72 protein-coding genes and 1 riboswitch (1 of these 73 running past the window's edge) are annotated in these 53,822 nt (G+C 58.3%); of the genes, 14 read left to right on the top strand and 58 right to left on the bottom strand.

Annotated features, from left to right (window positions below):
* The 4 genes from FZF01_RS17765 to FZF01_RS17750 all read right to left on the bottom strand — a co-directional run.
* A protein-coding gene (locus FZF01_RS17765) for a TolC family protein (RefSeq protein ID WP_150279341.1) crosses the window boundary here: on the bottom strand, window positions 1-593 show its start. It extends 661 nt beyond the left edge of the window; only the first 593 of its 1,254 coding nucleotides appear in the window; the start codon lies at window positions 591-593; its stop codon lies beyond the left edge, outside the window.
* 93 nt (window positions 594-686) lie between these two features.
* Window positions 687-1,070: a hypothetical protein gene (locus FZF01_RS17760; protein ID WP_150279340.1), complete on the bottom strand. Its 384-nt coding sequence runs from the start codon at window positions 1,068-1,070 to the stop codon at window positions 687-689.
* A 10-nt stretch (window positions 1,071-1,080) separates the two neighbouring features.
* Entirely contained in the window at window positions 1,081-1,392 is a 312-nt protein-coding gene (locus FZF01_RS17755; RefSeq protein ID WP_150279339.1) for a copper-binding protein, read from the bottom strand.
* Between the two features lie 56 nt (window positions 1,393-1,448).
* The gene (locus tag FZF01_RS17750; RefSeq protein ID WP_150279338.1) at window positions 1,449-2,207 is read right to left on the bottom strand and encodes an alpha/beta hydrolase family protein; all 759 of its coding nucleotides are present in this window, start codon (window positions 2,205-2,207) and stop codon (window positions 1,449-1,451) included.
* Window positions 2,208-2,336: 129 nt separating this feature from the next.
* On the opposite strand from FZF01_RS17750, the gene FZF01_RS17745 reads away from it, so the two are divergent.
* From FZF01_RS17745 to FZF01_RS17725, 5 genes are all read left to right on the top strand, one after another.
* Entirely contained in the window at window positions 2,337-3,110 is a 774-nt protein-coding gene (locus tag FZF01_RS17745) for a sulfite exporter TauE/SafE family protein (RefSeq protein ID WP_150279337.1), read from the top strand.
* Window positions 3,111-3,176: 66 nt separating this feature from the next.
* Window positions 3,177-3,416 carry an exodeoxyribonuclease VII small subunit gene (locus tag FZF01_RS17740; RefSeq protein ID WP_150279336.1) on the top strand — a complete coding sequence of 80 codons (240 nt, stop codon included), beginning with the start codon at window positions 3,177-3,179 and terminating at the stop codon, window positions 3,414-3,416.
* Entirely contained in the window at window positions 3,413-4,300 is an 888-nt protein-coding gene (locus FZF01_RS17735; protein WP_150279335.1) for a polyprenyl synthetase family protein, read from the top strand. Before FZF01_RS17740 ends, FZF01_RS17735 begins: the two co-directional genes overlap by 4 nt.
* 88 nt (window positions 4,301-4,388) lie before the next feature.
* The gene (dxs, locus tag FZF01_RS17730) at window positions 4,389-6,272 is read left to right on the top strand and encodes a 1-deoxy-D-xylulose-5-phosphate synthase (RefSeq protein WP_150279334.1); all 1,884 of its coding nucleotides are present in this window, start codon (window positions 4,389-4,391) and stop codon (window positions 6,270-6,272) included.
* A 49-nt stretch (window positions 6,273-6,321) separates the two neighbouring features.
* Window positions 6,322-6,537: riboswitch (cobalamin riboswitch) on the top strand.
* Window positions 6,538-6,677: 140 nt separating this feature from the next.
* Complete coding sequence (locus tag FZF01_RS17725) at window positions 6,678-8,492, top strand: TonB-dependent receptor domain-containing protein (RefSeq protein WP_150279333.1); 1,815 nt, start codon at window positions 6,678-6,680, stop codon at window positions 8,490-8,492.
* Between the two features lie 36 nt (window positions 8,493-8,528).
* Here FZF01_RS17725 and FZF01_RS17720 read toward each other — a convergent pair whose 3' ends face one another.
* From FZF01_RS17720 to FZF01_RS17650, 15 genes are all read right to left on the bottom strand, one after another.
* Window positions 8,529-9,383, bottom strand: coding sequence for a helical backbone metal receptor (locus FZF01_RS17720; protein WP_150279332.1), 855 nt, complete (start codon window positions 9,381-9,383; stop codon window positions 8,529-8,531).
* Window positions 9,383-9,808, bottom strand: a complete 426-nt coding sequence (locus FZF01_RS17715; RefSeq protein WP_150279331.1) for an MFS transporter — start codon at window positions 9,806-9,808, stop codon at window positions 9,383-9,385. Before FZF01_RS17715 ends, FZF01_RS17720 begins: the two co-directional genes overlap by 1 nt.
* On the bottom strand, window positions 9,808-10,419 hold the full coding sequence (gene ribA / locus FZF01_RS17710; protein ID WP_150279330.1) for a GTP cyclohydrolase II: 612 nt from the start codon (window positions 10,417-10,419) through the stop codon (window positions 9,808-9,810). The genes FZF01_RS17715 and ribA overlap by 1 nt, the downstream gene beginning before the upstream one ends.
* Window positions 10,420-10,536: 117 nt before the next feature.
* Entirely contained in the window at window positions 10,537-11,190 is a 654-nt protein-coding gene (locus tag FZF01_RS17705; protein ID WP_150279329.1) for a retropepsin-like aspartic protease family protein, read from the bottom strand.
* Window positions 11,191-11,213: 23 nt separating this feature from the next.
* Window positions 11,214-11,699, bottom strand: coding sequence for a phosphatidylglycerophosphatase A family protein (locus FZF01_RS17700; protein WP_150279328.1), 486 nt, complete (start codon window positions 11,697-11,699; stop codon window positions 11,214-11,216).
* On the bottom strand, window positions 11,692-12,684 hold the full coding sequence (gene thiL, locus FZF01_RS17695) for a thiamine-phosphate kinase (RefSeq protein ID WP_188434492.1): 993 nt from the start codon (window positions 12,682-12,684) through the stop codon (window positions 11,692-11,694). The genes FZF01_RS17700 and thiL overlap by 8 nt, the downstream gene beginning before the upstream one ends.
* A 31-nt stretch (window positions 12,685-12,715) precedes the next feature.
* Window positions 12,716-13,195, bottom strand: a complete 480-nt coding sequence (nusB, locus tag FZF01_RS17690; RefSeq protein ID WP_150279326.1) for a transcription antitermination factor NusB — start codon at window positions 13,193-13,195, stop codon at window positions 12,716-12,718.
* The gene (ribH, locus tag FZF01_RS17685; RefSeq protein WP_150279325.1) at window positions 13,192-13,671 is read right to left on the bottom strand and encodes a 6,7-dimethyl-8-ribityllumazine synthase; all 480 of its coding nucleotides are present in this window, start codon (window positions 13,669-13,671) and stop codon (window positions 13,192-13,194) included. The genes nusB and ribH overlap by 4 nt, the downstream gene beginning before the upstream one ends.
* Window positions 13,672-13,729: 58 nt before the next feature.
* Window positions 13,730-14,824, bottom strand: a complete 1,095-nt coding sequence (ribBA, locus tag FZF01_RS17680; protein ID WP_150279324.1) for a bifunctional 3,4-dihydroxy-2-butanone-4-phosphate synthase/GTP cyclohydrolase II — start codon at window positions 14,822-14,824, stop codon at window positions 13,730-13,732.
* An 82-nt stretch (window positions 14,825-14,906) separates the two neighbouring features.
* Window positions 14,907-15,572: a riboflavin synthase gene (locus FZF01_RS17675; RefSeq protein ID WP_150279323.1), complete on the bottom strand. Its 666-nt coding sequence runs from the start codon at window positions 15,570-15,572 to the stop codon at window positions 14,907-14,909.
* Between the two features lie 28 nt (window positions 15,573-15,600).
* On the bottom strand, window positions 15,601-16,863 hold the full coding sequence (gene nhaD / locus FZF01_RS17670) for a sodium:proton antiporter NhaD (protein ID WP_150279322.1): 1,263 nt from the start codon (window positions 16,861-16,863) through the stop codon (window positions 15,601-15,603).
* A 12-nt stretch (window positions 16,864-16,875) separates the two neighbouring features.
* Window positions 16,876-18,009, bottom strand: coding sequence for a bifunctional diaminohydroxyphosphoribosylaminopyrimidine deaminase/5-amino-6-(5-phosphoribosylamino)uracil reductase RibD (gene ribD, locus FZF01_RS17665; protein ID WP_223825555.1), 1,134 nt, complete (start codon window positions 18,007-18,009; stop codon window positions 16,876-16,878).
* Window positions 18,002-18,475: a transcriptional regulator NrdR gene (nrdR, locus tag FZF01_RS17660; RefSeq protein ID WP_150279321.1), complete on the bottom strand. Its 474-nt coding sequence runs from the start codon at window positions 18,473-18,475 to the stop codon at window positions 18,002-18,004. Before nrdR ends, ribD begins: the two co-directional genes overlap by 8 nt.
* Window positions 18,476-18,594: 119 nt before the next feature.
* Complete coding sequence (locus FZF01_RS17655; RefSeq protein ID WP_150279320.1) at window positions 18,595-20,079, bottom strand: AMP-binding protein; 1,485 nt, start codon at window positions 20,077-20,079, stop codon at window positions 18,595-18,597.
* Window positions 20,076-21,065 carry an NAD(P)H-dependent flavin oxidoreductase gene (locus tag FZF01_RS17650; protein ID WP_150279319.1) on the bottom strand — a complete coding sequence of 330 codons (990 nt, stop codon included), beginning with the start codon at window positions 21,063-21,065 and terminating at the stop codon, window positions 20,076-20,078. Before FZF01_RS17650 ends, FZF01_RS17655 begins: the two co-directional genes overlap by 4 nt.
* Window positions 21,066-21,194: 129 nt before the next feature.
* On the opposite strand from FZF01_RS17650, the gene FZF01_RS17645 reads away from it, so the two are divergent.
* From FZF01_RS17645 to FZF01_RS17615, 7 genes are all read left to right on the top strand, one after another.
* Window positions 21,195-22,103 carry a LysR family transcriptional regulator gene (locus FZF01_RS17645; protein WP_150279318.1) on the top strand — a complete coding sequence of 303 codons (909 nt, stop codon included), beginning with the start codon at window positions 21,195-21,197 and terminating at the stop codon, window positions 22,101-22,103.
* Window positions 22,104-22,161: 58 nt separating this feature from the next.
* A complete protein-coding gene (locus FZF01_RS17640) occupies window positions 22,162-22,821 on the top strand; it encodes a class I SAM-dependent methyltransferase (RefSeq protein WP_150279317.1) in 660 nt (219 codons plus the stop codon).
* Between the two features lie 24 nt (window positions 22,822-22,845).
* Window positions 22,846-23,781, top strand: a complete 936-nt coding sequence (gene trxA / locus FZF01_RS17635) for a thioredoxin (protein WP_223825557.1) — start codon at window positions 22,846-22,848, stop codon at window positions 23,779-23,781.
* An 88-nt stretch (window positions 23,782-23,869) separates the two neighbouring features.
* Window positions 23,870-24,526 carry a DUF2796 domain-containing protein gene (locus FZF01_RS17630; protein WP_150279315.1) on the top strand — a complete coding sequence of 219 codons (657 nt, stop codon included), beginning with the start codon at window positions 23,870-23,872 and terminating at the stop codon, window positions 24,524-24,526.
* Window positions 24,527-24,607: 81 nt separating this feature from the next.
* The gene (locus FZF01_RS17625; protein WP_150279314.1) at window positions 24,608-25,321 is read left to right on the top strand and encodes an ATP-binding cassette domain-containing protein; all 714 of its coding nucleotides are present in this window, start codon (window positions 24,608-24,610) and stop codon (window positions 25,319-25,321) included.
* Window positions 25,321-26,583: an ABC transporter permease gene (locus FZF01_RS17620; RefSeq protein WP_150279313.1), complete on the top strand. Its 1,263-nt coding sequence runs from the start codon at window positions 25,321-25,323 to the stop codon at window positions 26,581-26,583. The genes FZF01_RS17625 and FZF01_RS17620 overlap by 1 nt, the downstream gene beginning before the upstream one ends.
* A gap of 29 nt (window positions 26,584-26,612) precedes the next feature.
* Window positions 26,613-27,134, top strand: coding sequence for a DUF3299 domain-containing protein (locus tag FZF01_RS17615; protein ID WP_150279312.1), 522 nt, complete (start codon window positions 26,613-26,615; stop codon window positions 27,132-27,134).
* Between the two features lie 42 nt (window positions 27,135-27,176).
* Here the strand turns inward: FZF01_RS17615 and FZF01_RS17610 are convergent, their stop codons facing one another.
* The 6 genes from FZF01_RS17610 to FZF01_RS17585 are packed head-to-tail and all read right to left on the bottom strand — an operon-like array spanning window position 27,177 to window position 31,999.
* Window positions 27,177-28,262, bottom strand: a complete 1,086-nt coding sequence (locus FZF01_RS17610; protein ID WP_150279311.1) for a tetratricopeptide repeat protein — start codon at window positions 28,260-28,262, stop codon at window positions 27,177-27,179.
* A complete protein-coding gene (locus tag FZF01_RS17605) occupies window positions 28,262-28,957 on the bottom strand; it encodes an energy transducer TonB (RefSeq protein WP_150279310.1) in 696 nt (231 codons plus the stop codon). Before FZF01_RS17605 ends, FZF01_RS17610 begins: the two co-directional genes overlap by 1 nt.
* On the bottom strand, window positions 28,957-29,379 hold the full coding sequence (locus FZF01_RS17600; protein WP_150279309.1) for an ExbD/TolR family protein: 423 nt from the start codon (window positions 29,377-29,379) through the stop codon (window positions 28,957-28,959). Before FZF01_RS17600 ends, FZF01_RS17605 begins: the two co-directional genes overlap by 1 nt.
* Before the next feature lie 10 nt (window positions 29,380-29,389).
* Entirely contained in the window at window positions 29,390-29,905 is a 516-nt protein-coding gene (locus FZF01_RS17595) for a MotA/TolQ/ExbB proton channel family protein (protein WP_150279308.1), read from the bottom strand.
* Complete coding sequence (locus FZF01_RS17590; RefSeq protein ID WP_150279307.1) at window positions 29,898-31,241, bottom strand: MotA/TolQ/ExbB proton channel family protein; 1,344 nt, start codon at window positions 31,239-31,241, stop codon at window positions 29,898-29,900. The genes FZF01_RS17595 and FZF01_RS17590 overlap by 8 nt, the downstream gene beginning before the upstream one ends.
* Window positions 31,238-31,999, bottom strand: a complete 762-nt coding sequence (locus FZF01_RS17585) for a DUF3450 domain-containing protein (RefSeq protein WP_150279306.1) — start codon at window positions 31,997-31,999, stop codon at window positions 31,238-31,240. Before FZF01_RS17585 ends, FZF01_RS17590 begins: the two co-directional genes overlap by 4 nt.
* Window positions 32,000-32,198: 199 nt before the next feature.
* Here FZF01_RS17585 and FZF01_RS17580 point away from each other — a divergent pair, with 199 nt between their 5' ends.
* Window positions 32,199-32,864, top strand: coding sequence for an OmpW family outer membrane protein (locus FZF01_RS17580; protein ID WP_150279305.1), 666 nt, complete (start codon window positions 32,199-32,201; stop codon window positions 32,862-32,864).
* A gap of 43 nt (window positions 32,865-32,907) precedes the next feature.
* Here the strand turns inward: FZF01_RS17580 and FZF01_RS17575 are convergent, their stop codons facing one another.
* The 4 genes from FZF01_RS17575 to FZF01_RS17560 form a co-directional block, all read right to left on the bottom strand.
* The gene (locus tag FZF01_RS17575; protein WP_150279304.1) at window positions 32,908-33,795 is read right to left on the bottom strand and encodes a sugar nucleotide-binding protein; all 888 of its coding nucleotides are present in this window, start codon (window positions 33,793-33,795) and stop codon (window positions 32,908-32,910) included.
* 76 nt (window positions 33,796-33,871) lie between these two features.
* Window positions 33,872-34,549, bottom strand: a complete 678-nt coding sequence (locus FZF01_RS17570) for a histidine phosphatase family protein (RefSeq protein ID WP_150279303.1) — start codon at window positions 34,547-34,549, stop codon at window positions 33,872-33,874.
* A gap of 213 nt (window positions 34,550-34,762) precedes the next feature.
* Window positions 34,763-35,260, bottom strand: a complete 498-nt coding sequence (gene ssb / locus FZF01_RS17565; RefSeq protein ID WP_150279302.1) for a single-stranded DNA-binding protein — start codon at window positions 35,258-35,260, stop codon at window positions 34,763-34,765.
* A 3-nt stretch (window positions 35,261-35,263) separates the two neighbouring features.
* Window positions 35,264-36,685 (bottom strand): MFS transporter, encoded by a 1,422-nt coding sequence (locus tag FZF01_RS17560; protein WP_150279301.1) that lies wholly within the window; start codon window positions 36,683-36,685, stop codon window positions 35,264-35,266.
* Window positions 36,686-36,896: 211 nt separating this feature from the next.
* Here FZF01_RS17560 and uvrA point away from each other — a divergent pair, with 211 nt between their 5' ends.
* Window positions 36,897-39,728 (top strand): excinuclease ABC subunit UvrA, encoded by a 2,832-nt coding sequence (uvrA, locus tag FZF01_RS17555; protein WP_150279300.1) that lies wholly within the window; start codon window positions 36,897-36,899, stop codon window positions 39,726-39,728.
* A gap of 289 nt (window positions 39,729-40,017) precedes the next feature.
* Here the strand turns inward: uvrA and rplQ are convergent, their stop codons facing one another.
* From rplQ to FZF01_RS17410, 29 genes are all read right to left on the bottom strand, one after another.
* Window positions 40,018-40,401: a 50S ribosomal protein L17 gene (gene rplQ, locus FZF01_RS17550; RefSeq protein ID WP_150279299.1), complete on the bottom strand. Its 384-nt coding sequence runs from the start codon at window positions 40,399-40,401 to the stop codon at window positions 40,018-40,020.
* Between the two features lie 26 nt (window positions 40,402-40,427).
* The gene (locus FZF01_RS17545) at window positions 40,428-41,429 is read right to left on the bottom strand and encodes a DNA-directed RNA polymerase subunit alpha (protein ID WP_150279298.1); all 1,002 of its coding nucleotides are present in this window, start codon (window positions 41,427-41,429) and stop codon (window positions 40,428-40,430) included.
* Window positions 41,430-41,454: 25 nt separating this feature from the next.
* Window positions 41,455-42,075, bottom strand: coding sequence for a 30S ribosomal protein S4 (gene rpsD, locus FZF01_RS17540; protein ID WP_150279297.1), 621 nt, complete (start codon window positions 42,073-42,075; stop codon window positions 41,455-41,457).
* Between the two features lie 13 nt (window positions 42,076-42,088).
* Window positions 42,089-42,478, bottom strand: coding sequence for a 30S ribosomal protein S11 (gene rpsK, locus FZF01_RS17535; protein ID WP_022962893.1), 390 nt, complete (start codon window positions 42,476-42,478; stop codon window positions 42,089-42,091).
* A gap of 20 nt (window positions 42,479-42,498) precedes the next feature.
* Window positions 42,499-42,855 carry a 30S ribosomal protein S13 gene (gene rpsM / locus FZF01_RS17530; RefSeq protein WP_150279296.1) on the bottom strand — a complete coding sequence of 119 codons (357 nt, stop codon included), beginning with the start codon at window positions 42,853-42,855 and terminating at the stop codon, window positions 42,499-42,501.
* 170 nt (window positions 42,856-43,025) lie between these two features.
* Window positions 43,026-43,142, bottom strand: coding sequence for a 50S ribosomal protein L36 (gene rpmJ, locus FZF01_RS17525; protein ID WP_150279295.1), 117 nt, complete (start codon window positions 43,140-43,142; stop codon window positions 43,026-43,028).
* 24 nt (window positions 43,143-43,166) lie between these two features.
* Complete coding sequence (secY, locus tag FZF01_RS17520; RefSeq protein WP_150279294.1) at window positions 43,167-44,498, bottom strand: preprotein translocase subunit SecY; 1,332 nt, start codon at window positions 44,496-44,498, stop codon at window positions 43,167-43,169.
* Window positions 44,499-44,933: a 50S ribosomal protein L15 gene (gene rplO / locus FZF01_RS17515; RefSeq protein WP_150279293.1), complete on the bottom strand. Its 435-nt coding sequence runs from the start codon at window positions 44,931-44,933 to the stop codon at window positions 44,499-44,501.
* Window positions 44,934-44,936: 3 nt separating this feature from the next.
* Window positions 44,937-45,119 carry a 50S ribosomal protein L30 gene (gene rpmD, locus FZF01_RS17510; protein WP_150279292.1) on the bottom strand — a complete coding sequence of 61 codons (183 nt, stop codon included), beginning with the start codon at window positions 45,117-45,119 and terminating at the stop codon, window positions 44,937-44,939.
* A gap of 6 nt (window positions 45,120-45,125) precedes the next feature.
* The gene (gene rpsE / locus FZF01_RS17505; protein WP_150279291.1) at window positions 45,126-45,629 is read right to left on the bottom strand and encodes a 30S ribosomal protein S5; all 504 of its coding nucleotides are present in this window, start codon (window positions 45,627-45,629) and stop codon (window positions 45,126-45,128) included.
* A gap of 10 nt (window positions 45,630-45,639) precedes the next feature.
* A complete protein-coding gene (gene rplR, locus FZF01_RS17500; RefSeq protein ID WP_150279290.1) occupies window positions 45,640-45,990 on the bottom strand; it encodes a 50S ribosomal protein L18 in 351 nt (116 codons plus the stop codon).
* 10 nt (window positions 45,991-46,000) lie between these two features.
* Window positions 46,001-46,531, bottom strand: a complete 531-nt coding sequence (gene rplF / locus FZF01_RS17495) for a 50S ribosomal protein L6 (RefSeq protein ID WP_150279289.1) — start codon at window positions 46,529-46,531, stop codon at window positions 46,001-46,003.
* A gap of 12 nt (window positions 46,532-46,543) precedes the next feature.
* Entirely contained in the window at window positions 46,544-46,936 is a 393-nt protein-coding gene (gene rpsH, locus FZF01_RS17490; protein ID WP_150279288.1) for a 30S ribosomal protein S8, read from the bottom strand.
* A 39-nt stretch (window positions 46,937-46,975) separates the two neighbouring features.
* Window positions 46,976-47,281 carry a 30S ribosomal protein S14 gene (gene rpsN / locus FZF01_RS17485; RefSeq protein WP_150279287.1) on the bottom strand — a complete coding sequence of 102 codons (306 nt, stop codon included), beginning with the start codon at window positions 47,279-47,281 and terminating at the stop codon, window positions 46,976-46,978.
* Between the two features lie 10 nt (window positions 47,282-47,291).
* Window positions 47,292-47,831, bottom strand: a complete 540-nt coding sequence (gene rplE / locus FZF01_RS17480; RefSeq protein WP_150279286.1) for a 50S ribosomal protein L5 — start codon at window positions 47,829-47,831, stop codon at window positions 47,292-47,294.
* A gap of 17 nt (window positions 47,832-47,848) precedes the next feature.
* A complete protein-coding gene (gene rplX, locus FZF01_RS17475) occupies window positions 47,849-48,163 on the bottom strand; it encodes a 50S ribosomal protein L24 (RefSeq protein ID WP_150279285.1) in 315 nt (104 codons plus the stop codon).
* 11 nt (window positions 48,164-48,174) lie between these two features.
* On the bottom strand, window positions 48,175-48,543 hold the full coding sequence (gene rplN / locus FZF01_RS17470; protein ID WP_096348042.1) for a 50S ribosomal protein L14: 369 nt from the start codon (window positions 48,541-48,543) through the stop codon (window positions 48,175-48,177).
* Between the two features lie 44 nt (window positions 48,544-48,587).
* On the bottom strand, window positions 48,588-48,851 hold the full coding sequence (gene rpsQ, locus FZF01_RS17465) for a 30S ribosomal protein S17 (RefSeq protein WP_150279284.1): 264 nt from the start codon (window positions 48,849-48,851) through the stop codon (window positions 48,588-48,590).
* A gap of 2 nt (window positions 48,852-48,853) precedes the next feature.
* Window positions 48,854-49,045 carry a 50S ribosomal protein L29 gene (rpmC, locus tag FZF01_RS17460; RefSeq protein ID WP_150279283.1) on the bottom strand — a complete coding sequence of 64 codons (192 nt, stop codon included), beginning with the start codon at window positions 49,043-49,045 and terminating at the stop codon, window positions 48,854-48,856.
* Window positions 49,045-49,458, bottom strand: coding sequence for a 50S ribosomal protein L16 (gene rplP / locus FZF01_RS17455; RefSeq protein WP_096348041.1), 414 nt, complete (start codon window positions 49,456-49,458; stop codon window positions 49,045-49,047). Before rplP ends, rpmC begins: the two co-directional genes overlap by 1 nt.
* Before the next feature lie 11 nt (window positions 49,459-49,469).
* Entirely contained in the window at window positions 49,470-50,150 is a 681-nt protein-coding gene (gene rpsC / locus FZF01_RS17450; protein WP_150279282.1) for a 30S ribosomal protein S3, read from the bottom strand.
* Window positions 50,151-50,161: 11 nt separating this feature from the next.
* Window positions 50,162-50,494, bottom strand: coding sequence for a 50S ribosomal protein L22 (gene rplV / locus FZF01_RS17445; protein ID WP_150279281.1), 333 nt, complete (start codon window positions 50,492-50,494; stop codon window positions 50,162-50,164).
* Window positions 50,495-50,506: 12 nt separating this feature from the next.
* Complete coding sequence (rpsS, locus tag FZF01_RS17440) at window positions 50,507-50,782, bottom strand: 30S ribosomal protein S19 (RefSeq protein WP_150279280.1); 276 nt, start codon at window positions 50,780-50,782, stop codon at window positions 50,507-50,509.
* Window positions 50,783-50,794: 12 nt separating this feature from the next.
* On the bottom strand, window positions 50,795-51,619 hold the full coding sequence (rplB, locus tag FZF01_RS17435) for a 50S ribosomal protein L2 (protein WP_150279279.1): 825 nt from the start codon (window positions 51,617-51,619) through the stop codon (window positions 50,795-50,797).
* Window positions 51,620-51,629: 10 nt separating this feature from the next.
* On the bottom strand, window positions 51,630-51,929 hold the full coding sequence (gene rplW, locus FZF01_RS17430; protein WP_150279278.1) for a 50S ribosomal protein L23: 300 nt from the start codon (window positions 51,927-51,929) through the stop codon (window positions 51,630-51,632).
* Complete coding sequence (gene rplD / locus FZF01_RS17425; protein WP_150279277.1) at window positions 51,926-52,528, bottom strand: 50S ribosomal protein L4; 603 nt, start codon at window positions 52,526-52,528, stop codon at window positions 51,926-51,928. The genes rplW and rplD overlap by 4 nt, the downstream gene beginning before the upstream one ends.
* Window positions 52,529-52,540: 12 nt before the next feature.
* Window positions 52,541-53,176: a 50S ribosomal protein L3 gene (gene rplC, locus FZF01_RS17420; protein WP_150279276.1), complete on the bottom strand. Its 636-nt coding sequence runs from the start codon at window positions 53,174-53,176 to the stop codon at window positions 52,541-52,543.
* Between the two features lie 93 nt (window positions 53,177-53,269).
* Entirely contained in the window at window positions 53,270-53,581 is a 312-nt protein-coding gene (gene rpsJ, locus FZF01_RS17415; RefSeq protein WP_028614853.1) for a 30S ribosomal protein S10, read from the bottom strand.
* A 157-nt stretch (window positions 53,582-53,738) separates the two neighbouring features.
* The coding region (locus FZF01_RS17410) for an EF-Tu C-terminal domain-related protein (protein ID WP_220789499.1) at window positions 53,739-53,822 on the bottom strand (84 nt) is incomplete at its 5' end.

The following is a 53,822-nucleotide window of genomic DNA, read 5'->3' as shown; positions in this document are numbered from 1 at the left end:
TCTTCGCGGTCAGCCAGCATCGCCGCTTCCTGGCGGGGCGCCACGCTGTCGGCCGCCAGGCCCGCGCCGCCAGCCAGGCGGGCATCGACGGCCTTGGCAAAAAGTTGGTTTTGCGCATGGAGCTCAGCGAAAGCCGTCAGCTTGCGCTCAATGGCCAGAACCGCAATCCAGGCCTGGGCTGCACCCTGCTGCACTTCCAGACGCTCGACCGCCTGCTGCGCATCGGCAAGCATTATGCCCGCCTGCGCCAGCTCAACTCGGGCCCGGCGTTTGGCGCGGCTTGGCACTTCCTGCATGAGACCGATGCGCTGCATGGTCATGCGCTCTGCATCAAGGTCCCAGGCTGAGGGCCCCTCAACCGGAAGATTCTGCAGGCCCAGCCCCAACCGGGGATCTGGAAGTGCACCTGCGGGAATGGCAGCGCTGCGGGCAGCCTGACTGTTGGCTGCCTGCGCCGCAAGCGAGGGCGCTTCACGCTCGGCGATGCGCAGCGTCTGATCGAAGGTAAGTGCACCGGCAGGCACGGCCAGGCCGAGCGCCAGCGCAATGGCCGCCAGGCAGCGACTCAATCGCCTGAATAAAGTGGAAAACATGATATTGATTCCTGTTGCTGATGCCGCGCTGTCTGAACCAGACAGCCGCAAGCAGACACCGCCGATACGGGCGGGATTCAGATCATTCAGGAATCAGTGGCGCGGGGGGCGCCAGAAAGCAGTCGGATAGGTAGGACTGAAAGCCGGCTTGGCAAAAACCGGGGGCGCGTACTCTGGCAAAGCTGACGATGCCATCGCTGCTGCAGGAACGACGGCCCCACCCATGTGACATTCGCCACCCTGATCACATAACAGCTGCGCTGTCGCACTTATCCAGTTTTCTTCAGTGTCGGCACAATCACTGTGGGCCTGCGTACCAGGCATGTCAGACATATCCGCCATGTCTGCCATCTGATGCAGCTCAGACCCTGCGCCTTCCATGCATCGATCAACAGCCAACAGTGCTGCCGCCAGCGTATTGAACGACAGCAGCAGGGAACAGATGACGGCAGTGAGCGTGGTGCGCAGCAGTTTCACGGGGCAGGTGTCACTCGGCTTTCTCGATCTCGGTAACCAGCAACTTACCATTATCCTGCACAGCACGAAACCTCACCTTGTCACCCGCTTCAAGCTCTTCCAGCTGCTCAACCGGCATGACCTGGAACATCATGGTCATACCCGGCATCTGCAGGTTTTCAATCGGGCCATGGCTCAGGGTGACGCGTCCAGACTCCTGATCGATCTTGCGAATCTCCCCTTCGCTCAAGGCTCCGTCGTGCGTAGTTGCCTTGGCAACAGACAGACTCAGGCCGATCGCCAAGCTGCCGGTACAGAGGAGGGTCACGAGAAATTTTTTCATTGGTGTTACTCCTGTCAATTCTTCATCTGAGTGGATTCTGGTCGCAGGGAAACAGATTACAGATAACGCGTCGCCCAGGCGACCAGCACATTCGCCACATAAACCGCATCTTCACTGCGACTGAGCATATGGTCGGCATCATCAAGCGAGATAAAACTCTTGGGGTGCATTGCTGCCTGGTAAATCGCTGCAGCCTCGGATACATCAACCAGTTCATCGACTGGAGAATGGAAAACAATCAGCGCCTTGCGCAGGTTATTAATGTGATCAGCCGAATTCCATTTTTCCAGGTCATCGAGAAATTGGGCCTTGACCGTAAATGGCCGGCCAGCCAGGTCCACCCGGGCGTGCCCCTGACGGCGAATTTCTTCACGGTCATCGGCGAACAGATGCCGTACGTGTGTTGCCGTCGATGGCGCAGCAATGGTGGCGACAGCCTCTACGCAATCCATCTGCTGAGCGGCCGCCAGAACCGCTGCACCACCCAGGCTGTGACCGATCAGCAAGCGTGGGGCTCTATGGTGTTCTTGCAGCCAAGCAGAGGCGGCCAGCAGATCCTCTATATTGGAAGAAAAATTGGTGTTGGCAAACTCTCCATCGCTGCTCCCCAGGCCGGTAAAATCAAAGCGCAACACGGCGATGCCCTGGTCCACCAACTGCCGGGCAATTCGCGATGCCGCGGCGCTGTCCTTGCCGCAGGTAAAACAATGGGCAAACAGCGCCATGGCGACATACTCGCCAGTGTCAGGTATTTCCAGCAGGCCTGCCAGCGCATGGCCCTGGGCGCCAGGAAATTCAAATCGGGTTCGTTGCATGGGTTCTCCCTGTATTGCCTCCAGTTAAGCACGTCATGATTATGCGGGCGCGAGTTTGTGCGCTGCACTTCGTCTTTCCGCGCGAGCACACCGGTATACTGAGCCGTTCACTCTGAGAGCGGACTCGGTATGGATATATGGCATGTTGCGCTGATCATCGCCGGCGGTTTTGCAGGCGGAGTGATGAATGCTCTGGCAGGTGGAGGAACATTCTTCTCCTTCCCCGCGTTGCTGGCGGCAGGTATAGCGCCTGTCAGTGCCAATGCAACCAACGCGGTCGCACTGTGGCCGGCGAGCTTGTCAACCGCTTGGGCGCTACGCCGTGAACTGCGCATACTGCCGTTACACAGTTATCTTCTGCCCTTGGCTGGAGCAGCGCTCATCGGTGGCCTGGGTGGCGGGCTGCTGTTATTACTGACCAGCGATCAGCTGTTTTACCGGCTGATTCCCTGGTTGTTACTGCTCGCTACCTTGCTGTTTACCTTCAGCAAATCCCTGGCAAGGCTGGTCGCCAGCCAGCGAACTCGGGAAGAGTCCCCCCATCTGGGACCCGTTGGTTTCCTGAGCCAATTATTGGTGTCACTGTATGGCGGTTTCTTCGGTGCGGGGATGGGCATCATGATGATCGCCAGCCTGGCTATTGCCGGCCGTACGCAGGTGGTGGAAATCAATGCGATCAAAAGTCTGCTTTCATCGGTCATATACAGTATTGCAACGCTAACTTTCATCGTCGCGGGTGCGGTCCACTGGCCGGCACTACTGATCATGCTGACTGGCACGATTGCTGGCGGCTACTGCGGTGGTCGCCTGGCCCGCCGGCTGCCCGACGCATGGCTGAGAGCTCTGGTCATTCTGATCGGCTGGAGCTTGAGTCTGTTCTATTTTTATAAAGTGTATGGCTGATTGACCGCCCCATTACCCTTGTATACTGTTCAGCCGAGTCCGATTAGCCAGAAAACCGAGGTAAGCATGGCCAAGAAGAAAACCGCCGTGGATTTCGAGCAATCACTGGCTGCACTGCAGGGGCTGGTCGAAAAGCTCGAAAGCGGCGAACTGAGCCTGGAAGACTCGCTGACTGCCTTCGAGCAGGGTGTGGCACTGACCCGAGATTGCCAGCAAGCGCTGAGCCAGGCGGAGCAGAAGGTCAGCTTGCTGACCGAACGACAGGGTCAACCGGTGACCGAACCCTTCGACGGGCCGACTGAATGACCGATTTCAAGGAATATCTGGGTAGCTGCCAGGAACGCATCGACGGTTATCTCAACCAGCATCTGAATTCCGACCAGCCGCGCCTGGATCGACTGTTTTCGGCGATTCGCTACAGTGTGACCAATGGCGGCAAGCGCATTCGCCCCATGCTTGCCTATGCCAGCTGCGAAGCCTTGCAGGGTGATATTGCGCAGGCGGATCCGGTGGCCGCCGCTGTCGAGATGATCCACGCCTATTCGCTGATCCATGACGACCTTCCAGCAATGGACAACGACGACCTGCGCCGCGGCCAACCTACCTGCCACCGGGCATTCGACGAGGCCACTGCAATACTCGCCGGTGACGCGCTGCATGCTATGGCCTTTGACTGGCTAGCGGCCGCAGAGCAGTTCGATCCGGCTATCCGCTTGCGTATGGTGCAATTGCTTGCCGCAGCCGCAGGACCCGCAGGGATGGTTGGTGGTCAGGCAATCGATCTTGGCGCCGTTGGTCAGAGCCTGGATATAGAGACCCTGGAGAACATGCACCGGCAGAAGACCGGTGCACTGATACGTGCCTCAGTGCAACTGGGAGCCCTGGCCAGCGGCCACGCGAGCCAGGCTCACTTGAAGGCGCTGGGCACCTATGCCGAGTGTATTGGCCTGGCTTTTCAGGTGCAGGACGATATTCTCGATATCGAGAGCGAGACCAGTGTGCTGGGCAAACAACAGGGTGCCGACCTCGCCCGCGACAAGCCTACCTATCCAGCCTTGTTAGGCCTGGAGGGTGCTCGCCAGCTGGCCGCCTCCCTGCGCGATCAGGCCGTCGATGCGCTGCAGCCGCTGGGTCCCGACAGTGCGCGACTGCAACAGCTCGCCAACTATATTGTGCAACGGGATTTCTGATCAGCCGGCAGTCTTGGGCTATCCGCCCGCATCGGTTAAACTGCTGTTTTAATTGTGCCCGTCGTCCCGGCACCCAGAGCCCTGTTTGATGCCAAGTACTTTCCACGAGATACCCCGCGAACGGCCTGACACCCCGCTGCTGGACAGCATTGATACCACCGCGCGCCTGCGCGAGCTGGATGAAGATCAGCTGCCAACGCTGGCGGATGAACTGCGTGCCTATCTGCTCTGGACAGTCAGCCAGACCGGCGGGCACTTTGGCGCAGGCCTGGGTGTTATTGAATTGACTATCGCCCTGCACTATACCTACCACACTCCGGACGACCGCATTGTCTGGGATGTGGGCCATCAGGCCTATCCGCACAAGATACTGACCGGACGCCGCGAGCAGATGAGCACCCTGCGCCAGAAGGATGGCCTCGCCGCTTTCCCCCGGCGCAGCGAGAGCCCCTACGACACCTTCGGCGTCGGTCACTCCAGCACATCGATCAGCGCAGCATTGGGCATGGCGATCGCAGCCGGACTGCAGGGGCTGGACCGGCGCACCGTTGCGGTCATCGGCGACGGTGCTCTGACCGCCGGCATGGCGTTTGAAGCACTGAACCACGCCTCTGATGTGGAAGCTGACATGTTGGTGGTACTTAATGACAACGACATGTCGATTTCCCGCAATGTTGGCGGCCTGTCCAATTATCTGGCTAAGATTCTGTCCAGCCGCACCTATTCGCACATGCGCGAAGGCAGCAAAAAAGTCCTGTCCAAGATCCCTTCAGCCTGGGAGCTGGCACGCCGAACCGAAGAGCACGCCAAGGGGATGCTGGTGCAGGGCACCCTGTTCGAGGAGCTGGGCTGGAATTACATTGGCCCGATCGACGGTCACGACCTGCCGACGCTGGTGTCCACCCTGGGCAATATGCGTGAGCTCAAGGGCCCACAGTTCTTGCACGTGGTTACCCAGAAAGGCAAGGGGTTCTCCCCCGCCGAGGCAGACCCCATCGGCTACCACGCGATCACCAAGCTTGAACCCAAGCGCAATGGCAACGGGGTAAGCAAACAGAAGTTTTCCAGCGTGTTTGGCCAGTGGCTCTGTGACATGGCAGCCGAGGACGAACGCCTGATTGGTATTACCCCGGCGATGAAAGAGGGCTCGGACCTGATTGCGTTCAGCGAGCGCTATCCGCGGCGTTATTTCGATGTTGCCATTGCCGAACAACATGCCGTAACACTGGCTGCGGGCATGGCCTGTGAAGGTGCCAAGCCCGTGGTGGCGATTTACTCGACCTTCCTGCAGCGCGCCTATGATCAGGTCATACATGACGTAGCCGTGCAGAACCTGGATGTCCTTTTTGCCATTGATCGTGCCGGGCTGGTAGGCGAGGACGGCCCGACCCACGCTGGCAGTTTTGACCTGTCCTTCCTGCGTTGCCTGCCGAACATGCTGATCATGGCGCCTGCCGATGAAAACGAAACGCGGCAGATGCTGACGACCGGCTTTCTGCACAACGGGCCCGCCGCTGTGCGCTACCCGCGCGGCACCGGACCGGGCGTACCCATCGAGCCGGAGCTCGAAGGGCTGCCCATAGGCAAGGGCGTACTGACGCGCCGAGGCGAAAAGGTTGCCATCCTGTGTTTTGGTACTCTGCACGCCAACGCATTGGAGGCCGCCGAAGCATTGAATGCCAGTGTCGCCAACATGCGTTTCGTCAAACCGCTGGACGTCGACCTGATCAGCCAACTGGCCAGCAGCCATGACTTGCTGGTAACGCTGGAAGAGAATGCAGTGATGGGCGGCGCCGGCAGCGCAGTGAACGAATGGTTGTCTGCCGAAGGCACCGCAATACCAGTACTCAATCTAGGGCTGCCGGACCGGTATGTCGAGCACGCCAAGCCAGCCGAGATGCTGGCCGAGTGCGGCCTGGATGCAAAGGGTATTGAAACCGCCGTCCGCCAGCGGCTGCCTTCCATTAACTGATTCGTGCCGGCAAGCTTGACCCCGGCGCGCATTCCCCCTAGAGTCCACCCCGCTTCCAGTCGCACTGGGTGCCCCATTGGCCAACAGGTCATGGGGTGAAACGGGAAGTCGGTGCAAGTCCGACGCTGCCCCCGCAACGGTAAAGGATCGCGAGCCGCGAATATCTGCTCGCAGGTAATGCCACACAGCCACTGCGCTCTTCGCGCGGGAAGGCGGCATCACTGATGTCCTGAGCCCGGAGACCGGCCCAGTGCGAAGCAGAACCCATGACAAATTTGTCCGGGCCTGCATTGCTGAGGTGTCGCGGAGGGCGCCACCCGGCCAGTGCATGGCTGTCCCTTCGCTGTATAGACAGATTCCGCTGGCTTTTCGCCCTCCTCAAAAGCGTTTCTTTTGAGGCTCAACATGAACAGATTGCTATTACTCGTCCCTACCCTGCTGGCATCCGGTATAACACTGGCCAACAGCTCCGTAGATCTGCCTGACACTGTGGTTACCGCCTCACGTCAGGCACAATCCCTCGCCAGCACGCCGGCAGCTACAACCATCTTTACCCGAGCCGATATCGATCGGCTGCAGCCAACCTCTATTGTCGATCTGCTGCGCCGAGTACCTGGCGCATCAATCACTACCAACGGAGGCCAGGGCAGCCTGACTGCCTTGTCCCTGCGCGGCACCGGCAGTACGCAGTCACTTGTACTGGTGGACGGCCAGCGCATCGGTAGCGCTTCGGCCGGCCAAGCCAGCCTGGAGTTTCTCAACGTCGACCAGATCGAACGGATCGAAGTGATCCGCGGTCCCCGCTCTGCCGTCTACGGCTCAGACGCCATCGGTGGTGTGGTGCAGATCTTTACCCGCCGCGGCGAGCCCGGACTCAACCCCCGCGCCAGCTTTGCTGTAGGCAGCAACGACAGCTACCGCCGGCATGTCGGCCTTTCCGGCGGTAATCAGCGCACGCGCTTCGATCTTGGCGCCAGCCTGAACGAGACAGGTGGATTCGATCGTACCCGACACGAAACCGCAGGCGACGAGGACGACGACGCCTATCGCAATCGCGCCTTCAATGCGAGCCTGATCCATAGCTTTTCGGACAATCTGGAAGCAGGCGTGCGGCTGCTCGAGCAGAGCGGAAATACCGAATACGATCTGTTCGGCAACCCGGAAGACGATTTCACCCTGAGCACGGTCGCTACGCACCTGCAATGGCAGGTCAATCAGTTGTGGACCTCACGCTTAGAAGCGGGCCACGCAGAAGACAAGCGTGACAGCAATTACGATTTCTTCAGCTTCACCTACAACACCTACCGCGATTCTGCGAGCTGGCTGAATACCCTGCAACTGAACGAGCAACACAGCCTGCAAACCGGCCTGGACTGGTATGAAGACCGATTGCGCAGCACCGGGAGTTTTATCGAGACCGAGCGCTTCAATCGCGCTGCATTCGTTCAGCACCGTTTTGCCAGCGAGCGTTTCCAGACAGAGCTTGGCTGGCGGCATGACGACAACGAGCAGTTTGGGCGTGCCAACACCTTTAACGCTGCCTTGATCGTGCCCGTGGCGGAGAACCAGCAACTGGTCGCCTCCTATGGCGAAGGCTTTCGTGCACCGACCTTCAACGATCTTTACACCAGCTTTGGCGCGAATCCCAATCTGCAACCCGAGCGCTCAAAAAGCTACGAACTGCAATGGCGCGGACAGATCCAGGACACCCAACTGCAGGCCGCCGCGTTCCGCACGGATATTGATGATCTGATTCTGCTCGACCCCTTCTTCGTCGCGCAGAACATCAGCCGCGCGCGGATCCACGGCCTGGAACTCAGCGCAACAACGGATCTGGCGGGTTGGCATACAATGCTGGCGGCAACCTGGCTTGACCCGCGCGACCGCACCACCGGCAACCTACTGCCACGCAGACCCAAGCGCTTGGTCAGCGTGGATACGGACCGCCAGTGGGGGGTGTTTGGTGTAGGCTTCAGCGTGATGGCCAATAGTGAGCGATACAACGATCCGGCCAATCAACAGCAGTTGTCCGGCTACGGTCTGGTAGAGGCCCGCGCCAACTGGAACATGACATCTGCGCTGCGCTGGGACCTGAAGGTCGGCAACTTGCTGGACAAGGACTACGGCCTGGCCAACTACAACGTCGACGGACAGACCTATGCCTATCGAGAGAATGACCTGAACGCCATGCTGTCAGTCAGCTGGACTCCCGACTTCTGATGATCTGGGTGCTGCCGCATCATATCGATGCGGCAGCTAGTCCACTCTCGGTTTCAGCCGATACTCCGCTATCAAGCCGCATAACACCTCCAACCCCTCCAGCAGTGCCGGTGTCGGGCGTACCAGCGCATCACCATCCATGGATCTCAAACCCTCATGGCGTACCGCCCGCAATTGTGCAAACTGACGCCAGCGTTGCAGCCAGGGATTGGCCTGTGCCGGCTCGTCCGAGAAAGCTATGATCAGGTCAGGGTCGGTAGCGATCACACTTTCGCGTCCAACCTGGGGCGCAAGCACAGGCAGATCACCGAAGACATTGTGCGCACCACAATGACTCAGCGCGTCTCCCAGGAGCTGTTCATTGCTCACCGTGTAGAGAGGATCGTCCCATAACTGCACAAATACGCGTGGCGATTCAAGCGTCAGTGGGCGATGCAGGCGGGAGAGCGACAGCTCAAAATCGTGCGCCATCGCATCAGCTCGTTCAGACACGCCCAGTAGTCGTCCCAGCCCACGTGTCATGGTCGCAATGTCGGTGAGGCGCTGCGGGTCAAACCGCTCTACCCGCAGGCCCCAGCTCTCAAGCTGAGTCAGCAACTGGGCATCATTACCCGACGTCCAGGCCAGAACCAGATCAGGCTGCTCGGCGAGAATCAATTCTCGGGAAAGGGTCTGGTGACCGCCTACGCGCGCTACAGAATCGAGCTCTGCATCCAACAGACCGTCATCCAGTACGCCCACCAGGCGGTCAGACGCCTCAAGCTGGATAAGCATATCAGTGAGAAACGGCGCGAGGCTGACAATCCGCTGCACCTCAGAACCGGAGTCGCTAGCCTGTGCGCTGGTACTGGCCAACCATAGGCAAACCAGTGCAGCCAGCCAGCGTTGCATTACTTCACCCAGGCAGTGGGCGGGCGATAAAGCAGCATGACACCCATACTGGCGAGTACCAGCAGGGTCAGGGGAACAATTTCGGAGGTGCAGACGTAGTGCAGCATGCCGACCCAGGCGGGCAGTTTGGCATTCAACAGACCAAGCAACTGTTCACGGTGCAGCGTGACCCAGGCATCGGCTGCCTCGGGGGCTTCACCCAGACGATCCGCTTCGATCAACGCTGCCTTGTATCGGCGGAATCGCCACAGTGACAGGAACAACGTGGCCAGGCCCAGTATAAACAGACCTATCGCAGCGTCCTCCCACGCGCCGGGCTGGTCTTTCAAAAACCAGGCCAGCGCTATGGGCAAGCATAGCGTAACGATACTCTGCATCCGCCAGTTGCGCCGCAGGGCACGCCAGTGCTGGGTAGGGTCGAACATTATTCTTTCTCCGCCTGATGCATCTGCCCCAGCATATGGCCAAGCTTGCCGGCCTTGGTTGCCAGGTACTTGCTGTTATGGGGGTTCAGACCAAACTCCAGGGGCAAGCGCTCGGTTACTCTCAGGCCGTAACCCTCCAGAGCCTTGACCTTGCGCGGGTTATTGGTCAACAGACGCAGGCTGGATATGCCCAGATGCTTGAGCATTGGCTCACAAATCCCGTAGTCGCGCTGGTCTGCACCAAAGCCAAGCAATTCGTTGGCCTCGACCGTATCCGCACCACCGTCCTGCAGATGATAGGCCCTGACCTTGTTCATGAGACCAATGCCGCGCCCCTCCTGTCGCAAATACAACAGTGCTCCACGCCCCTCTTCAGCGATTGCCTGAAGTGCTGCCTCCAATTGGAAACCACAATCACAGCGCAGGCTGAACAGTGCGTCGCCTGTCAGACATTCGGAATGCAGGCGGCCCAACACAGGATTACCATCGGCGACATCACCCATGGTCAATACAACGTGCTCCTTGCCGGTCTCCGGCTCGAGAAAGCCGTGCATGGTGAAGGTGCCCCAGCGGGTCGGTAATTTGCATGACGCAACAAAGGTGACTGACACACCTGGCTCCTGTCCGGTTGTTGCCATAAAGGGCCGCTATCTTAGCAGGAGAACGGCAAAGCCGCGATGAATAGAGGTAGGGCGAATGTGACGTCATGTAGCCGCCGGCCCTAAATGTCAGTGACGGCTCTCCAGAAGCAGAGTTTCGCCGTTATCGATCATGCGTATCCTGCTCAGATAACTGTTACCCAGCAACACCTCTGTAGGGTAGGCGCCCTCTAGCACCACCCCTTCGACATTGGTCAGCTCGATATCCCCTACCTTGACTCTGTCCAGCATTACCCGGAAGCCCTGCACCTGGGAGCTGGCGGTATTCGCCATTATCGGCACACCGACCAAACGGAAATCAATCCCCAGTCGTTCGGCCTGAAAGGAGTTCATCGCCACGCTCGTGGCACCGGTATCAAGCATGAACTGTACGTTCTGACCATTGATTGAGCCGACGGTACGAAAATGGCCTCCCCCAGTACGGCCTATGGTTACCTGCTTGCGCTCCACAGCGGCAAAGCCTTCCGTGTAATCGCGCTGCAGGGCGAGCTGACGTGTTTGCCCGTTGATCCTCACTGTTGCAGTACGGCTGTCTGCCGCAAGTAATTCGACACCTTGCGGCCCCGGCTTGCCGATTCGCAACATGTGCCGCTGCCCGTCGATGTTGACCACTGCCGCACCGGAAAACAGACCAACGACCCTGACGCGCGGTTCGGCGCTCGCCGCACCGGCTGCCAGACCCAGGGCCAGGACCAGACAGGCAATGACTTCTTTCCTTAGCATCGGCGTTCTCCTTGAAACCCTATTCAGATCAGTTGCTCAACCACCAGCAAAACCGCCAGTGCCATCAGTCCTGCAAGAATATCGTCCAGCATGATGCCCAGGCCGCCATGCACCTTGCGGTCCACCCAGCCGATCGGCCAGGGTTTGAGAATATCGAAGAAACGAAAGAGTACAAAGCCACCAAGCAGCCACAGCCAGCCCGGAGGCGCGAGCAGCATGGTCAGCCAATAACCGACAAACTCATCCCAGACAATACCTCCGTGGTCGTGCACCCCCAGATCCCTGGCAGTGCGCCCGCAAAGCCAGATACCCACCAGAGCGCTGACTACAAGCACCAGGAGATAACCGGTAAAAGGCAGGTGTTGCCACAGGGGCACGAATGGCACTGCCGCCAAGGTACCCCAGGTACCCGGCGCCCGTCGCACTGCACCACTGCCAAACCCGAAGGCCAGAAAGTGCACGGGATTACGCCAAACCGATGCGGGCGCGTGAGTTGAGCCTTCAATCATTACTTTTCCTCTGAAAATGCTGGTAACCGGCGGGCTGCACCTTTTCTTTCAACTCCTGACCGTCATCCAGCCATATACCGCTGCCAACCACGGCTTCGCCGATCACGGTCACATCAAAGCCCTGGGAAGCCCACACTTCGAGGCAGCGGATACTGGCAACCGGCAAGGTAAATAACAACACATAATCGTCGCCGCCGCCCAGCATCCATTCCATTCGCTGCGCCTCCGGCCAGGCTTGCAGTGCAGCAGAACAGGGCAGGTCGGCGAGGCGAATATGCAGCGCTACGCCGCTGGCCTCCGCCAGATGACGGGCGTCTGCAATCAGTCCATCAGACACATCAAGACCCGCACTGGCTACCCCGGCGAGCTCCAGTCCGAGCTCACACTGGGCCAGGGGACGCCAGAAGCGCTGAAAAAGGTAATCCCGCGCAGCATCACTCACAGAAGAAGGCATGCTTTCACCCAGAACCACAGCCAGGCCACCACCGCCGTCGCCCAGTGGGCCGCCGACACAAAGCAGGTCACCGGGTTGGGCATCACCACGGCGCACCACATTCCGCGGCCGCACTTCTCCCAATACGGTAACGTTTATATTGAGTGGCCCCCGGGTGGTATCACCCCCAATCAAGCTGATGCGATGATCGCGAGCCGCATCGGTAAGGCCCTGGGCAAAACTCTGCAGCCAGGTCTCGTCCACCTCGGGTAATGTCAGCGCCAATGTGAAGCTCAGCGGCCTGGCCCCCATAGCAGCCAGGTCACTGACTGCCGCAGCCAGGGCTCGGTAAGCAAGGTTTGCAGGGATGTAGTCAGGGGGGAAATGCGTGCCAAGTACAACGGTGTCGGTGGAGACCACCAGCTGCTTGTCAGGTGCCATGCTGATCAAGGCGGCGTCGTCACCAATGCCGAGGGTGACATGTTCCGAACCACCGGCATTTCCCAGCTCCATGCTACGAAAATACCGGCCAATCAGTTCAAACTCACCCAGCGACATGGCTGCGGCCTTTTACAGATGGCTATCAACGCCCCCGGCGGGACGCGTTGACCTCAACACTGCGCAGGCTGGGAGCCAGCTTGTCGAGAATGCCATTGACGTATTTGTGACCATCGGTGGCGCCGAATATCTTTGCCAGTTCGATACCTTCATTGATCACTACTTTATAGGGCACATCGATCCGGTGCACCAGCTCGTATACGCCAAGCCGCAAAATGGCCATTTCGATCGGATCAAGCTCACGCACCGGACGGTCCAGGACGCTGGCCAAATGCTCATCGAGCTCGGTCAGATTGCGGCCAACGCCGGTCAGCAGTTCGTGAAAATAGGCGCCATCAACTTTGGCAAAATCATTGTCGGCGCGATATTGGGCCTCAATATCCGACAGCGGCAAGTCTGCCACCTGCCAGCCGTAAAGTGCCTGGACGGCAAGACTGCGGGCCTTGCGGCGAGCCGACGCCTTGGGCCGGCCAGCACTGGCCGGCTGCTGGTCTGACTCGCTCACTTGGCCTCCAACTGCTTGAACAGGCTGACCATTTCAACAGCAGACATCGCCGCTTCAGCACCCTTGTTACCCGCTTTGGTGCCGGAGCGCTCAATGGCCTGCTCGATGCTGTCAACGGTGAGCACGCCGAAAGCGACCGGAATACCGTACTCAAGCGACAGACTGCCAATGCCCTTGACGCACTCGCCAGCCACGTATTCAAAATGCGGCGTACCGCCACGGATAACAGCGCCAAGAGTGACAATGGCGTCGAACTGCTTGGTTTCGGCGACCTTCTTCACCACCAGGGGGATCTCGAACGCACCGGGGGCCCGCACGATGGTAATGTCTGCTTCTTTTACGCCGTGGCGCTTGAGCGCATCGATTGCACCGGACAGCAGGCTTTCCACGACAAAACTGTTGAAGCGACCGACAACCAGAGCGTAGCGGCCCTGCACGGATACGAAATCGCCTTCGATGGTACGTATAGCTGACATGTTATCTCTCTCTTAAAGAACCGGCTGCGCACCAGGCGCAGTCGTGGATCGGGTGCGTTTATTCGCAGGGCAAATATTCTACTACTTCCAGGTCGAACCCGGATATGGCATTGAACTTCATCGGCTTGGACAGCAGCCGCATCTTGCGTACCCCCAGATCCCGTAGAATCTGCGATCCCGCCCCTACCGTATTGTAGGTAGTGGGTTCACGCTCGGGCGTATCGGTACCTGCCAGCTGATTGACATGATGCAGTAATTCGTCGGCGCCCATCTGGTTACCCAGCAACAGTACAACCCCATGACCCTCTTCGGCGAGTTTGCCCATGGCGGCGCGCAGGCTCCAGCGACCCGGCTGACTGACCATGAACAGATCGCGCAGCGGGTCCATATTATGCACGCGCACCAGGGTCGGCTCTTCCGGCTCCAGCTTGCCCAGGGTCAGCGCCAGGTGCACGGCACCTTCCAGGCTATCCCGGTAGGTCACCAGATTGAAGCTGCCCAGTTCGGTTTCCAGCGGCTGTTCGGATATGCGCTTGACCGTCCGCTCATTGAGCAGACGGTAGTGAATCAGATCTGCGATCGTTCCTATCTTCAGGTTGTGCTCGCGGGCGAAGGCCTCAAGCTGAGGACGGCGCGACATGCTGCCGTCGTCGTTCATAATTTCGCAGATCACGCCAGACTCGCCAAACCCGGCCATGCGCGCCAGATCGCAGGCAGCCTCGGTGTGTCCGGCGCGCGCCAGTACGCCACCCGGCTGAGCCATCAGCGGAAAAATGTGACCCGGGCTGACGATATCATCGGCGATGGCACCCGGTGCAGCAGCAGCCTGCACCGTACGCGCGCGATCTGCTGCGGAAATACCGGTACTGACACCCACCGCGGCCTCGATGGAAACGGTGAACTTGGTACCAAAGCCCGAGTTATTGCGCTGCACCATCAACGGCAGGTTCAGGCGCTCGCAGTGCTCGAGACTCATCGGCATGCAAATCAGGCCGCGGCCGTAGCGGGCCATGAAGTTGATATGCTCGGCCTGACACGCCTGGCCCGCCATGATCAGATCGCCTTCGTTTTCGCGGTCCTCGTCATCCATCAGAATGACCATCTTGCCGGCGCGAATGTCTTCCAGCAGTTCTTCTACAGTATTAAGTTTCATGCGGCCCTCCCGGGCTCCTTGTTCTGTACTTGAAAGTTCAGTACCAGAAAGTTCGGCACTTGAAAGTTCACGGCCTGAGAGTTCAGGATTTCAGGTAGCCGTTTTCAGCGAGAAAAGACATGCTCAGGCCACTGTCGCCGCCTGATTCCGCCGCCTTGTCGCCCAGTAGCAGACGCTCCAGATAACGGGCAATCAGGTCGACTTCCAGATTCACCGGACTGCCGGCTTGATACTCACCCATAACGGTTTGCTGCATGGTGTGCGGTACGATATTAAGGTCAAAGATGGCGCCATCGACAGCGTTGACGGTCAAGCTGGTGCCATCAACGGTGATCGAGCCCTTTTCGGCGATATAGCGCGCCAGTGCTGCAGGCGCCTCGATACGAAAGTGCCAGGACCGGGCGTCTTCTTTCAATGAAAGAACCTTGCCCACACCGTCCACATGGCCGCTGACCAAGTGCCCACCAAGTCTCGAAGAGGGCGTCAGCGCCTTCTCCAGATTGACCCGGCTGCCTTCCTTGAGACGCGAAAGCGCGGTGCGCCGGATGGTTTCCTGGCTGACGTCCGCCCAGAAGCCGTCACCGGGCAGCTCCACCGCTGTCAGACAAACGCCATTGACCGCAATGCTGTCACCCAGTTTGACGTCGTCCAGGTCGAGACCTGCCGTTTTCACATACAGCCGGACGTCGCCGCCCCGGGGCTGCATACTCTGGATCTGACCAACCGCTTCGATGATGCCTGTGAACATGTAAGTGCCTCTTTGACAGGGGTGCAGTCTACTCGCCACCAACCAGCAGACCCAACCCGTAAACCGAGATATAACCGAAGACAAAGGCCGCAAACAGCAACCCGAAACTGCGCATGTAGGTCAGAAAGGTCAACCCGGGCAGCTTGCTCATCGCTACTATCCCGGCAGCGGACCCGATTATAAGCAATGAACCACCAACTCCGACAGCATAAGTCAGTCCCATCCACTCGGCGGTGCTCATCTGCAGATCGGCTTTAAGCAGGGCTGCAGTCAGCGGCACGTTATCGATCAGCGCCGACAGAATACCCATCAGAAGGTTGGCAAATAGCACCGGCATGAGGTCGTAAAGCGCCGTCAGGCCTTGCAGCACACCAATAAACTGCAACATGCCGACTAGCAGCAACACTCCCAGGAAGAACAACAATGTCTCGAACTCGATCGCTCTCACGTACTCGAGAATCGGGTCGTTTTCGATATCTTCGTTGAAAAACCGTGCAATCAAAAACATCAGCGCAAGACCGGTGAGAAAGGTCAGAACCGGCGGGATCGAGTACAGCAGGCTGCCCAGAATGGTACCTACAATGGTCAGCAAGAACAGAAGACCGATCACCTGATCGACTCCCCGCAGCGGTTGCAACGCGGCCTTTTCGATCACCACTTCATCCTTCAGACCGACGGACAGCAATGCCGCGAGCAGGAGTACCGCCAGAAAAGCAGGGCCGCTGAGCATCAACAAATGGGTGATCTCGACCTTGTCGGCGAGGAAGATCATCAGCGTGGTGACGTCACCCGTGATCATGGCCACTCCGCCGGAGTTGACCGCGAACACAACCAGCGTTGCGAATCTCAGGGTCTTGCGCAGCTCCATCTTGAGACTCAGGACCAGCGCGACTGACACCAGGGTGGCAGTGATGTTGTCGGCGATCGAGGAAAACACGAAGCAGAACAGCCCTGTCAGAAATAACAGTTTGCGCTCCGTCACCCGCCCTGGCAGTACGCTGTAGATGATGTTCTCGATCAAGCCCTTCTTGTTCAGATAGGCAACGAACGTCATGGTTGCCAGCAGGAACAACCAGAGGCCGGCGATATCGGTAATGTTATGACTCAGAGCGGCATGTACCCGCTCGCGGAAGGCATCGTCGGGCGCAGCGATAAACAGCACCATCCACGCCAGCGCGCCGAAAAACAGTACTACTTTTGCCTTGTTGACGTGAATCAGCTCTTCAAAAACCACACCCAGAAACGCTACCACTGCCATCAGAATCAGCAACCACTGAACTGCCATATGCATGATGCGACACTCTCAGAAAGGAAAAACCGGTCGCGCCGTGATTCGCCAATCACGGCCGACAGCCCGCATGTCGGTCACATCGAGTTGCATGGCCTGGGCCATACTGTCGAAGGGCAGTTCCAACAAGGGTCGCGCCAGGCTGCCCAGCAGCCTTGGCGCCATATACACCACCAACTCATCAACCAGACCTGCCCGCAGGAAAGCGCCAGTCAGTTTGGCTCCGCTCTCAACCAACACCTCATTGCAGCCACGCGAGGCCAGCAACTGTAGCAGTGCATCGAGATCCACCTGCTGTCCACCCGCGTCGGCAAGGGCGATCAGCTCCGCACCCGCCGCACGGTAATCAGCCTCTGGCAGCTCATCCAAACGGCAGGCTACCAGTACCGGCCCGTCCTGCTGAAAAAGCCGACCACTGAGCGGTACGCGCAAGCTGCCATCGACCAAAACCCGCAAAGGCTGCCGCTCGGTGGCCGCCTTTGCCTCCGCTTCAGGCAAGCCCAACTGCGCGCTACGTACCGTCAACGCCGAATCATCCAGCAATACCGCATCGGCCCCGGAGACCACCGCGCTGCTGCGCGCGCGCAGGCGCTGCACATCAGCACGAGCCTCGGGGCCGGTAATCCACTGACTTTCGCCGCTGGCCATGGCGGTGCGGCCATCCATGCTCATTGCCAATTTGAGCCGCACATAGGGCAACCCGGTCTGCATGCGCTTGACGAAGCCGGGATTCAACGCCGCGGCTTCTGATTCCAGCACGCCGCAATCGACTTGCACGTCTGCTGCGCGAAGGCGTTCAAGGCCACGCCCGGCAACGAGCGGATTGGGGTCTTGCATTGCCGCCACCACGCGTACAACGCCGGCAGCAATCAAAGCATCAGCGCAAGGCGGGGTACGCCCGGTGTGACTGCAGGGTTCGAGCGTGACATAAGCCGTTGCCCCACGGGCCTCTTCGCCCGCCTGAGCCAGAGCGTTGACCTCGGCGTGTCCCTCTCCGGCACGCACATGCCAACCCTCTCCCACAATCCGGTCCTCACGCACCAGCACGCAACCGACGCGGGGATTGGGATCGGTGCTATAGAGGCCCTTCGCTGCCAGCTGCAGCGCCCGGGCCATCATGCGCCGGTCGCTGATCGCCTGATCAGGCATCGGGCTCGTCCTTGTCCCGCCGCGACAGGCGCTCGATTTCCTCACGGAACTGGTTCAAGTCCTGAAAGCGCCGGTAAACCGAGGCAAAGCGGATATAGGCCACTTCATCGAGTTGCTTGAGCTCGTTCATGACCATTTCACCGACCACCAGCGCCTGCACTTCGCGCTCACCGGTGGCGCGCAGACGATGCTTGATATGGCCGATAGCCGCCTCGATCTGCTCCACGCTCACGGGACGTTTTTCCAGGGCGCGCTGCATACCGGCACGCAATTTTTCTTCATCAAAGGGTTGGCGACGACCGTCGCCCTTGATAACGCGAGGCAGAACCAGCTCGGCGGTCTCGAAGGTGGTGAAGCGCTCCTGGCAGGCCAGACATTCACGCCGCCGACGCACCTGGTCACCCTCGGCCACCAGCCGAGAGTCGATCACCTTGGTGTCATGGGCGCCACAGAATGGACAGTGCATAGAAGATTCCCGGGAGGATAAAAAGCGTTCACATCTTACTCTTGTCCAGGCCCCGATAAAAATGCCTCTTTACATTTCACCGCAAGAAAGACCCTGCAAAGACCAGCACATGGCGCCGCTCAACTCGGGGCAAAGCGCTCGCGCAAGAGTCGCTTGGCCACCTTGCCGTTATCATCGCGCGGCAGAGTGTCGACCAGCTCGACACGACGCGGCACCTTATAACCTGCCAGCCGGTCGCGCACATGCTGCTGCACCTGCTCAACACTCAGCGCACCGGGGGCCGCTGCCACCACGGCAAGCAGTGACTCACCGTATTCGCTGTCCGGCAACCCGACCACCGCGCAATCGATCACGCCAGGCAGGGTGATCAATACATGCTCGATCTCGGCGGGATAAATATTCACCCCGCCGGAAATCACCATGTCGGATTTGCGGTCGCAGATATAGAGATAGCCGTCTTCATCCAGATAACCGATATCACCGACGGTGACCAGGTCACCCAGGCCGGCGCCAAGGCGCGCGGCCTCATTATTCAGATAGGTGAAATCCGGCACCGCGGGTTGGCGGACGTAGATGATACCGGGCTCGCCCACAGCGCAGTCGTCGCCCTGCTCGTCAACAATGCGTATGCGGGTATCACCGATCGGACGACCCACGCTGCCGGGCTTACGCCGTGCGGAAGCGGGATCCTGGATTGTGATCATGCCGGTTTCACTGGAGGCGTAGGTTTCGTGGATCACCGGCCCCCACCAGTCGAGCATTGCCTGTTTCACCTCCGGCGCGCAGGGCGCCCCCGTGGAGGCAACAAAGCGCACCGACGACAGATCGTAGCGCGCCTTGACCTCTTCTGGCAGACGCAGCAGGCGGACGTACATGATCGGGACAAGAAACACTGTATCGATACGGTGCAGCTCGATCAGCGCCAGGGTCTGTTCAGCATCAAAGCGCGGCATCAACACCATCAGGTCGGCTTGCAGAATCGACTGCTGAGCAAAGGAGCTGGGCGCGCTGTGATACAACGGAGCCGACACCAGCGTGCTTACGCCAGGCACGATGCCCCAGGCCTCGCGGGACAGGTCACGCATTGCAGCTGCCATCGCCTCGCGCTGCTCCGGCGCCGGGGCCAAGCGCTTGACCCCCTTGGGTCTGCCGGTGGTGCCGGAGGTGTAGGCCATGTGCGCACGGGGCGTGCGCGGCTCGCCGGAGTACGGGCTCTGCTCCGCCAGCCAGGATTCGTAGCCATGCTCATTGATCGTGGTATGGCCTTCGCTGCCATTGACCAGCACCACCAGGCCCTCGGGAATGACGCCCCTGATGTCCTCCAGCAGATCTGCCTCGACCAGCAGCACCCTGGCCCCTGAATCCTGCAACAGAAAGCCGACTTCGGCAGCCTTGAAGTGCCAGTTGATGGGGCAATAGAAACACCCAGCGGTCTGGCAACTGAGGATGGCGTCGACAAACGCCGAACCGTTGCGCAGCATCACCGCGATCACGTCGCCGTCGTCTACCCCCAGCCGCGCCAGCCCGCCGGCAAGCTTCAGGGCTCGCCGGGCAACCTCATCTCCACTGCGCTCCAGATCGGCGCAGACCAGGCGTGCGGTCATGCCTTGGTTCCGTAGGGGGCCGTGATCTGCTGCATGCGCGCCTGGGCGCTGGCGTATTCCTGCTCCAGCTGGCTGACCGCTTCGGCGGTCGAGGTGATGGCAGCAATGCTGCCAACGCCCTGGCCGGCGCCCCAAATGTCCCTCCATGCCTTGCTCTTGTTGCTGCCGCCGGAGCCGAACTTCATGCTGCTCTTGTCGCCCTCGGGCAGGTTGTTGGGGTCCATGCCGGCATTCTGGATACTGGGCTTGAGATAGTTGCCGTGCACGCCGGTGAACAGGTTGCTGTAGACGATGTCATCCGCGGTGGTATCGACCAGCATCTGCTTGTAGGCCGCATCGGCATTGGCCTCATGGGTGGCGATAAAGCGGGTACCCATATAGGCCAGGTCGGCGCCCATGGCCTGCGCTGCCAGAATCTGCTCACCCTTGGAGATCGAGCCGGAGAGGATGATCGGGCCGTCATAGAAGGCGCGAATTTCAGAGACCAGCGCAAAGGGGCTGAGCTGGCCGGCATGACCACCCGCGCCAGCACAGACCAGGATCAGGCCGTCGACACCCGCCTCGATAGCCTTCTTGGCGTGTTTGACGTTGATCACATCATGAAATACCAGGCCGCCGTAGCTGTGAATCGGCTCCACCACGTCATTGGGCGCACGCAGGCTGGTGATGATGATCGGCACCTTGTACTTCACGCACATTTCCACATCGTGCTGCAGGCGGTCATTGCTGCTGTGCACGATCTGGTTCACCGCAAAGGGCGCGACCACGGCATCGGGGTTCTCCTGCTTGTACTGCTCAAGCTCGCTGGTGATGCGTTTGAGCCAGACTTCCAGCTCCTCGGCGGGACGAGCGTTCAGGGCCGGAAAGGAGCCGACAACACCCGCCTTGCACTGGGCGATCACCAGGTCCGGGTTGGAAATGATAAACAGGGGCGAGCAGATGACGGGCAGCTTCAGTGAATGCTGCAGCACACGGGGTAGACTCATTGTTGTTCTCCTTGGACGGGCACTGGAAGGTCAGGACCATAAAATACGATGTATTGACTATAAGAGGCGGCCGTTTGATCTACAATGCTCCGCAACAAGTCCAAACTGTTTACCAAATGACGACAATCAATGGATATCAAATCCCTGCAGTGCCTGTGCGCCGTTGTTGAAACCGGCAGCATGAGCGGCGCGGCGCGGCGTCTGGGCACGTCCCGTTCGCATATCAGCCGGCGACTCAAGGCACTGGAACAGGACCTGCAACTGCAGCTGTTCCGGCGTACCACCCGCCGAGTCGAGCCGACCCAGATCGGCTGGGCGCTGTATGAGCACGCCGCCCGCATCAGCCAGGAGCTGGGCGCCCTGCAGGCCACGGTCGATGACCTCGGCAAGAACCTGCGCGGGCATATCCGCCTGAGCGCACCGGTAGCCCTCGGCCAGCAGGTCGTCGGCCCACTGCTGCTCGAGTTTGCCCGCCTGTATCCGGAGGTCAGCCTGCAGCTGACCTTCAGCAACCGCATCTTCGATCTTGTCGCCGCCGAAATCGATGTGGCCATCCGTGTCACCTCGACGCCCCCCGATGCCCTGGTCGCAAGGGACCTGGGGCCGGTCGACTGGGCGCTGTGCGCCAGCCCCGAGTATCTCGACAGGCAGGGCACCCCGCAGACCCCGGATGACCTGTTGGAGCTGGACATGCTGAGTGTCAACCTGCCCGATCAACGCCTGCCGCTGGAACTCAGCGACGGACGCCAGACCCGTACGCTGGCATTACGTCCTCGGCTGCAGACCGAAGACATGCTGTTTATCAAACGAGCCGCACTGGCCGGCCTCGGTTGCGCGTTGTTGCCGCTATACAGTGTCCGCAAAGAACTGGCGGACGGGGCGCTGGCGCATATCCTGCCGCAGTACCAGGCTCGGGTCAGGGCCTGGGGGGACCACCTGTACCTGCTGACTGCGCCCAATCTGTACCCGACGCTTGCCACCCGGGCGCTGATCGAATACCTGCAGAATCACCTGCACACCTCCCTTTACAGCAGCTGATATTCGCCGTGGGCGCCAGCAGCGCTACAATGCTCCCCCTTGTTCAGGACCCAGTCCCATGAATCTAGCTGCATTGCAGGCCGAGTTACGCCGGACTCTGCCCCACGCCCGCCTCGTTGCCAGTGATCTGCCCGGTGTGCCAGAACTGCGTTTATGGTTGCTGGACCCGGACAACCTGGATCAGGCCTTTTCCAGCGAGGAGACCCGCCGAATCCTGGAAGATCCGCCCTATTGGGGGTTCTGCTGGGGCAGCGGTCTGGCTCTGGCGCGCTGGATCCTTGATCATCCTGAGGTGGTACGCGGCAAACGGATACTGGACTTCGGGTCAGGGTCCGGCGTGGTAGCCCTGGCCTGTAGCCTGGCCGGAGCCACAAGCAGCATTGCCTGCGATCTGGACCCACAGGCACGGCTGGCCTGTCAGCTGAACGCCGAACTCAACGCCCTGCCATTGAACTACGCGGGAGATTTTTTCACCCAGAGCGACCCGGTGGATCTGATTGTCGCCGCCGACGTACTCTATGACGCCGACAACCGATTTTTTCTCGACCTGTTTGTGCAGCGGGCCGACGCCGTATTGCTGGCCGACTCGCGGGTACGTGATCTGCGGCATCCCGGGTACCGCCGTGATTGCATACTTGAGGGCCGTACCTGGCCGGATCTGGGTGAACCGGCCGAATTTCGCCAGGTCAGCCTGTATCGTGCAACGACCGGTGCTTGATTTTGCATTGGCCATCCCCCATATCTGCACACAACTGCACAGCAACCCACTCTTCAGACCACCAGCCGGATACCGCCCATGAGCGCCTCACCCCATATCTTTGATGTCACCGAAGCGACGTTCGATCGCTACGTACTGGAAAACTCCTTTCACAAGCCCGTGCTGGTGGATTTCTGGGCCGAATGGTGCGCTCCCTGCAAGGCATTGATGCCGGTACTCGCCGCCATTACCGACAGCTATGCCGGTGAGCTGCTGATGGCCAAGGTCGACTGCGACCAGCAACCCGGACTGAGCGAGCGCTTCGGCATTCGCAGCTTGCCCACGGTGGTGTTATTCAAGGATGGCCAGCCCGTCGATGGCTTTGCCGGCATTCAGCCGGAAAGCGCTATCCGGGCGATCATCGAGCCTCATCTGGGCGCCGTGCCCGAGGAGGCCCCAGAACCCGAAGCAGACCTGGCGAGCGTAGCTGCCGCGCTTCTCGAGGAGGGCCACGCGGCGCAGGCAATCGCGCTGCTGCAGCCGGCCATAAGCGAGCACCCTGAAGATCCTTTGCTGGTTCTGCTAGGTCGAGCATTGGCACTGGATGGTCAGTTGGACGCAGCCGAGCAGATACTCGAAGCAGTCAAAGACAAGGACGCACACAAGGCAGCCCTGACTGGAATACGGGCCCAGGTAACCTTTCTGCGCCAGGCCACGGGTTTGCCGCCACGCATCGAGCTAGAGCAGCGCCTGGAAGAGAACAGCAATGACAGTGAAGCCACCTATCAACTGGCACTTGTCGATTTGTCGCAGCGACGCCACGAGGAAGCTCTTGCCGCCCTGCTGGCACTGTTCCAGCGTGACCGTGGTTACGCCGATGGAAGCCCCCACCGGACATTGCTGGATGTATTCAACGCCCTTGGCAGCGAGCACCCGCTGACCATCCAGTACCGACGCAAGCTCTATCAGGCGCTGTATTGAAGCTGGCGGGGCGGAATTCCGGAGAAAGCTGGCAGGCCTGATTCTTATGTTATAGGATAACATCCTATCAACATATTGGAGATTGCCCATGCGCCATACTCTTTTGCTGGTTGGCGGACTACTAAGTTCGCTGACCTTTGCCATTCAGGCCAACAGCCATAACGCTGATCACAAACATGAGCATGGGCACAGCGAGGCAAACACTGCGAGTCTGGAATCCCATGAGCATGGTGTAGCAAGCCTCAACCTGGTACTGGAAGGCCAGAACCTGGTCCTCGAGCTCGCAAGCCCTGCTGCCAATATTGTCGGCTTTGAGTATATGCCCACCCGCAGCGAAGACCTTGCCAGGGTGACACAGGCGCGCCAGCGCCTTGAACAGGCACAGACCCTGTTCATATTTTCTGAAGCCGCCGGTTGCTTGCTGGAAGAGGCTGAAGCCGAGAGCGCCCTGTTCGCGGCCATGGTAGCTGAGGGCGATGATCATCATGCCGCCCATGAGGGCGGACACCACGATGATCATGCAGAACATCACGAGCATGGCGACCATGGCGACACCGAAAGCGCTCACGCGGATATCAACGCTCACTTTCATTTCGTCTGTGCCAACCCCGACGCACTCAAGCAAATTGACGTCAAGCTGTTCGACGCGTTCCCCGGTACCGAAAAACTCCTGTTACAGGCCATCACGCCCACGGGCCAACAGGGCGGCGAGCTAACACCAGAACAAAACGTCATACACCTGTGAAGGCGCGGTTGCGAGCGGATCGGATATACTCGAGACGCTCGCAATTGCAGCTTCCGACTCTCCAATTAATCAGATACCCCCATGCAGCCAGTCCTGATCCAGCTAGATGCCGTGACCTTCGCCTGGCCCGGCCAGCCGCGCTTACTGGACATACACAGTTTCGCTCTTTACCGCGGGGAGCGGGTATTTCTCAAGGGACCATCGGGTAGCGGCAAGACCACGCTGCTGGGCTTGCTCGGTGGCGTGCTGTTGCCAGACAGCGGAAGCATAAGACTCCTGGAAAAAAGCCTTCCCGAGCTTTCGGCGGCCGCACGAGACCGCTTTCGTGCAGACCACACCGGCTACATATTCCAGATGTTCAATCTGTTGCCTTACCTCTCGCTGGTTGAGAACGTAACCCTGCCCTGTCGCTTCTCGGCAGTGCGCCGTGAGCGGGCGCTCGCCCGCAGCGCCAGCCTGGAGCAGGCAGCACTGGATCTGCTTGCCGGCCTGGGGCTCTCCGATCCGCAATTGCTGCGTCGGTCCGTTACCGAGCTGTCGATAGGCCAGCAGCAACGGGTAGCGGCAGCCCGGGCCCTGATCGGCAATCCGGAACTGGTGATTGCCGACGAACCCACTTCAGCCCTGGATACGGACAGTCGGGAAGCCTTTCTGCGCTTATTGTTCGCTGAATGTGAACGCGGCGGTAGCAGCTTGCTGTTCGTCAGCCATGACTCATCCCTAGAACCGCTATTTGATCGGGCGCTCTCGCTGAAGGACATAAACCGCGCAGCCACTAGCCGAGAGGTGCTCTGATGTATCTATTGCGCCTGGCAATAAAGAGTCTGGCCAACCGTCGATTTTCCGCCATCCTGACGGTATTGGCGATTGCCCTCAGTGTGACCTTGCTACTGGCCGTGGAAAAGGTTCGAACGGAGGCGCGGGCCAGTTTCACCAGTACCATTTCTGGTACAGACCTGATCGTCGGCGCCCGCTCCGGCTCGGTCCAACTGCTCCTGTATTCGGTTTTTCGTATCGGCAACGCTACCAATAACATTCGCTGGGACAGCTACCAGCAGGTCGCCGAGCACCCCAGGGTAGCCTGGGCCATACCGATTTCCCTGGGCGACTCGCACCGCGGCTTTCGGGTCATGGGCACCAGCGCCAGCTATTTCGAGCACTATCGGCACGGGCGTGATCAGGCACTCGAGATGGCCCGTGGAGCACCTTTCAACGATCTATATGATGCCGTGCTGGGTGCGGACGTGGCGCGGGAATTGGGCTATGCGCTCAATAGTGAGCTGGTGCTGGCCCATGGCACCGGCTCTGTGAGTTTTGTAGATCACGGCGACAAACCCTTCCGCGTCAGCGGCATACTACGCAAGACCGGCACCCCGGTAGACCGCACCATCCATATCAGCCTGCAGGGCATGGAAGCGCTGCACGTGGACTGGCAACAGGGCATGCCCGCACGGGGCGCCGCAAGTGTTAGCGCGGAACAGGCCCGGGAAATGGACCTGACACCCAAGGCAATAACCGCAGTATTACTTGGCCTGACAAGCCGCATCAGTACCTTTGCAGTACAAAGAGACATCAACCAGTTTGGCGGCGAACCCCTGCAGGCAGTCCTCCCCGGTGTCGCGTTGCAGGAGTTGTGGAGCCTGCTGGGCATGGCCGAAAAAGCCCTGTTCATCGTTTCCCTGTTTGTCGTTCTGACCGGTCTGGTGGGGATGCTGACAGCCATTCTCAGCAGCCTGAACGAGCGCCGCCGCGAGATGGCCATTCTGCGCTCCGTTGGAGCAAAACCGCGACATGTGTTCAGTCTTCTGTTGCTTGAGGCCGCCAGCCTGGCCCTGGCCGGGATCGTGCTCGGCCTCGGCCTGATGTATCTGTGTCTGTGGCTCGCCCAACCCTTGATTCTTTCACGCTATGGGCTGTTCATCGCCATCACCCCTCCGGGGCTCTATGAATGGGCGCTGCTCAGCGCTATTCTGGCAGCCAGCATTCTCATGGGCAGCGTGCCAGCCTGGCGTGCCTACCGGCAGTCGCTGGCTGATGGTCTTTCGATCCGCACCTGACTTTAGATCCAAACCTCACGGGGTACTGCATGCGTTATCTTGCCGCCTTTACTGCTGTCTGCGCACTGTCGCTCGGCGCCCTCCCCGCTATCGCGGTGGAAGAGCTGAGCTGGGGCGACCTGGTGCCGCCGGATGCGCTTGGGTTAGGCGACATGCAGCAACCAACCCATGATCTTTCCTCGCTCGCCGACACCCTGAGTGAAGAGGAGTTCGGCGATCCGGCCGTGCAGATGCAACCCTCCGCTCCGGTCGTCGCCACTCTTGACGGCCGGGAAGTGAAACTGCCTGGATATATTGTGCCGCTAGGTATCAATGCCGACGGCACCGTTAGCGAATTTCTGTTGGTGCCCTACTTCGGCGCCTGCATTCATGTGCCCCCGCCGCCTTCCAACCAGATTGTCCATGTGCAAAGCGCCAAGGGTATTGAACTGGCAGCGCTGTACCAGCCGTTCTGGGTCACCGGGGCCATGCAGGTAGAGCATGTGGAAAGTGACCTGGCCAACGCCGGCTACCGTATCGCCGATGCGAATGTAGAGCCGTATAGCTACTAAGCGGGTTGTGCTTGCAAACCAGTGCCCGACAGCACGCAGTCGTCAACCCTGATCCATCACCCGACGAGCATAATCTGCCCATTGATCGATCGTTTGCCGCTGCGCGGCTGACGCGGTTGTACGGGCCTGTGCGAGGCTTTCCAGCAAGTCTGGCCATTGCCCGCGTTCAAGCTGTATTGACGCAACACGCATCCAATGGTCGGACTGGCCAGTGCGCCGGGCCAGAGCTTCCCAGGACGCTTGTGCGCGATCATGATCGCGCGCCTGCTGCCAGAGCTGCGCTAATCGCTCGTTACGGTTGCGGCTGGGCGCCAGGAGCTCTTGCTGCATCAGTACCTCCAGCAATCTTGCCGCTTGCCATGGCGCTCCAGCCGCAACCTGCAGGGACACCAGGTTTTCCAGGTCAGTGTCGCTGAGACGGATCCCACCCTCATAGGCAAGACGCAGGGTTGCTGCTGCATCGACCTGCCGCCGATCGAGGCTTTGCACACCCGCCAACTGCCGCCAGGCCTGTGCATTGCCTGGGTCCCGGCGCAGTAATACGCGAAACCACTTCTCCGCTGCCTGGTAACGCTGAAGCCGATAATTCATACCGGCCAGCAACTGATACCAGACCACGTCGACACCCGGGTCGGCCAGGACTACCTGCTCAGCCAATGGGATGGCCTTGCTATAGCGTTCCAGACGATTGTACAGCTGCACCAGTAACTGACGCGTTTCCAGCGGCAAGGTACCGGAGGCCAATTCCGACTCCAGCAGACTGACCGCTTCAGCATCCTGGCCAGCCTGCGCCAGCAGCTGGGCCAGATTGCGCCGATCCTGGCTGGCCGCCTGTGCCTCAAGCTGATTATGGGCAAGCGCCTTGCGGAGCCAGTCGATGGCCTCGGCATTACGCTGGGCTTCGATCGCCAGATAACCCAGCCGCTGCTCGAGTAGCGCGCGCTCCAAGGTGCGGTTTTCAGTTTGCGCTAAAGCAGATTCGAGGCGGCTGCGCGCCACCGCCAGATCCCCAGCCTGTTGCGCCCCAAGCGCGCTACTCAACGCCTGAAAAACGGCCGGCTCAATCGTTTGCTGAGCCTGGACATGCCAACTGACGAGTACGGCGAGAACGCACAGTAGTCTGCGCATCAGCGCCTCCCTTCCAGTCGGAAATGCAGAGTCTTGGTCGCCTCTCGAGCGACCGGTTGACCATTCTCCCTACGGGGCGCAAACCGCCAGCGGCTAGCCGCCCGGCGAGCCTCACGCTCGAACACCCCCGCAGGACTGGCGTCAGTTACCCGCAAATTCTCCACCCGACCTTCCGCCGTGATTGTGAATGCCAGCTTTACCTGTCCCTCGATGCCCGCGGCGACCGCCCGCCTTGGATAGTTTGGGGGTATATCGACCAGCGGAGTAACTTCTTCCGACAGGGAGGGCGCGGCAGCTGCTGCGGGTGCTGGCGCTGCATCCGCTGTCGGACTCGGTGCGGGCGCCACTTGCGCGGCACTGAGCCCTGCCAGCGTGGGCGCGCTGCTGAGCTGAATCGAAGTCGGCAGGCTAGGAATAGTGATGTCCAGCCTCACCTCCGGTGCAGGCTGAGGTTGCGCGGTTATCGGTTGAGCTTGGGGAACCGGCTCAGGTGGCTGGGGCCGTTCGGGCGCCTCACGCTGCTGCCTTTGCCGGCTTTCGCTGGTCGTATCGCCTACCGCGCGCACAAAGCTCACCCGCGCGAGCTCTTCCTCCGCCAGAGTGTCGTCACGCGGCGGCATGACCAGGATCACCATCAATGCAAACAGCACCAGGGCGACCAGCAAGGCTCCGGCAAAGCTCAGCAGCAGCCGCATCAGCGTCCCCCGGGCGCCGCAGCAGTTGCCGCGAGCGCCACATCCTGCACGCCGGCCAGACGGACCTGGTCCATTACCTGAATGACCAGCCCGCTGCGCGAATCCCGGTCGGCCTGGACCACCACGGTGCTGTCAGGCTGATCTACCAGCATACGCTCAACCGCTGCACGCACCGCTCGCACATCAACCTGCTGCTGGTCGATCCAGATTTCACCATCCGGACTGACGGCGATCAGAATATTGCCCTTGGGCTGCTCTGCGGCAGAGTCCGCCGAGGGGCTCTGCACAGTGATTCCCGACTCCTTGATAAAGGAGCTGGTGACAATAAAGAAAATCAGCATGATAAAAACGATGTCGAGCATCGGCGTCATATCGATACCGGCTTCTTCATCGCTACCTGCGTGGTGTCTGCGCATGCGCATCTAGTCGATCCTATTCAAATCGCAGTCGGTCATTGAGCCGCTGCAGCGCCCGGCGGGCCTGTTGATCAAGCCGCGCCAGACAAAATAATCCGCTGATGGCGACCACCATCCCGGCCATGGTGGGTACTGTGGCGCGGGAGACCCCGGCGGCCATTGCCCGGGGGTTACCGTTACCGCTCAGCGCCATGACATCAAATACCTGCACCATGCCGCTGACGGTACCCAACAAGCCTAGTAGCGGACACAGGGCAATCAATACGCGCACCATGGGTAAATACCGCTGCAGACGAATCTGCGCGCGGGACAACCAGGCCGCACGTATAAATCGCGCTGCAGTGCTGCTGCGGTCGCCACGGGCTATCCAGCCCTGCTGCAGCTGGTGCGCCTCATGTGGAAATACCCGAGCAAGAAACCACAACCGTTCCAGCATCAACGTCCACAACACAATGGTGACGCCAAGGATGCTCCAGAGCACCCATCCACCACTATCGAGAAAGTCCCGGAGCTGCCAGAGCCCTTCAGGCATTCTCTTTCTCCTCACCGCCCAGATGCAGCGCGATCAGGCCGGCACTCTGTTGCTCCAGCAACTGGATCAGCGCCTTGCTGCGCGCGGCCACCAGGCCATGCATGAACAACAACGGGATAGCCACCACCAGGCCGAGTACGGTGGTCACCAACGCCTGGGATATGCCCCCAGCCATCAGCTTTGGGTCTCCGGTACCGAACAGGGTGATTGCCTGAAAGGTGGCGATCATCCCGGTAACCGTGCCCAGCAAGCCCAGCAAGGGAGCTACTGCTGCGAGCAGCTTGATCAGGCCCTGCCAACGCTCAAGCGAGGGCGTCTCCTTGAGAATAGCCTCGTCGAGTTTCAGCTCCAGAGTATCGAGCTGTTCCAGCCGAGGCCGGCTGCCAATAACTCCGAGCACCCGGCCCAGAGGGTTGTCGCGTTTGAGGTTGTCCAGATCCTTCACCTGCCGATCAACCCGCAGGCTGGTGCGCTGCAGCCACGCCAGGCGCCAGAGCGCCAGCAGCAAGCCGAGCACACCCAAGGCTAGAATCACATAACCAACCACCCCTCCCTGATGGACGCGCTCGCCCAGCGAGGGCGTCTGTTGCAACTGCTGCAGCACATTCCCCCGAGTTGGGTCGACCCTCAGATCAGCCAGACCCTCCCGCGGCTCGATAAAATCGTTGACCGGACTCCGACCCTCAGGCTGCCGTCCGGCAACCAGCAGGCGTTCGGCATCGGGCTGATAAAGCAGGTAATCCTTTCCCTGTAGAGCGGTAAACGGCCCCACTCGCACTACCGGCAATTCACGCTGTTGACCATCCTCGCCGACTACCGGAGCAACGAAACGACTGACCTTGCTGCTGGCCGTCATATCCTGCTGCAACATGAACCAGAAGGCCTCCAGCGTTTCTACTGTGGGAATGCGGCGACTCTCGGCCAACTGATCAAGCATGGCGATGCGATCCGGAAACTGCATGTTGAGTAGCGAGTCCTGCCACTGACTACGTGTATCTCCAGCCGCCTGACGAACCACACCAAACAGTTCTCCCAGGTTGCCGCTACGCTGCGCCAGCTCCGCCTCACCCTCCTTGAGGGCCTTTTCATGCAGGCCAAACTCAGCCTCCAACCGATCGGATTCGGCCTGCACTTCAGCCAGTGCCGCTTCTGCCTCGCGCAAGCGGCGCTGTTGCTGATCGCGCTCGGCAATGAAGCGTGATTCCCGCTCACGCATGGCTGCCTGCTCGTTGCTGCGCACCTGTTGTATATCGCGCAGAAGCGCATCCAGGTCGGCCGGCTGGGCAGAGACCATGGCCGGCAACAGTAGAACGGCAAGCATCAGAAAACGTTTCATAGACCGCCCTCCAGCTCGGTTACCGGTGGTAACGGCAGACGTAACATGACCGGGGTCTGTTGTTGGCGAGCGATATTCAAGCCCTGCTCAAGCGTACGGCGATATTCGTCCGGGAGTGGCTTCCAGGTGCTGACTTGAGCATCCCAGTAGCCCTGCTCGCGGCCATCCAGACTTTGATAGAAGAGCATGACCCGCCCCAGGCGCAGAAAATTGACTACCTTGACCTGCTCATTCTCGCCAAGAGTGCCCCTCCAGGCCTCAAGCGTGCGGCCATAGTCACTTTCAATCTGGTATGCCTCGATCAATCGGCGATACTTTTCAGCCACACTGACATTGGCGGTTTTGAGCAGCTCATTCAGCAGCGCCAGACGATCTGCCCGCTCCTCAGACAAAAACGGCAGATCCAGGGCTACGAAACGTTGCAAGGAGTCGTACATGCGCTGCATCAGAGGCAACAGCTCGCGCTGGGTATCCTCGATACTCGCCAACTGGCTCTCCAGAGCCTCGAGCTCTTCGTTCTGGGCGCCGACCATTTCGGCCAGACGCGCGTTGTAATCAACCAGCTGCTCACGCTGCTCGATGGCTTGTCGATACCGCTCCAGCGCCTGTCGGGTAGCGTCATCAAGCTGATCGATGCGTTGCTGCGAGTCCCGCGCTTCGCGCACCAGGGCCTGACTCTGCTCCAGGGCCTGCTCCGTCGTGTCCTGCCCCACCGCTATCATCGGCAAGACGAGGAATACCCATAAAACCGCTCTCATCCAGACTCTCCGGAAATGTTTCACCCGCTGGCGGGCTATTAAAAGAGAAGCATTATCATTTGAACAGCTCAATTATTCAAGGCCTGGTCTGCAAGCTTCAAGGAATGAGGATAGACCGAAAGAACTTTGCTCCAGATCAATATCTGTCTGTCTGACAACGCCTAAAGTCTCGCCATACCAAACGCAAGGGAGATTCATCATGTCACGTTTCACTATTCAACTGGCCGCCGGCCTCCTGCTCGCCCCCGCACTGCTGGCCGCATCTGTGGCTCAGGCTCATGAGGCAGGTGATGTCATCGTGCGCGTTGGCGCCGCGGTTGTTGACCCTCAGGAAAGCAGCAGTAATGTATTCGTTGGCGGCGCCAACACCGGCCTGGAAGTCGGCGTTGATAGCAACACCCAGCTCGGCATTACCGGCACCTTTATGCTGACCGACAATATTGGTATCGGCCTGCTTGCGGCCACGCCGTTCAGCCACGACATCGAACTCAAGGGCGCAGGCCGCTTTGCCAGCATCAAGCACCTGCCACCGACAGTAACCCTGCAATATTTCCCAATGGCTAAAAGCTCCGCCTGGCAGCCCTATGTTGGTGCTGGTCTGAACTACACCATGTTCTTCAGCGAAGACCTGTCCAGCAACGCAGAGGGCGCGGGCTTTTCCAGTCTGGATCTCGATGATTCTTGGGGTTACGCCCTGGAAGCAGGCATGGACTATAAGTTGACTGAGCAGGTTTATCTGAATGCCGCAGTCTGGTACGCCGACATCGACACCACAGCCAACTTCCGCACTGCGGGCATACCCAGCAAGGTTGATGTGGAAATTGATCCGATGGTTTACATGGCCAGCATTGGCTACAAGTTCTGATCTGACAGACAGAGCAAAAAAACGGCCGCTATGCGGCCGTTTTTTATTGCGGAGTATCGATGCTGTCCAGTAGTTGCCCCAGCTGCGCACGCCAGGGCCGCGGCTTGACGCCAAACGCCATCAGGATACGGCGGCTGGTCAGGACCGCGTTCTGGGGTTCCCAGCCCGTTTCGGTCTGCTTGTCGAAGGGGATGGAGCGGATAACCGGATCGCGATCCAGCCTGTTGTTCGCCATCAGTTCCTGGGCGAGACTTTTCGCAAAACTGATCCAGCTTGACGGCTCGGTGCTGCCGTAATGGTAGACGCCATGCAATGGCGCTTCGCAGTCGAGCTGCTTGAGCACGGCCAACAACACACGGGCGGCATCGTCTACCGGCGTGGGGTTACCGCGCCACTCTTCCGCCAGCAGGACCGGATCCTGCCCTCGTAATTGCTCAAGCAACTTGGCGAGCTGGCCGTCAGCCGAAGCATCGAGCAACCAACTGAACCGCAACACCGCATAACGGGAACAATGCGTGGCAAGCAGCTTCTCCAGCTCACCTTGCACCAGCCCCAACCCGTCCCCGGGCAACCGTTCGTCTTTCTCCGTGTAAGGCGTCGCCTTGAGGCCGTCAAACACGCGCGCACTCGATGGCTGGACCAACAACCGATTATCTTTCGCACATAGTGCAACGAGATTGCGATTGAACTCATCCAGTGCAGTCAGTTGCAGCGGATCATCCATTCCAAGCTGAAACTGCTCATGAAAGTAGGCTAGATTGACTACCGCATCCGCCTGGTACTGATCAAACCAATCAAGCAACTGATCGCTTTTCCAGCCCGCTCGCGGCCGGTCCACAGACCGGATATCGATTCCTTCCTGAGTTGCCAGGCGCACCAGGGCCTGGCCCAGTGAAGAGTCCCCTTCCAGCAATAATATGCGCATCCGCATGGTTGTACCCTGTTTTCTGAATGCTATATGAGGCCCCCGAGGCCTCACCGCGCGCCTGGATTACCGCAAGGGCGCATCAGGCGTAAGTTATCAGCGCCTGATGCGCCGGATCATCCAGATGAGGCACACTGTTGAAGCTGCTCAGACGCATGTTGCGCTGGTTGAAAACGCAATGAATCAGTGCTGTATTACGCGTCTGCAAATTCAGCTCGATCATGGTTTCACTGGGAGCTCTGAGCAACTGACTGACCAGCATTGCGATGGCGCCGCCCGAACTGACTGCAAGCACTCGCTTGCCGGTACAGCGGGCCATGATGTCCATCTTCACGCGCTCAACACGCACTGAAAAGTCAGTCCAGGTTTCTGGCAAATCGCCCTCAAGCTCGCCGCGCGACCAGAGCATGATGCCTTGCCGCAGCCTTTTGAAGAAATCAGCCACAGCAGGTTTATCAGGCAGCGCCTGATCAGGAAACTGAGCGGTGTAAGCAGCCAGGATGGCATGAAAATCAAACTCGTTAAGCTCCCTGAAGATCTCAAAGGCAGACTCGTCAAGTTGCAGTGACTGCGCAATACCCTGAGCCGTTTCCCGGTGCCGTACCATGTCGCCCATCAGCACGTGGTCAAAATGCATACCGCGTTGCTGAAAATATGTTCCCAGCAGTCTGGCCTGTTGATGGCCCTTTTCCGAGAGCTGATCATAGTTACTGGAGCCAAAGGAGGCCTGGCCATGGCGTACAAAATAGATTTCAGTCATCGTCAATCTTCACAAAGTGTCTTTCTGGCCACATACAGCAAACCGGAAATACTCTGTCCAGTTCGCCGATAGCAGAGGCTGCCGGCCTGCAAGCGCAGTACGTTAGCACAGTGTACCTGCCGACGAGCAAGAGCCAATCTGACCCAGAACCACGAAGCCCCCGAATGTCGGGGGCCTCTGGTTAGCACTTTATATTCAAGTCTAAGGTATGACCTAGAACGGGATATCGTCGTCGAAGCTGTCATAGTCGGGCGCGGGCTGCTGCGGAGCGGATTGCTGCGGCGCCTGTTGAGCCGGTCTCTGGGCTGGCTGTTGGGCCGGACGCTGCTGCTGCGGACGTGGCGCCATACCCTGCTCGCCGCCCTGGGGCTTGCCATCGAGCAACTGCATCTGGCCGCCTATATCCACAACGATTTCGGTGGTATAGCGCTTCACACCGTCCTTTTCCCACTCGCGGGTCTGCAAACGGCCTTCGATATACATCTTCGAGCCCTTGCGTACATACTCACCCACAACCTCGGCGATACGACCAAAAAACACCACTCGGTGCCACTCGGTGCGTTCCTGCTGCTGACCGGTTTGCTTGTCCTTCCAGCTATCGCTGGTAGCGAGGGTAATGTTGGCAACGGCGTTACCATTGGGCAGATAACGTACTTCGGGATCGCCCCCGACGTTACCAATTAGAATTACCTTGTTGACGCCTCTGGCCATTTCTCAATCTCCTGTGTGCGGCGTGATGCTGGCTGGCGATACCGGGTCCGGGTTACACGCTGCGGCTACCGCGTGTTCGAGCCCCTGACGATCCAGCACCTGCGTATCGACTTTGATATAAGCGGCTGCTTCTTCAGCCACGATGACCGCCTCCGTAACACCCGGTACGGCAAGAATGCGCCGGAGCAACGCCTCATCCCGAACAAGCTCATGGGGCAACGGCAGACGAAAACTGGACACGTAGGCTGGTTGGCGCATCTTAACACCAATCAGCAACCAGGACAGTCCGAGGGCGGCGCAGCAGGCAAATACCCCTCCCAGCCCATAAGCACCGAATACGGCACCGCCGAGTACCCCGCCCAGCGCAGCGCCAAGGAACTGGCTGGTGGAATAGATTCCCATTGCCGTTCCCTTGCCGCCTGCCGGCGCAATTTTGCTTAACAGCGAAGGTAACGTGGCTTCCAGAAGATTGAATCCGATAAAGAACAGAACGATGGCCGTTACCAGCCACGGCAACGAATTGGCACTGAGCCAGAGCAACGGCTGGACCAGCACAAGCAAAGTGATCGCACCAAGCACCACAGCTTTGACCTGGCGTTTACGCTCGGCAAAAATGATAAAGGGTACCATTGCAAAAAATGAAACCAGCAGCGCGCAGAAATACACCCACCAATGATCGTCACGGGGCAGTCCTGCGTTCTCCTGCAAGGCCAGGGGAATAGCAACAAAGCTGGCCATCAGAATCGCGTGCAACATCGCGATGCCGTAGTTCAGCCGCAGTAACTCCGGGTTACGCAGACTGGGCCAGAAGCTGGCCGCAATCACACCCGCATCCCGGTGTCTCTCGGCGCGCGCAACCGGCGGTACGACCCAGATAACCAGTACAATACCGATCAGTGCAAGAATCACCGTTGCGTAAAAGACACCTTCCAGGCCAGTCCGTGCGGCAATTAACGGCCCTGCGACCATTGCCAGAGCAAAGGACACGCCTATGCTCATGCCTATCATCGCCATTGCCTTGGTGCGATGCTGTTCCCTGGTCAGATCCGCCACCATCGCCATGACAGCAGCGGCAATGGCGCCCGCACCCTGCACAATGCGGCCAAGAATGATGCCCTGCATACTGTCAGCCTGGGCTGCGAGCAAGCCGCCCAGGGCAAATAGGATCAGGCCCCCGACAATAACCGGTTTGCGCCCGATACGATCAGACAGCATTCCGAACGGGATTTGTAAAAATGCTTGAGTTAAGCCATATGCGCCAATCGCTACACCGATCAGCAAAGGCGTCGCTCCCGCCAGGCTGCCGCCATAGGTAGCCAAAACAGGCAGAACCATGAACAGACCGAGCATCCGAAACGCAAAAACGGCTGCCAGCGAACTCGCTGCGCGCTGCTCGCTGGATGACATGCGATCGGACTGATGCATTGATATTCCTGTTATATGAAACGGTTGAAATGAAGGGGCCGGATTCTATCACGCTTACCCCTGGACGGCAGCGCGTCGGTTACCTGCGGTAATGGACACGTGAAGTTGCAAAAGCACCCCGCCGGCACCTGAACTTCCCCCCGGGTTTTTGCCGCTCAGAGCCCCGAGCACGTATACTGTCCGGCTTTGCTGGTCGTTGGGGAAATGTACTGTGGATACCATCCTGATTCGTGGGGCACGCACCCACAACCTGAAGAACATTGACCTTGATCTGCCGCGTGACAAGTTGATCGTCATCACCGGGCTATCGGGCTCGGGCAAGTCTTCACTCGCGTTTGACACGCTGTATGCCGAGGGTCAGCGACGTTACGTTGAATCCCTCTCGGCCTACGCTCGTCAGTTTCTGTCGATGATGGAAAAACCCGATGTCGATCACATCGAGGGGCTTTCGCCGGCCATTTCCATCGAACAGAAATCAACGTCACACAACCCACGCTCAACTGTGGGCACCATTACCGAGATATACGATTACCTGCGCCTGCTGTTTGCCCGCGTCGGTGAGCCTCGGTGTCCGGACCACGACCTCCCGTTGGCGGCACAGACTGTCAGCCAGATGGTCGATCAGGTTCTGGCCATGCCTGAGGGCGCCAAATTGATGCTCCTCGCGCCGGTTATGCGCGAACGCAAGGGCGAGCACCTGGCCTTACTGGACGAGCTTCGGGCACAGGGATTTGTTCGCGCGCGCATCAACGGCCGCGTCCACGATCTGGATGAAGCACCTGCGCTGGAGAAAAACCGCAAGCACACCATCGAAGTCGTCGTAGACCGTTTTAAAGTCCGCGAAGATCTTCAGCTACGCCTGGCCGAGTCGTTCGAGACCTGTTTGAACCTGGCCGACGGCATCGCCATCATCGCGCCAATGGACGGCGAGGAAGGACAGGAAACCACCTTTAGCGCCAAGTTCGCCTGCCCTAAATGCGGACACTCCATCAGCGAACTGGAGCCCCGCCTGTTCTCTTTCAACAACCCCGCCGGCGCCTGCCCGACCTGCGATGGCCTGGGGGTGAAACAGTTCTTTGATGCCAAGCGACTGGTTAACAGCGAACTGACCCTTGCCGAAGGCGCCATACGCGGTTGGGACAGACGCAACGTTTATTATTTCCAGATGCTCAGCTCCCTGGCGGAACACTTCGGCATATCACTGGAGGAGCCCTTCGGCAAACTCGGCGAAAAACACCAGAAACTGGTGCTGCACGGCACCGGCACCGACAAGGTTTCCTTTCGTTATCTGAATGACCGTGGCGATATAGTCAAACGCGAACACCCGTTCGAAGGTATCGTCCCCAACCTGGAGCGTCGCTACCGCGAGACCGAGTCCCAGAGCGTACGCGAAGAACTGGCCAAGTACCTGAGCACCCAGCCCTGCCCCGCCTGCCACGGCGCGCGCCTGCGTCGCGAGGCAAGGCATGTGTTCATCGACGGACGCAACCTGCCGGGCGTTACGACCCTGCCGGTTGGAGAAGCAGCGGAGTATTTCGGTCAGCTCAGCCTTGACGGCAGCCGCGGTGAAATTGCCGAGAAGATCCTCAAGGAAATTCGCGCGCGCCTGATGTTTCTGGTCAACGTCGGCCTGGATTACCTATCACTGGATCGTAGCGCCGACACACTTTCCGGTGGCGAAGCGCAGCGTATTCGCTTGGCCAGCCAAATCGGCGCTGGACTGGTGGGCGTCATGTACATTCTCGATGAGCCCTCCATCGGCCTGCACCAACGGGACAACGAGCGCCTGCTTTCCACCCTCGTGCATCTACGCGATATCGGTAACACGGTAATCGTCGTAGAGCATGACGAAGACGCCATCCGCCAATCCGACTACGTAGTTGATATCGGCCCAGGTGCCGGCGTGCACGGCGGCCAGATCGTTGCCCAGGGCACACCCCAAGAGGTCATGGACAATCCCAATTCGCTCACCGGACAATACCTGTCTGGCAAGGTGAAGATCCCCGTTCCAGCAAAACGACATGTACCGAAAAAAGACGGCTGGTTGCAGCTCAAGGGCGCTCGCGGGAACAACCTGCAGAACGTTACCCTGGAAATCCCGACTGGCCTGATGACCTGTGTCACCGGCGTATCAGGATCAGGCAAATCCACCCTGATCAACAACACCTTGCACCCGATCACCGCCACCGAACTCAATGGCGCCACCACCCTGGAGGCTGCGCCCTACGACAGTTTCCACGGGATGGAGCATCTGGACAAGGTAGTGGATATCGACCAGAGCCCGATCGGCCGAACTCCCCGCTCCAACCCGGCTACCTACACCGGCCTGTTCACCCCTATCCGCGAGCTGTTCGCCGGCACCCAGGAAGCCCGCTCGCGTGGCTACAAGGCCGGCCGGTTCTCGTTCAACGTCAAGGGCGGTCGCTGCGAAGCCTGTCAGGGCGACGGCCTGATCAAAGTGGAAATGCACTTTCTGCCGGACATCTACGTGCCCTGCGATGTGTGCAAGAGCAAGCGCTACAACCGCGAGACGCTGGAGATCAAATACAAGGGCAAGAACATCCATGAAGTACTGGAGTTCACCATCGAGGAAGCCCGCGAGTTCTTCGAGGCCGTCCCGGCCCTGGCCCGCAAGCTACAGACCTTGATTGACGTGGGCCTGTCCTACATTCGCCTGGGCCAGTCCGCTACCACGTTGTCCGGTGGTGAAGCACAGCGGGTGAAGCTCGCCCGCGAGCTGTCCAAGCGTGATACCGGCAAAACCCTGTATATCCTCGACGAGCCGACAACCGGCCTGCACTTTGCCGACATTCAGCAACTGCTGGACGTGCTGCACCGCCTACGCGATCACGGCAATACCCTGGTGGTGATCGAACACAATCTGGATGTGATCAAGACTGCAGACTGGATCGTCGATCTGGGACCAGAGGGGGGCTCACGTGGTGGCAAGATCATTGCGACGGGAACACCGGAGCAGGTGGCTGCAATGGCGCACTCGCATACCGGTAGCTTCCTTGGGCCGCTGCTGAAGCGGGATAGCTGAGCCTGGGAAAAACCGCTTACTCTCGAAGAGGCTTTAAGTTGCGGCTTGCGGGAAGCTCGATTGCTGAGGGACCGTCAGCCCTTCCCATGACCGTCGGAGCACAGGGACGTGCGACGACGAGCCCCAGGGACGGCTTGTAGCGTGTCATGGGAAGGGCTAACGGTTCCGCAGCTAGCACCAAACTCAAGTCCAACTGTTCGATCTCTCTGAATACACAAGACTCCGAATACCCAAATACCAGCCACAAAAAAACCGGACACAAGGTCCGGTTTTTTCTAGCGCTTGGCTATTACTCTTCGCTGGCAGCAGCCAGGTCAGGGCGATCGACCAGCTCGACGTAAGCCATGGGCGCAGAATCACCAGCGCGGAAACCGCACTTGAGAATACGCACATAACCGCCGGGACGTTCGGCATAACGCTTGCCCAGGTCATTGAACAGCTTACCAACAGCTTCTTTGCTGCGAGTGCGGTCAAATGCCAGACGGCGATTGGCGACAGTATCTTCTTTCGCCAGGGTGATCAGCGGCTCTGCAACACGGCGCAATTCCTTGGCCTTGGGCAGAGTAGTCTTGATCAGTTCGTTTTCGAACAGCGACACCGCCATGTTCTGGAACATGGCATTACGGTGCGAGCTGGTCCGACTCAGGTGACGACCACTTTTACGATGACGCATCTCTCAATTCCTCGGTGTCAGGACGATCAGGCCGAAACCTTGTCGTCCTTCTTCAAGCTTGCAGGCGGCCAGTTGTCCAGACGCATACCCAGTGACAGACCACGCGAGGCCAGAACATCCTTGATCTCGGTCAGGGACTTCTTGCCCAGGTTCGGGGTCTTCAGCAGTTCCACTTCGGTACGCTGGATCAGATCGCCAATATAGTAGATATTTTCGGCTTTCAGACAGTTGGCTGAACGTACAGTCAGCTCAAGGTCATCAACCGGACGCAGCAGAATCGGATCAATCTCGTCTTCCTGCTGCTCAACAACGGGCTCGTTCTCACCTTTCAGGTCAACGAAGGCGGCCAGCTGCTGTTGCAGGATGGTCGCAGCACGGCGGATAGCTTCTTCAGCATCCAGCGTTCCGTTGGTTTCCAGGTCAATAACCAGCTTGTCCAGGTTGGTGCGCTGCTCGACACGGGCGCTTTCAACAACATAGGCCACACGGCGAACCGGGGTATATGTGGCGTCAAGCTGCAACCGGCCGATAGAACGGCTTTCATCATCGTCAGTCTGACGTGCGTCAGCTGGCTCGTAACCACGGCCACGGGCCACGGTCAGTTTAAGATTCAGCGAACCATTGTCGGACAAGGTAGCAATCAGGTGGTCTGGGTTGATGATTTCGACATCGTGATCCAGCTGAATATCAGCTGCGGTCACCTGACCCGGTCCTTTTTTGGACAGGGTCAGGGTCACATGATCACGGCCGTGCATCTTGACTGCCAGACCTTTCAGGTTCAGCAGGATCTCGATGACATCTTCCTGAACGCCTTCGATGGCGCTGTACTCATGCAAAACGCCGTCGATTTCCGCCTCTACCACGGCACAACCGGGCATGGAGGAGAGCAGAATACGACGAAGCGCATTGCCCAGGGTATGGCCGAAACCACGCTCAAGCGGCTCAAGAGTAATCTTGGCACGCGTGGGCGAGGTTTCCTGTACGTCAATATGACGTGGTGTTAGAAACTCGGTAACCGAACTCTGCATGGGGGCACCTTTTGCTGTCTGACGCTTACTTGGAGTAAAGCTCGACGATCAAGTTCTCGTTGATGTCGGCGTACAGATCACTCCGTGAGGGCAGGCTTTTAAAGACACCTTCCTTCTTCGCTGCATCTACTTCCAACCACTCGGATTGGCCGCGCTGCGCTGCGAGCTCCAGAGAACCGCCGATACGCAACTGGTTCTTGGCCTTTTCGCGAACAGCAACCACGTCGCCTGGGGACACCAGGAACGAAGCGATGTTAACGGTTTTGCCATTGACGCTGATTGCCTTGTGCGAGACCAGTTGACGCGCTTCTGCACGAGTCGAACCGAACCCCATACGATATACAACGTTATCCAGGCGACGCTCGAGCAGTTGCAGCAGGTTATCACCGGTCGGGCCCTTGAGACGGGCAGCTTCCTTGTAATAGTTGCTGAACTGACGCTCGAGGATGCCGTAGATACGACGAACTTTCTGTTTCTCGCGCAGCTGGGTGCCGTACTCGGAGAGACGACCACGACGCTGACCATGCACACCTGGAGGGCTGTCCAGCTTGCACTTGGATTCGATAGCACGGGCGCCGCTCTTCAAGAACAGGTCAGTGCCTTCGCGACGAGACAGTTTACACTTGGGACCAATATATCTAGCCATTTCCGTCTCCTGGTTACACGCGGCGCTTTTTAGGCGGGCGACAGCCGTTATGTGGGATGGGGGTGACATCGGTGATGCCGCTGATCTTGTAGCCACAAGAGTTCAGAGCACGAACAGCCGACTCACGACCCGGGCCTGGGCCCTTCACGTTAACGTCTAGGTTTTTCAGACCGTATTCCAGAGCAGCCTGACCAGCACGCTCAGCTGCAACCTGGGCAGCAAAGGGGGTGCTTTTACGCGAACCACGGAAACCGGAACCACCAGAAGTCGCCCAGCTCAGAGCGTTGCCCTGACGGTCGGTAATGGTAATGATGGTGTTGTTGAAAGACGCGTGGATGTGGGCGATCCCATCAACCACCGTCTTTTTTACTTTCTTACGTACACGAGCAGCAGGCTTAGCCATATCTGTATATTCCTTCGCGTTTACTTACGGATCGGCTTGCGCGGACCCTTACGGGTACGGGCGTTAGTCTTGGTGCGCTGACCGCGGACCGGAAGGCCCTTACGGTGACGCAGACCACGATAACAACCGAGATCCATGAGACGCTTGACGTTCATGTTGATCGCACGACGCAGGTCACCTTCAGTGTTGTTCTTGCCCACCTCGGTGCGCAGCAGATCAACCTGCTCCTCGCTTAGATCCTTGATTTTTGCACTGGGCGCAATGCCAGTGGCCGCACAGATTTTCTGTGCCTTGGTTTGACCGATACCAAAGATATAGGTCAATGAGATAACAGTATGTTTGTTATCCGGGATGTTGACGCCTGCAATACGGGCCATCCAAATTTACTCCGTCTGACAGCTACTCTACTCAACCAAAACAACATAGGTTGTGAGAAAAAGGGTGCAGTAGGGTAGCGCTAACATAAATAAAAATCAACCACCCGACCAGTTATCTGGCCGAGTGGCGGTTATCCTGAGACGTAGTCGACAAACAGATAGGGTAAAAATTAACCCTGGCGCTGTTTGTGACGGGGCTCAGCTGCACAAATCACACGGACGCTACCATTGCGGCGGATGATCTTGCAGTTACGGCAAAGCTTCTTGACCGATGCTCCAACTTTCATAACTGACTCCTAGAACCTGGCATCTCAGCGCAGCATACCGCTGCCGCCATAGCCTTTCAGGTTGGATTTCTTCATAAGAGACTCGTACTGCTGAGAAACGAGGTGCGATTGTACTTGGGACATGAAGTCCATCACAACCACTACAACGATCAACAGTGAGGTCCCACCCAGATAGAAGGGCACATTGGCCGATACCACCAGGAACTGGGGCAGCAAACAAACCGCTGCCATATACATGGCACCAAACATGGTCAGCCGTGTCAGTACGCCATCAATATAGCGCGCCGACTGCTCACCAGGCCTGATACCAGGAATAAACGCACCTGACTTCTTGAGGTTTTCTGCCACGTCCTTGGGGTTGAACATCAACGCTGTATAGAAGAAGCAGAAGAAAACAATTCCTGCGGTAAACAGAATGATATTCAACGGCTGGCCTGGAGCGAGTGCCTGGGAGACGCTTTGCAACCAACCCATACCTTCGCCCTGACCGAACCATGTACCCAGCGACGCAGGGAACAACAGGATGCTACTGGCAAAGATCGCCGGAATCACACCTGCCATGTTCACTTTCAGCGGCAGGTGGCTGGTTTGCGCAGCAAACACCTTGCGACCTTGCTGACGCTTGGCATAGTTAACGGTAATCCGACGCTGCCCGCGCTCAACAAAGACCACGAAGGCCACCAGACCGATGGCCAACAAGGCAATGGCAATCAGAGCGAAGATATTGATATCACCCTGACGCGCCGCCTCGAAGGACTGCCCGATTGCGCTCGGCAGACCAGCCACGATACCCGCGAAGATCAACATGGAAATACCGTTGCCGATACCCCGCTCGGTGATCTGTTCGCCCAGCCACATCATGAACATCGCGCCCGCCACAAAGGTGGTGACTGCTATGAAATAGAAGCCAAACCCTGTATCAAACGCGACGCCTTGACTGGAGAGGCCTACCGACATCCCGACCGCCTGCACAAGCGCCAGAACCAGCGTCAGATAACGCGTGTACTGGGCTATCTTGCGCCGACCGGACTCACCTTCCTTTTTCAACTGCTCCAGGGTGGGATTCACCGCCGTCATCAGCTGCATGATAATCGACGCAGAGATGTACGGCATGATACCCAGAGCAAAGATACTCATCCGCTCCAATGCACCACCCGAGAACATGTTGAACAGGCTAAGAACGGTACCCTCATTCTGTCTGAACAGCTCGGCCAGACGATCAGGATCTATACCCGGAACCGGGATATGCGCCCCGATGCGGTAGACAATGATTGCCAGGAACAGAAAACGCAGTCGCGTCCAAAGTTCGGTCAGGCCGCCTTGTTTGATTCCTGAGAGAGCGCCTTGCTTAGCCATTTATTCCTCGAATTTGCCGCCAGCTGCTTCGATTGCTGCACGCGCACCTTTGGTGGCCATCAGCCCCTTGATGTTGACCGCTTTGGTCACATCGCCGGAGAGGACGATCTTGGCACGTACAAACTTGTTGCCAATGATATTGGCATCCTTGAGCGCCTGAAGGTCAATTACGTCAGCGTCCAGCTTGTTCAACTCGCTGGTACGAATTTCCGCAGTGACCATGGCAATCTTGGACGTGAAGCCGAACTTCGGCAGACGGCGGTGCAAAGGCTGCTGACCACCCTCGAAACCGGGGGCAACGGTGCCACCGGAACGCGAGCTCAAACCCTTGTGACCACGGCCGGCTGTCTTGCCCAGACCACTACCAATACCGCGGCCGACGCGCAGCTTGTTACGGCGTGCACCCGGCGCGGAACGCAGATCATTCAGTTTCATGTCTTAACCCTCTACCCGAACCATGTAGGAGACCTTGTTGATCATCCCACGAACGGCCGGAGTATCTTCGACCTCGACAGTGTGGTTGATCCGACGCAGACCCAAGCCCTTGACGCAGAGCTTATGGTTCGGCAGACGACCGACGACACTTTTGAACAGGGTCACTTTAATTGTTGCATTAGCCATGTCAGCTTACCCCACGATGTCTTCAACGGTCTTGCCGCGCTTGGCCGCTACCGACTCAGGCGACTGCATAGACTTCAGGCCCTTGTAAGTGGCCTGAACGACGTTGACCGGATTGGTGGAACCGTAACACTTGGCCAGTACGTTATGCACACCAGCAGCTTCCAGGACGGCGCGCATTGCACCACCGGCAATTACACCGGTACCTTCGGAAGCAGGCTGCATGTACACCTTGGAGGCGCCATGCGCGGCCTTGACCGGATACTGCAGGGTTGAACCGTTCAGGTCCACCTGGATCATGTTACGACGTGCGGCTTCCATGGCTTTCTGGATGGCGGCAGGCACTTCACGCGCCTTACCACGACCGAAACCCACGCGACCATTACCGTCACCTACCACCGTCAAAGCGGTGAAAGCGAAGATACGGCCACCTTTTACTACCTTGGCAACGCGGTTTACCTGAACCAGTTTCTCAATGTAACCTTCGTCGCGCTTTTGCTCGAAATTAGCCATAGCTCTACCCTTAGAATTCCAGCCCGCCTTCACGAGCGGCGTCGGCAAGCGCTTTCACGCGGCCATGATACTTGAAGCCGGAACGGTCGAAGGAGACCTGAGTTATACCGGCGGCCTTGGCGCGCTCGGCAACCAGCAGACCGACTTTCTTGGCGGCTTCGATGTTGCCAGTGCTACCACTGCGCAGCTCGGAGTCCAGCGTGGAAGCGCTGGCCAAAACCTTGGCGCCATCAGCCGAGATCACTTGTGCGTACATGTGCTGCGAAGAACGGTACACGCACAGACGTACGGCTTCCAGCTCGCGCTGCTTAAGACGCGAACGGCGAGCGCGACGGAGACGAATAACTTTTTTATCGCTCATTTGCTATGCCCTACTTCTTCTTGGCTTCTTTACGACGCACGATCTCATCGGCGTAGCGTACACCCTTGCCCTTATAGGGTTCGGGACGACGGAAATCACGAATTTCCGCGGCTACCTGGCCGACCAGCTGCTTGTCGATACCTTTGATGATGATGTCAGTCTGGCTGGGAGTTTCCGCAGAAACACCTTCGGGCAGCTGATACTCGATAGGGTGGGAATAACCCAGCGCCAGGGACAGAGTCTGCCCCTTGGACTGTGCTTTATAACCAACACCTACCAGCTGGAGCTTGCGCTCGAAGCCATCGGTGACACCGGTAACCATGTTCTGCACCAACGCACGCGTGGTACCGGCCATGGCCATGTTGACGCTGCCTTCACGAGCGGCAAAATGCAGCATGCCGTCTTGCTGGACAACTTCGACTGTCGAGTGCAGGACCAGATCCATGGAGCCCTTGGCTCCCTTGACGGAAATATCCTGACCGTTCAGCTTTACTTCTACACCCTGTGGCAATTTGACAGGGTCCTTAGCGACGCGAGACATCGTAACCCCCTATCAGAATACGGTACAGAGCACTTCACCGCCGACACCGGCAGCGCGAGCAGCGCGATCAGTCATAACACCTTTGTTGGTGGAGACAATCGACACGCCCAATCCACCCTTGACCTTGGGAATCTGGTCAACGGACTTGTACTGGCGCAGACCGGGACGGCTTACGCGCTTGATATCTTCAATAACCGGCCTGCCTTCGAAGTACTTGAGCTCGATGGACAGCACAGGCTTGGTATCGCCCTGTACGTCGTAACCGGCCACATAGCCTTCTTCTTTCAATACTTTGGCGACAGCCACCTTCAGCTTTGCCGCAGGCATGCTTACGCTGGACTTTTCAGCCATCTGGGCATTACGGATGCGGGTCAGCATATCTGCTAACGGGTCCTGCATACTCATGGGCTTTGTGCTCCTGAAACTGAGTAATTAAGGTCTGGTTTACCAGCTGGCCTTGACCAGACCGGGGACATCACCGCGCATAGCTGCTTCACGCAACTTGATACGGCTCAGGCCAAACTTGCGATATACACCGTGCGGGCGACCAGTGATGCGGCAGCGGTTACGCTGACGAACCGGGCTGGCATCGCGCGGCAGTTTTTGCAGGGCCACCTGGGCATTCCAACGGTCTTCAACAGACGCGTTGATATTGCCGATGACAGCCTTGATTTCAGCACGCTTCTTGGCGTACTTGGCAACCGTGCGCGAACGCTTGAGCTCACGGTTTTTCATGCTGACTTTAGCCATTACCTGACTCCTAGTTACGGAACGGGAACTTGAACGCACGCAGCAGCGCGCGACCTTCGTCATCCGTCCTGGCAGTTGTTGTCAAGGTAATGTCCAGACCACGCAGAACATCGATCTTGTCGTAATCGATCTCCGGGAAGATGATCTGTTCCTTGACGCCCATGCTGTAGTTGCCGCGACCGTCGAACGATTTCGCGTTCAGGCCACGGAAGTCACGCACGCGCGGCAGAGAAATCGACAGCAGGCGATCCAGGAATTCGTACATCTGCTCACGGCGCAAGGTTACCTTGATACCGATGGGCCAGCCGTCACGAATCTTGAAACCGGCGATCGACTTGCGAGCATAGGTCACAATGCCTTTACGGCCAGTGATCTTCTCGAGATCAGCCATCGCGTTCTCGATGATTTTCTTGTCGCCGACAGCTTCACCAAGACCCATGTTCAGGGTGATTTTGGTGAGCTTCGGTACTTCCATCACGTTCTTCAGTCCAAGTTCTTCCTGGAGCTGGGGAACGAGAGTCGTCCGATATACTTCTTTCAATCTTGCCATGGTAAGCACCTAGATTCTCAAGCGTCGACGGCTTTTTGCGTCGACTTGAAAATACGAACCTTCTTACCGTCTTCGACCTTGAAGCCGATACGATCGGCCTTGCTGGTCTCGCCGTTGAAGATTGCCACGTTGGAGACGTGGATGGGCGCCTCCTTTTCAACAATACCGCCCTGCGAACCAGCCATGGGATTTGGCTTGGTGTGCCGCTTGATAATGTTGACGCCGGAAATCAGCAGTCGTTGATCAGCCAGGACCTTGAGGACCTTGCCGCGCTTGCCTTTATCCTTGCCGGCGATGACGATTACGTCGTCTTCACGTTTAATCTTTTGCATGACCGGGCTCCTTACAGCACTTCGGGCGCGAGGGATACGATCTTCATGAACTGCTCATTACGCAGTTCACGGGTCACTGGCCCAAAGATGCGGGTACCGATCGGCTCATTCTTGTTATTGAGCAGAACGGCAGCGTTGCCATCAAAACGGATCAGCGAACCGTCCGTACGGCGTACGCCGTGACGGGTACGCACGATGACCGCGTTAAGCACCTGGCCTTTCTTTACTTTGCCGCGGGGAATTGCTTCCTTCACGGTCACCTTGATGATATCGCCAATGCCAGCGTAGCGGCGGTGAGAACCGCCCAGAACCTTGATACACATAACGCGACGTGCACCACTGTTGTCAGCCACTTCCAGCATGGATTGAGTCTGAATCATAACTTTCTCCGACCCTTAAAAATTCCGCTAAAACGCGCGGGGCTTTAAACTTGCGCCGCGCGCTCGTCGATCTGTACCAGGGTCCAGCTCTTGGTTTTAGCCAAGGGACGGGTTTCCTTAATGGTGACCAGATCGCCGATGCGGCATTCGTTGTTCTCATCATGCACGTGGAGCTTGGTAGAACGACGCATGTACTTACCGTACAGCGGATGCTTTACCTGGCGCTCGATGAGCACAGTGATGGTTTTGTCCATCTTGTCACTGACCACACGGCCGGTAACACTACTTGTAGTCTTGGTCTCAGCCATGATCACTTACCACCTTTCTGGTTGAGCACGGTCTTGACGCGAGCGATATCACGCTTTGCCTGCTTCAGCAGGTGGCTCTGACCGAGTTGACCGGTTGCCTTCTGCATGCGCAGATTGAACTGGTCACGCAGCAGGGTGAGCAGCTGCTCATTGAGCTGCTCGGCAGATTTTTCACGAAGTTCAGTTGCGTTCATCACATCACCGTCCGCTTAACAAAGGTGGTAGCGAGAGGCAGCTTGGCAGCGGCCAAGGCGAACGCCTCGCGCGCCAGCTCTTCGGAAACACCTTCAATCTCATACAGGACTTTGCCAGGCTTGATCTGGGCTACCCAGTACTCGACATTACCCTTACCTTTACCCATCCGAACTTCCAACGGCTTCTTGGAGATTGGCTTGTCCGGGAACACGCGAATCCAGATTTTTCCGCCACGCTTAACATGACGGGTCAAGGCACGACGAGCGGCCTCAATCTGGCGAGCGGTCAAACGACCCCGGCCAACAGCTTTCAAGGCGTATTCGCCAAAGCTCACCTTACTACCGCGAAGAGCCAAGCCACGGTTGTGGCCGGTCATTTGCTTGCGGAACTTCGTACGCTTGGGTTGTAACATGTGCGTACCCCTTACTTAGCAGCTTTTTTCTTGGGAGCGGCAGCTTTGGTTTCTTCAGGCTGACCACCAATGATCTCACCTTTGAAAATCCAAACCTTGACGCCAATCACACCGTATGTGGTGTGGGCTTCAGCCGTCGCGTAGTCGATGTCGGCGCGCAGAGTGTGCAACGGCACGCGGCCTTCACGGTACCATTCGGTCCGGGCAATCTCGGCACCGCCAAGGCGGCCACCTACCTGGATCTTGATACCCTTGGCACCAATGCGCATGGCGTTCTGTACAGCACGCTTCATCGCACGGCGGAACATCACACGACGCTCCAGCTGCTGAGCAACGCTTTGTGCTACCAGGGCACCATCGAGCTCCGGCTTGCGGATCTCTTCGATGTTGATATGCACGGGCACGCCCATTTGCTTGGTCAATTCCTGACGCAGCTTCTCGACATCCTCACCCTTCTTGCCAATCACGATGCCCGGACGGGCGGTGTGAATGGTGATCTTGGCGGTTTGTGCCGGACGCTGAATCTCAACTCGGCTGACCGAAGCAGCTTTCAGTTTGTTCTGAATGTACTCACGTACCTTCAGATCCGTGAACAGATAGTCCGCATAAGTGCGACCTTCTGCGTACCACACCGAAGTGTGCTGTTTAACAATACCGAGGCGTATGCCAATCGGATGTACTTTCTGACCCATGTGATCGACTCCTACTTGTCAGCAACCTTGACCGTGATATGACAAGACCGCTTAACGATGCGATCAGCCCGGCCTTTGGCACGTGGCATGATGCGCTTCAATGAACGACCCTCGTTGACAAACACGGTGGACACCTTCAGGTCATCCACGTCTGCGCCATCATTGTGTTCCGCGTTGGCAATAGCCGACTCGAGAATCTTCTTGATGACTTCAGCGGCCTTCTTGTTGCTGAACTTCAGCAGGTTCAGGGCCTCATCCACTTTCTTCCCGCGGATCTGGTCGGCGACCAAACGCGCTTTCTGGGCAGAAAGTCTGGCGCCTTTATGAGTAGCGGCTACTTCCATCTTTCTAACCCCTTAGCGCTTGGCTTTCTTGTCTGCTACGTGACCACGATAGGTACGCGTTGCAGAAAATTCGCCTAACTTGTGACCGACCATATCTTCCGAAACCATTACCGGAACATGCTGACGACCGTTATGTACTGCAATGGTCAGACCGACCATCTGTGGCAGAACCATGGAACGACGCGACCAGGTCTTGATTGGCTTGCGATCATTCTTTTCAACTGCCACTTCAATCTTCTTCAACAGGTGAAGATCGATAAAAGGACCTTTCTTGAGAGAACGCGGCACAGTCGTATCTCCTTACTTGCTGCGGCGACGGACAATCATCTTGTCAGTGCGCTTGTTTGACCGAGTCTTGGCACCCTTGGTCGGGAACCCCCAAGGTGATACCGGATGACGACCACCTGATGTACGACCTTCACCACCACCATGCGGGTGATCAACCGGGTTCATGGCAACACCACGAACAGTCGGTCGAATACCACGCCAGCGGGTAGCACCGGCCTTACCCAGCGAGCGCAAGCTGTGCTCACCGTTGGACACTTCGCCCAGGGTGGCGCGACACTCGCCCAGCACCTTGCGCATTTCGCCGGAACGCAGGCGAATTGTCACATAGGCCCCATCACGAGCAACCAGCTGCGAAGATGTGCCAGCACTACGGGCAACCTGAGCGCCTTTACCCGGCTTCAGCTCGATCGCGTGGATCGTGCTACCAACGGGAATATTGCGCAGCGGCAGGGAATTACCCGGCTTGATCGGCGCCTCGGCACCAGATACAACCTGATCGCCAGCACTCACACCCTTGGGTGCGATGATGTAGCGACGCTCGCCGTCAGCATATTTCAGCAGAGCGATGTGCGCAGTACGGTTCGGATCGTATTCAATACGCTCAACGGTGGCCGGAATGCCATCCTTGTTGCGACGAAAATCGACCAGACGGTAATGCTGCTTATGACCGCCCCCGCGATGACGCGTGGTGATACGGCCATTGTTGTTACGACCACCAGACTTGCCTTGCTTCTCAACCAGGGCAGCAAATGGAGCGCCCTTGTGCAGATCAGTATTTACGACCTTGACAACGAAGCGGCGGCCAGGGGAAGTAGGTTTACATTTAACTAGTGCCATGAATTACCCCTTACTTATCAGCGCTGGCAAAATCGATGTCCTGACCAGGCTGCAGGCTGACGTACGCCTTCTTCCAGTCATTACGCTTACCCAGGCCGCGAACGGTTCGCTTGGTCTTGCCCTTGACGTTCAAGGTTGCAACAGTCTTCACCTTGACGCTGAACAATTGCTCAACAGCCTTTTTGATTTCCAGTTTGGTCGCGGTGGTTTCCACCTTGAACACAAACTGGTTCTTGCTGTCAGCCAACACGGTAGCCTTCTCGGATACATGTGGGCCAAGCAGTACTTTGAAAATGCGCTCTTGGTTCATCCCAGCATCTCCTCGAACTTTTTAACAGCGGGTACGGTAATCAGTACCTTGTCGTAAGCGATAAGGCTGACCGGATCCGAACCCTGAACGTCCCGTACGTCAACGTGCGGCAGATTGCGCGCAGCCAGGTACAGATTGGAGTCGAGGTTGTCGGTGACGATCAACACGTTGTCCAGGTTCAGCTCCTTGAGCTTGCCAACCAGGGCCTTGGTCTTGGGAGCTTCCATTGCGAAGTCTTCAACCACTACCAGACGGTCCAGGCGGATCAGCTCGGACAGGATCGAGCGCAGTGCGCCACGGTACATCTTCCTGTTCAGCTTCTGCTCATGGTTCTGCGGACGTGCTGCAAAAGTGGTACCGCCCCCGCGCCAGATTGGGCTACGGATGGTACCAGCACGGGCACGACCGGTACCCTTCTGACGCCATGGCTTCTTGCCGCCACCGGACACATCAGAACGGGTCTTCTGCTGCTTGGTGCCCTGACGACCACCAGCCATATATGCAACAACGGCCTGATGAACGAGGGTCTCATTAAACTCGGTGGCAAAAGTCAGATCGGAAACTTCGATCGCATTTGCACCAGCTACATTCAGATTCATGGTAACTCCCCCTTAACCCTTGGCCTTGACAGCCGGGCGGACAATGACGTCGCTACCTGGCGCACCAGGGACCGGGCCCCTGATCAGCAGCAGATTACGTTCGGCGTCAACGCGGACAACTTCAAGGGTCTGCACGGTCACTTGCTCAGCACCCATGTGACCAGCCATCTTCTTGCCCTTGAATACCCGACCAGGAGTCTGGCACTGGCCGATAGAGCCAGGAACGCGGTGAGATACGGAGTTACCGTGAGTAGCATCCTGCCCGCGGAAGTTCCAGCGCTTGATAGTACCGGCGAAGCCCTTACCTTTGGACTGACCAGTAACATCAACGAACTGACCCGCTTCGAAAATGCTAACGGTAATTTCTGAGCCAGCAGCAAACTCGCCTTCTTCAAAGCGGAATTCGCTGACGCGACGGCCAGCCGCGGTGTTGGCTTTGGCAAAGTGCCCTGCCATCGGCTTGCTGACGCGGGAAACGCGACGCTCGCCTACGGTCACCTGAACAGCTTGATAGCCGTCAGTGTCGAGGGATTTAACCTGGGTGACGCGGTTAGGCTCTACTTCTACAACCGTAACCGGTATGGATACACCATCTTCAGTGAAAACGCGGGTCATACCGCATTTCCGGCCGACTAAACCAATAGTCATCTTGTAAACCTCATGAGTGCACGGGGCTATTACCCGCTATGGCCGCCCATTACAGGGCGTTACACGACTTATAGCCCCCGTCGTATGGGACTATCAGCCGAGGCTGATCTGAACCTCAACGCCAGCTGCCAGATCCAGCTTCATCAGCGCATCGACAGTCTTGTCGGTAGGCTGAACGATATCCAAAACCCTTTTATGGGTGCGGATCTCGTACTGATCTCGGGCATCTTTATTGACGTGCGGTGAAACCAGCACTGTAAAACGCTCTTTGCGTGTCGGCAAAGGAATTGGACCACGGACCTGAGCCCCAGTACGTTTCGCGGTATCCACGATTTCCTGGGTTGACTGATCTATCAGGCGGTGGTCAAAAGCCTTCAACCGAATACGAATCTGTTGGTTCTGCATTTGACCAGAAACTCCAAGCTTCAATTCTTCAGAGCTACCCGAAACGTCGGGTAGGCCCATCCAAGGGAGGCGCAATTCTACTGATGCGCCCACCCAGTGTCAACCAAAATACAAAAGCCCCCGTTAAACGGAGGCTTTTGCTTATGGCGTCAGATTATCAGGCGATAATCTTGGCAACCACGCCGGCACCAACGGTACGGCCGCCTTCGCGAATCGCGAAGCGCAGACCATCTTCCATGGC

This window comes from Halopseudomonas salina (assembly GCF_008641105.1).
The sequence above is the reverse complement of the archived record's forward strand: the minus strand, read 5'-3'. Positions and strand labels throughout refer to the sequence as shown.

Bases quoted from the DNA above. Each gene is read 5' to 3' on its own strand.
- FZF01_RS17755 (WP_150279339.1), bottom strand. From the start codon at position 1,392: ATGAAAAAATTTCTCGTGACCCTCCTCTGTACCGGCAGCTTGGCGATC.
- FZF01_RS17750 (WP_150279338.1), bottom strand. From the start codon at position 2,207: ATGCAACGAACCCGATTTGAATTTCCTGGCGCCCAGGGCCATGCGCTG.
- FZF01_RS17745 (WP_150279337.1), top strand. From the start codon at position 2,337: ATGGATATATGGCATGTTGCGCTGATCATCGCCGGCGGTTTTGCAGGC.
- FZF01_RS17740 (WP_150279336.1), top strand. From the start codon at position 3,177: ATGGCCAAGAAGAAAACCGCCGTGGATTTCGAGCAATCACTGGCTGCA.
- FZF01_RS17735 (WP_150279335.1), top strand. From the start codon at position 3,413: ATGACCGATTTCAAGGAATATCTGGGTAGCTGCCAGGAACGCATCGAC.
- dxs (WP_150279334.1), top strand. From the start codon at position 4,389: ATGCCAAGTACTTTCCACGAGATACCCCGCGAACGGCCTGACACCCCG.
- FZF01_RS17725 (WP_150279333.1), top strand. From the start codon at position 6,678: ATGAACAGATTGCTATTACTCGTCCCTACCCTGCTGGCATCCGGTATA.
- FZF01_RS17720 (WP_150279332.1), bottom strand. From the start codon at position 9,383: ATGCAACGCTGGCTGGCTGCACTGGTTTGCCTATGGTTGGCCAGTACC.
- FZF01_RS17715 (WP_150279331.1), bottom strand. From the start codon at position 9,808: ATGTTCGACCCTACCCAGCACTGGCGTGCCCTGCGGCGCAACTGGCGG.
- FZF01_RS17705 (WP_150279329.1), bottom strand. From the start codon at position 11,190: ATGCTAAGGAAAGAAGTCATTGCCTGTCTGGTCCTGGCCCTGGGTCTG.
- FZF01_RS17700 (WP_150279328.1), bottom strand. From the start codon at position 11,699: ATGATTGAAGGCTCAACTCACGCGCCCGCATCGGTTTGGCGTAATCCC.
- ribH (WP_150279325.1), bottom strand. From the start codon at position 13,671: ATGTCAGCTATACGTACCATCGAAGGCGATTTCGTATCCGTGCAGGGC.
- ribBA (WP_150279324.1), bottom strand. From the start codon at position 14,824: ATGAAACTTAATACTGTAGAAGAACTGCTGGAAGACATTCGCGCCGGC.
- FZF01_RS17675 (WP_150279323.1), bottom strand. From the start codon at position 15,572: ATGTTCACAGGCATCATCGAAGCGGTTGGTCAGATCCAGAGTATGCAG.
- nhaD (WP_150279322.1), bottom strand. From the start codon at position 16,863: ATGCATATGGCAGTTCAGTGGTTGCTGATTCTGATGGCAGTGGTAGCG.
- ribD (WP_223825555.1), bottom strand. From the start codon at position 18,009: ATGCCTGATCAGGCGATCAGCGACCGGCGCATGATGGCCCGGGCGCTG.
- nrdR (WP_150279321.1), bottom strand. From the start codon at position 18,475: ATGCACTGTCCATTCTGTGGCGCCCATGACACCAAGGTGATCGACTCT.
- FZF01_RS17655 (WP_150279320.1), bottom strand. From the start codon at position 20,079: ATGACCGCACGCCTGGTCTGCGCCGATCTGGAGCGCAGTGGAGATGAG.
- FZF01_RS17650 (WP_150279319.1), bottom strand. From the start codon at position 21,065: ATGAGTCTACCCCGTGTGCTGCAGCATTCACTGAAGCTGCCCGTCATC.
- FZF01_RS17645 (WP_150279318.1), top strand. From the start codon at position 21,195: ATGGATATCAAATCCCTGCAGTGCCTGTGCGCCGTTGTTGAAACCGGC.
- FZF01_RS17640 (WP_150279317.1), top strand. From the start codon at position 22,162: ATGAATCTAGCTGCATTGCAGGCCGAGTTACGCCGGACTCTGCCCCAC.
- FZF01_RS17630 (WP_150279315.1), top strand. From the start codon at position 23,870: ATGCGCCATACTCTTTTGCTGGTTGGCGGACTACTAAGTTCGCTGACC.
- FZF01_RS17625 (WP_150279314.1), top strand. From the start codon at position 24,608: ATGCAGCCAGTCCTGATCCAGCTAGATGCCGTGACCTTCGCCTGGCCC.
- FZF01_RS17620 (WP_150279313.1), top strand. From the start codon at position 25,321: ATGTATCTATTGCGCCTGGCAATAAAGAGTCTGGCCAACCGTCGATTT.
- FZF01_RS17615 (WP_150279312.1), top strand. From the start codon at position 26,613: ATGCGTTATCTTGCCGCCTTTACTGCTGTCTGCGCACTGTCGCTCGGC.
- FZF01_RS17610 (WP_150279311.1), bottom strand. From the start codon at position 28,262: ATGCGCAGACTACTGTGCGTTCTCGCCGTACTCGTCAGTTGGCATGTC.
- FZF01_RS17605 (WP_150279310.1), bottom strand. From the start codon at position 28,957: ATGCGGCTGCTGCTGAGCTTTGCCGGAGCCTTGCTGGTCGCCCTGGTG.
- FZF01_RS17600 (WP_150279309.1), bottom strand. From the start codon at position 29,379: ATGCGCATGCGCAGACACCACGCAGGTAGCGATGAAGAAGCCGGTATC.
- FZF01_RS17595 (WP_150279308.1), bottom strand. From the start codon at position 29,905: ATGCCTGAAGGGCTCTGGCAGCTCCGGGACTTTCTCGATAGTGGTGGA.
- FZF01_RS17590 (WP_150279307.1), bottom strand. From the start codon at position 31,241: ATGAAACGTTTTCTGATGCTTGCCGTTCTACTGTTGCCGGCCATGGTC.
- FZF01_RS17585 (WP_150279306.1), bottom strand. From the start codon at position 31,999: ATGAGAGCGGTTTTATGGGTATTCCTCGTCTTGCCGATGATAGCGGTG.
- FZF01_RS17580 (WP_150279305.1), top strand. From the start codon at position 32,199: ATGTCACGTTTCACTATTCAACTGGCCGCCGGCCTCCTGCTCGCCCCC.
- FZF01_RS17575 (WP_150279304.1), bottom strand. From the start codon at position 33,795: ATGCGGATGCGCATATTATTGCTGGAAGGGGACTCTTCACTGGGCCAG.
- FZF01_RS17570 (WP_150279303.1), bottom strand. From the start codon at position 34,549: ATGACTGAAATCTATTTTGTACGCCATGGCCAGGCCTCCTTTGGCTCC.
- ssb (WP_150279302.1), bottom strand. From the start codon at position 35,260: ATGGCCAGAGGCGTCAACAAGGTAATTCTAATTGGTAACGTCGGGGGC.
- FZF01_RS17560 (WP_150279301.1), bottom strand. From the start codon at position 36,685: ATGCATCAGTCCGATCGCATGTCATCCAGCGAGCAGCGCGCAGCGAGT.
- rplQ (WP_150279299.1), bottom strand. From the start codon at position 40,401: ATGCGTCATCGTAAAAGTGGTCGTCACCTGAGTCGGACCAGCTCGCAC.
- FZF01_RS17545 (WP_150279298.1), bottom strand. From the start codon at position 41,429: ATGCAGAGTTCGGTTACCGAGTTTCTAACACCACGTCATATTGACGTA.
- rpsD (WP_150279297.1), bottom strand. From the start codon at position 42,075: ATGGCTAGATATATTGGTCCCAAGTGTAAACTGTCTCGTCGCGAAGGC.
- rpsK (WP_022962893.1), bottom strand. From the start codon at position 42,478: ATGGCTAAGCCTGCTGCTCGTGTACGTAAGAAAGTAAAAAAGACGGTG.
- rpsM (WP_150279296.1), bottom strand. From the start codon at position 42,855: ATGGCCCGTATTGCAGGCGTCAACATCCCGGATAACAAACATACTGTT.
- rpmJ (WP_150279295.1), bottom strand. From the start codon at position 43,142: ATGAAAGTTGGAGCATCGGTCAAGAAGCTTTGCCGTAACTGCAAGATC.
- secY (WP_150279294.1), bottom strand. From the start codon at position 44,498: ATGGCTAAGCAAGGCGCTCTCTCAGGAATCAAACAAGGCGGCCTGACC.
- rplO (WP_150279293.1), bottom strand. From the start codon at position 44,933: ATGAAACTGAATGATCTGCGTTCCGCGCCGGGTGCACGCCGTAACAAG.
- rpmD (WP_150279292.1), bottom strand. From the start codon at position 45,119: ATGGCTAATGCAACAATTAAAGTGACCCTGTTCAAAAGTGTCGTCGGT.
- rpsE (WP_150279291.1), bottom strand. From the start codon at position 45,629: ATGGCTAATTTCGAGCAAAAGCGCGACGAAGGTTACATTGAGAAACTG.
- rplR (WP_150279290.1), bottom strand. From the start codon at position 45,990: ATGAGCGATAAAAAAGTTATTCGTCTCCGTCGCGCTCGCCGTTCGCGT.
- rplF (WP_150279289.1), bottom strand. From the start codon at position 46,531: ATGTCTCGCGTCGCTAAGGACCCTGTCAAATTGCCACAGGGTGTAGAA.
- rpsH (WP_150279288.1), bottom strand. From the start codon at position 46,936: ATGAGTATGCAGGACCCGTTAGCAGATATGCTGACCCGCATCCGTAAT.
- rpsN (WP_150279287.1), bottom strand. From the start codon at position 47,281: ATGGCTAAAGTCAGCATGAAAAACCGTGAGCTCAAGCGTTCGCGCACG.
- rplE (WP_150279286.1), bottom strand. From the start codon at position 47,831: ATGGCAAGATTGAAAGAAGTATATCGGACGACTCTCGTTCCCCAGCTC.
- rplX (WP_150279285.1), bottom strand. From the start codon at position 48,163: ATGCAAAAGATTAAACGTGAAGACGACGTAATCGTCATCGCCGGCAAG.
- rplN (WP_096348042.1), bottom strand. From the start codon at position 48,543: ATGATTCAGACTCAATCCATGCTGGAAGTGGCTGACAACAGTGGTGCA.
- rpsQ (WP_150279284.1), bottom strand. From the start codon at position 48,851: ATGGCTGAGACCAAGACTACAAGTAGTGTTACCGGCCGTGTGGTCAGT.
- rpmC (WP_150279283.1), bottom strand. From the start codon at position 49,045: ATGAACGCAACTGAACTTCGTGAAAAATCTGCCGAGCAGCTCAATGAG.
- rplP (WP_096348041.1), bottom strand. From the start codon at position 49,458: ATGTTACAACCCAAGCGTACGAAGTTCCGCAAGCAAATGACCGGCCAC.
- rpsC (WP_150279282.1), bottom strand. From the start codon at position 50,150: ATGGGTCAGAAAGTACATCCGATTGGCATACGCCTCGGTATTGTTAAA.
- rplV (WP_150279281.1), bottom strand. From the start codon at position 50,494: ATGGAAGTAGCCGCTACTCATAAAGGCGCCAGACTTTCTGCCCAGAAA.
- rplB (WP_150279279.1), bottom strand. From the start codon at position 51,619: ATGGCACTAGTTAAATGTAAACCTACTTCCCCTGGCCGCCGCTTCGTT.
- rplW (WP_150279278.1), bottom strand. From the start codon at position 51,929: ATGAACCAAGAGCGCATTTTCAAAGTACTGCTTGGCCCACATGTATCC.
- rplD (WP_150279277.1), bottom strand. From the start codon at position 52,528: ATGAATCTGAATGTAGCTGGTGCAAATGCGATCGAAGTTTCCGATCTG.
- rplC (WP_150279276.1), bottom strand. From the start codon at position 53,176: ATGACTATTGGTTTAGTCGGCCGGAAATGCGGTATGACCCGCGTTTTC.
- rpsJ (WP_028614853.1), bottom strand. From the start codon at position 53,581: ATGCAGAACCAACAGATTCGTATTCGGTTGAAGGCTTTTGACCACCGC.